We start from the raw sequence: 55,292 nt of genomic DNA, 5'->3' as shown, positions 1-55,292 counted from the left end.
ATCCGTTCGGCGGCGAGAATCGCGGCGGCCGTGTCGGCGCGGGAGGCCGCGACGACCAGGGCCCGTCCGGCGAGCGCGTGGGCGCGCTGGTGCAGGGCGGTGAGGGCGGGGGCGGCGGTCGCGGGGGCCGAGGCGCGGACCGGCGTACGGCCACGGCGCAGCCGGCTCACCTGGCCGGCGAGGCGCTCCGCGGCGGTGTCCAGGTCGGCGGACGGTGCGAGGGCGCGCAACTCGTCGGTGGCGGTGAGGAGTGCGGCGAGATGGCCGGCCAGCTGGATGTCCAGCTCGTCCTCGCGCGACCTGTGGGGGAAGTCCGAGGCGGTGCCGGCCAGCGCGCTGCGGGTGCTGTGGACCGACGGGGTGCGGATCGGTTCGTACATGGGAGATGGCCTCCTGTGCGCTGACAGGAAGCCATCCTAGCTTAGATTCAGTCTAAAGTTGAGTCCGATCGCGGAGAGCGGTTCCAGGACGTTCACGGCTGGCTGTAGCCCTCCAGGAAGGTGCCGATGCGGGTCACCGCGTCGCGCAGGTCGCCGACCGTGGGCAGCGTCACGACGCGGAAGTGGTCCTGCTCGGGCCAGTTGAAGCCCGTACCGTGCACCACCATGATCTTCTCGCGGCGCAGCAGGTCCAGGACCATCCGCCGGTCGTCCTTGATCTTGAAGACCTTCGGGTCGAGACGCGGGAAGAGATAGAGCGCGCCCTTCGGCTTCACACAGCTGACGCCCGGAATCCGGGTGAGCAGCTCGTACGCGACATCCATCTGCTCCTTCAGCCGCCCGCCCGGCAGCACCAGGTCGTTGATGGTCTGCCGCCCGCTGAGCGCGGCGACGACACCGTGCTGCCCCGGCATGTTGGCGCACAGGCGCATGTTCGCCAGGATCGTCAGGCCCTCGATGTACGAGTCGGCGTGCGCGCGGGGCCCGGAGATCGCCATCCAGCCGACCCGGTAACCGGCGACGCGGTACGCCTTCGACATCCCGTTGAAGGTGAGCGTGAGGAGATCGGGGGCGATCTTCGCGGTCGAGGTGTGCGTGGTGCCGTCGTAAAGGATCTTGTCGTAGATCTCGTCCGAGCAGACGAGGAGGTTGTGGCGGCGGGCGATGTCCGTCAGCCCCCGGAGCATGGCGTCGTCGTACACCGCGCCCGTCGGGTTGTTCGGGTTGATGATGACGATCGCCTTGGTGCGGTCGGTGACCTTGCGCTCGATGTCCGCGAGGTCCGGCATCCAGTCGGCCTGCTCGTCGCAGCGGTAGTGGACCGCCGTACCGCCGGAGAGGGAGACCGCCGCCGTCCACAGGGGGTAGTCGGGGGCGGGTACGAGCACCTCGTCGCCGTCGTCGAGCAGGGCCTGCATCGCCATCACGATCAGCTCGGAGACGCCGTTGCCGACGAACACGTGCTCGACGTCCGTCTCGATGCCGAGGGTCTGGTTGTGCATGACGACCGCCCGGCGCGCCGCCAGCAGCCCCTTCGCGTCGCCGTACCCATGGGCCGACGACACGTTGCGGAGGATGTCCTCCAGGATCTCGGGCGGGGCCTCGAAGCCGAAGGCGGCCGGGTTCCCGGTGTTCAGCTTGAGAATCCGGTGCCCTGCCGCCTCAAGCCGCATCGCCTCTTCGAGAACCGGGCCCCGGATCTCGTAACAGACGTTGGCTAGCTTGGTCGACTGGATCAGCTGCATAGCGGTGAGTTTACGGCGGGGTAACGCGCGGGGCGTCGTGTTATCCGCCACGTGGGATCGGGGCGCGGCGCGGAAGGCGAACGTGCTTTCGGTGCGGGGCGTCGGCCGGGTGTGGTTCGCCGCGAAGCTTCCCGGTGCGTCCGCAACCCGCCTGGATGTCGTCCACGATGACCAGCGCGCGCCCGCCGCGTCGGCGAGTTTCACGCAGGCGGGCGAGTCGGGCACGGGTCGACAAGCTGTGCCCACGCCCGCCCTCTCCGTTGCGGGGGCCCGAACGTGCCCCCGCACTGGCAGAGCTCAGCGAGTCCGCCAGTGCGGGTTCCCGCCACCGGCTGCACACTCGGGCGAGGGGGCAGAGCGGCGCGCGGGCATGGTGGCCTGAAGGAACGGCCGGGTCAGCGGGTGAAGGTGGTCCGGTTCTCCTTGAGCGCGGCGCAGTTGGAGCCGGTCACCTGCACGTACACGTTGCTGATGTGGCCGCCCCAGGTGACGCAGTGGCCCTTGCCGTACACGTAGGCCGGTCCCGCGTACGAGGTGTACTGCCCGAAGTCCTCGTCGTACTCGTCGGTGTCAGGGACGTAGATGTACGTGGACATGTCCAGGACGGTGCCCGGGTTCGTGCGGATGGTCGCGACGCAGTTCTTGCCGTTGGAGGAGTTGTACGTCAGGTAGGTGGTGCCCAGTGAGCCGACGGGCACCGAGTTCACGGTCTTGTAGGCGCTTCCGCAAACTTTCTGCGGCGTGGTGTTGGGTGCGGCTGAGGCGGGCGCTGCCAGGGCGGTGGTGGTCCCCACTGCCAGGGCGGCGAAGGCGGCCGCCGTTAAGACCGAACGGTTGAAACTCATATTTCCCCCTTGTGTTCTTTGTGGCTGGTTGCTCCTGTCTGGTGTGACACGCGGCACATCGGAACGGTTGTACGTTGCCCGCAAAAGACGTGTGGCCTGAGCATCGTCCGTACACGGGTACCCGGACGTCGGCGTCCGGGTGGGCACGATGCCGGTGTGCGGAAGACGCCACCGGTTGGCGTTGTCCTGGGCGATGTCGACACCGGCCTCCACCGCCAGCTCGGGCCGCACGAGCGTGGCGTCCAGCGTCTCCCTCGTGTCGCCGGCGGACAAAGGTCAGGCTGTCCGGGAGGGTCGCGCCCGGTGCGCACAATCCCGCCAACTCCCGGCCGGAAACGATTCCTTGCCCCAAGCGCCCCTCCCGCATCACAATGCGCATGACAAAAAGTGAGCGGCCGGAAAACCTCCGGTCGCTCCTTCGTACGAGGGGACCCCCACATGAACAAGCCTCTCCTTGCCGCGCTCGCAGCCCTGGTGATCACCGGGGCGGGAGCGGCACCCGCGGTCGCCGCGCAGGCCGACACGGCCGCGCCCGTCGCGAAGAGCGCCGCGGTCAAGGCAGCCGCCGCACCGGCCATCCAGGCCGTCAACTTCGCCGGCACCGTCTCGCTCTCCAACTGTTCCGGCTCGCTCGTCCGCTTCCCGAACTCCGAGGCCGACGACCCGGCCCTGGTCATGTCCAACGGGCACTGCCTGGAGACGGGCTTCCCCGAGGCCGGCGAGGTCATCGTCGACCAGGCGTCCACCCGTACCTTCGGGCTGCTCAACGCTGCGGCCACCCGCGTAGGCACCCTGCGCGCCAGCAAGATCGCGTACGCGACGATGACCGACACCGACGTGTCGATCTACCAGCTCACGACCACCTACGCGGCGATCAAGAGCTCGTACAACATCAACCCGCTCACGCTCAACACCACCCACCCGGTCGCCGGCACCGCGATCACGGTCGTCTCCGGCTACTGGAAGCGGACGTACGCCTGCAACGTCGACGGCTTCGCCTACCGTCTCAAGGAAGGCGAGTGGACCTGGAAGGACTCGGTCCGCTACACCTCCGCCTGCCAGACCATCGGCGGCACCTCGGGCTCGCCGGTCGTCGACAACGCCACCGGCAACGTCGTCGCCGTCAACAACACCGGCAACGAGGACGGCGCGCGCTGCACCGACAACAACCCCTGTGAGGTCGACGCCAACGGCACGGTGACCGTCCGCCAGGGCATCAACTACGCCCAGGAGACCTACCAGATCCCCGCCTGCTTCGGCCTCGACAACAAGCTCGATCTGAGCGCGAGCGGTTGCACCCTGCCCAAGCCGTAGGCAGGTAGCAGGCAGCAGGTAGTACGTGGCTGGGGCGGGCGGTCAGGTGCCGGTGCGGCGGACCGCCCGCCCCGCCAGTACGTCCGTCCTGCGGCCGTCCTCCATCACGAACCGGCCGTCGATCAGTACGTACGGGATGCCCGTCGGAAGTGTGCGTGGCGCCTCGAAGGTGGAGCCCGCCGCGACCGTGGCCGCGTCGAAGAGGACCAGGTCGGCGCGGTAGCCCTCACGGACCAGGCCCCGGTCCGGCAGTCTCAGCCGTGCCGCCGGGCGCGAGGTCAGATGGGCCACGCACTCCTCCAGGGTGAGGATCTCCAACTCCCTTACGTACCGGCCGAGATACCGCGGGAACGTGCCGTATGCGCGCGGGTGCGGCTTCGTGCCCTGGAGGATGCCGTCCGAGCCGCCTGTGTGGACGCGGTGGCGCATGATCGCCCGGACGTTCTCCTCGTGGCCGACGTGCTGGAGGATCGTCGTGCCCAGGCGGTCGCTCAGCAGGAGGCTGCGGGCCGTCGACCAGGGGGTCTCGCCACGCGCCTTCGCGGACTCCTCGACCGTACGGCCCACGAAGTCGCTCAGCGCCGGGTCCGTCACCCCCGAGATCTCGATCGTGTCCCACTCGATGGGCACGCCGTGGCAGCCGTCCGCGCCGACGACCTCCAGGTGGTGGCGGATGCGTTCGGCGGTGTCGGCGTCCGTCAGACGCCTCAGGATCTCCTCCGGGCCGCCCTCGCTCGCCCAACTGGGCAGCAGCGCCACGAGCGTTGTGGAGCCGGGCGTGTAGGGATACGTGTCCAGGGTCAGGTCCGCTCCCGCCGCCAGCGCCTCGTCGAGCAGCGACAGCAGCTCCGGTGCCCGGCCCTCGTTCACGCCGAAGTTCATGGTGGCGTGGGCGAGATGGAGCGGGCAGCCCGCCTCGCGGGTCAGGCTCACCATCTCCGCGTACGCCTCCAGCGCCCCCGCGCCGTACGAGCGGTGGTGCGGGCAGTAGTAGCCGCCGTACGACGCCACCACCCGGCAGAGTTCCGTGAGTTCGGCATCCTTGGCGTACATGCCGGGCGTGTACGTGAGCCCCGACGACATGCCCACCGCGCCCTGTTCCAGCCCCTCCGCGACCAACTGCCGCATCCGGTCCAGCTCCTGGGGTGTCGCGTCCCGGTCGTCCCAGCCGACGGCGAGCATCCGTACCGTGCCCTGCGGGATCAGGTAGGCCGCGTTGACGGCGATGCCCTCGCCGTCGAAACCGTGGTCGAGGCGGTCCAGGTACTCGCCCACGGAACGCCAGTCGAAGTCGATGTCGTCGCCGTGGCCGTTCCAGCCGGTGATCGCGCGGCGGACCTCGGCGAGGGTGCGGTCGTCGGCCGGGGCGTACGACAGCCCGTCCTGGCCCAGGACTTCGAGGGTCACCCCCTGTGCCGCCTTCGCACTGTGGTCGGGGTCGCGAAGCAGGGCGAGGTCGCTGTGGGCGTGCATGTCGATGAAGCCGGGGGAGAGGGTCAGGCCCTCCGCGTCCAACTCCTTGCGTGCCTTGGGGCGTTGGCAGCCCGCTGCCGCCGCCTCCTGGACGATCGACACGATCCGGCCGCCGTCGACCACCACATCGGCGCGGTACGACGGCCCGCCGGAGCCGTCCACGACGTCCGCGTCCCGAATGACGAGCTCGTCCACGCCGGTCCTCCTTGGCAGTTGGAGATGGGAGATCAGAAGAACGTGCGGACGTATTCGACGACCGTGCCGTCCGCCTCGGCGACCGGGATCAGCTGCCACTTGTCGAAGGACGTGCACGGGTGGGACAGACCCAGGCCCAGCCAGTCGCCGACCTCCAGATCCGCATCCGGGGTCGTACGCAGCCACGTGTGCTGGTCGGAGAGCCCGGTGACCGAGACGCCGGTGGCGGGCCGTTCCGCAGCCCCCTCCCTGCGGACCGCCTGGGCCACCGGCAGGTCCAGGTCGTACGCTGCGTCCCGCTTGCCCGCGTTGACGAAGGCCTGCTCGGGGGAGGGACGGGAGACGACCTGCGTCCACAGCCGGAAGGCGGGCTCCAGGGCGCCCTCCTCGGGGACCCGGTTGAACGGCGTGACCTCGCGATAGCGGCCGTCGTCGTGCGAGACGTACGCCCCGGAGCGCAGCAACTTCAGCACAGGGCGCGACAGTTCGGGGATCTCCGCGAACACGTCGGCGACCGCGTCGAACCAGGCGCTGCCGCCCGCGCTCACGACGACCTCCTCGGCTCCCTCGAACCGCCCCGCCTTGTCGAAGTCCGCCGCCAGCGCCACCAGCCGCCGCAGCCACGCCCGCACCCGCTCCGGGTCGGCCCGCGGCACCTCGCCCTCGTACCCCGCGACCCCGGCCAGCCGCAGAGACGGTACGGCGGCCACCGCGTCCGCGACCGCCGCGCACTCCGCCTCCGTGCGCACTCCGGTCCGGGCGCCCTCGCCGGCGCCGAGTTCGACGACCACGTCCAGTGGACGGGCGCCCGCCCCCGCCTCTCCGAGAGCCGCGTCCATCAGTTCCACCCCGCGCACGGAGTCGACGTAACAGACGAACCGGAAGTCCGGGTCGGCGGCCAGCTCCGCGGCGATCCAGCGCAGGGCCGCCGGATCGACCAACTCGTTGGCCAGGAAGACCCGTTGGATGCCGAAGGCGCGGGCCACGCGCACCTGGTGGGGGACCGCGAGGGTGATGCCCCAGGCGCCGTGCTCGATCTGACGCCGGAAGAGCCGGGGAGCCATGGATGTCTTGCCGTGCGGCGCGAAGGCGAGGCCGTGGCGGTCCGCGTACGTCTCCATCAGTTCCAGGTTGTGGGTGAGGCGCTCGGCGGAGAGGGTCAGTACGGGGGTGGTGAAGCCGCCGGTGAAGAGGTTGCGGCGCTGGGCGGCCAGCTCGCCGACGGTCAGCCCGTCGGCGTCCGGCGGGAGGCCCTTGAAACGGGCGTCGACACGTTCGGTGGCCAGCCGGGCGAGCGCCCCGCCGCTCTCGACACCCCGGCTGCCCTGGCCGTCCCGGCTGTCCCCGATGTCTTCGGTGTCCGCTGTGGCCATGGGACCTCCCTCGTCCAGCTCGTTGCACTACTTGCAACGAGCATTGCGCATATCGCTTACCGCTGTCTAACATCTCGCCAACGCGGGGTCAACGGAGCCGCCGCCTTCCCCGCAGCACCGAGGAGCGAGGAGCTATGACGATCGTGACCATCACGGGCCCCCGCAACGCCCCCGACGTCGTGGAGATCGTGGACGTCGTCGCGCTCGGCGAGTCCATGGTCACCTTCCTGCCCTCCCGGCCGGGCCGCCTCGCCGACGTACCGTCCTTCGAGCGTGCCATCGGCGGCGCCGAGTCCAACGTGGCGTGCGCCCTCGCCGCCGCCGGCCACTCCGCCCGCTGGATCAGCCGCGTCGGCGACGACGGCTTCGGCGACCACCTGGTCGGGGCGATCGGGTCGTACGGCGTGGACGTGGCGTCCGTACGGCGTGATCCGGCGCGTCCGACGGGGGTGTACTTCCGTACGGCCGGGGACCGGGCGACCGACGCGCACGAGGTGGCGTACTACCGGGCCGGGTCGGCCGCCTCGGTGTTGTCGGCGGGGAACGTGGACCTGGCGGCGGTGCGCGCGGGGCGGGTGCTGCATCTGTCCGGGATCACGGCGGCCCTGTCCGGTGACTGTCTCGACCTGTTGTGGGAGCTGACCGAGCCGAGGCAGGGCAGGCCGTTCGTCTCGTTCGACGTCAACTTCCGGCCGGGGCTGTGGGCCGACAACGACGGCCCTCGCGTGCTGCTGGACCTGGCGCGGCGGGCCGACCTCGTCTTCGTCGGGGCCGATGAGGCGCGGGACGCCTGGGGACTGGACGGGACGCGTGCCGTCGCGGACGCGCTGCCCGAGCCGGAGCTCGTGGTCGTCAAGCAGGGCAGGGGCGGGGCCGTCGCCTTCGACAGGGACCCAGACGGGCTGGTCGGGCTGGAGGACGCCGACTGCGTCTCCACCCACGTCCGGGCGCCCCACGTCGATGTCGTCGCGGCAGTCGGCGCCGGTGACGCCTTCGCCGCCGGGTTCCTCTCCGCCACCCTCCGGGGCCTCCCCGTACGGGACCGCATCCGGCACGGCCACCTCATGGCCGCCGCCGTCCTCACCGCCCCCGGCGACCTCGCCGCACCGCCCGCCCGCGACCACGCCGACCGGCTGGCCGCTCTCGACGACACGGCGTGGGGGACACTTCGACTCGGCCCCGGCTGGACGCAAGCCGTGCAGGCCACCGAGGAGGTACGCACCCCATGAGCCAGACCGTCGACCGCGCGCTGAGCATCCTGCCGTTGCTCGCCGAGGGCCCTGCCGACCTCGGCCGGGTCGCCGACCGGCTCGGCGTCCACAAGTCCACCGCCCTGCGGCTGCTGCGCACCCTGCACGAGCACGGACTCGTCTACCGCCAGTCCGACCAGCGCTACCGCCTCGGCGCCCGACTCTTCGCGCTCGCCCAGGAAGCCGTCGAGAACCTCGACATCCGGGAGATCGCCCACCCCCACCTCGTACGCCTCAACGAGCAGTGCGGGCACACCGTCCACCTCGCCGTGCACGAGGAGGGCGAGGTCCTCTACATCGACAAGGTCGAGAGCCGCTACCCGGTGCGCATGTACTCGCGGATCGGCAAGCCCGTCGCCATCACCGTCGCCGCCGTCGCCAAGCTGCTCCTCGCCGATCTGCCGGAGCCCGAGCGGCGTACCGTCGCCGACAAGCTCGACTACCCCATGTACACCTCCCGCTCCACCCCCAACGCCCCTGCTTTCCTGCGGGAGTTGGAGAAGGTGCGCGAACAGGGCTGGGCCACCGACCTCGGTGGTCACGAGGAGTCCATCAACTGCGTCGCCGCCCCCATCAGCGGGACCGACGGACGCGTGGTCGCCGCCATGTCCGTCTCCGCCCCCAACGTCGTCGTCACCGCCGACGAACTCCTCACCCTGCTCCCGCTGGTGCGCCGTACGGCGGACGACATCAGTGGTGAGTACTCCGGCAAGACCCTCGCGCCCACGCCCATGCCCACGAAGGACAACGGTTCATGACAGAGAAGATCGCCCTCGTCCCCAGGACCCACACCACCCCGCCCGCCAGGTTCTCCCACGGCGTGAAGAAGGGGAACATCCTCCAGGTCGCCGGTCAGGTCGGCTTCCTGCCCGCCGTCGAGGGACAGCCCCCCACGCCCGCCGGCCCGACCCTGGCCGAACAGACCCTCCAGACACTCGCCAACGTCAAGGCCATCCTGGAGGAGGGCGGTGCGAGCTGGGACGACGTGATGATGATCCGCGTCTATCTCACGGACGTGGACCACTTCGCCGAGATGAACGGCATCTACAACACCTACTTCGCGGAGCAGGGCCTCACCGCGCCCCCGGCCGCGCGCACCACGGTGTACGTGGGCCTCCCGGCAGGCCTGCTCATCGAGATCGACGCGCTGGCGGTACTGGGCAACTGAGTCCCACCCGGTGGCCCCTCAGGGGCGCGGGGCCGTGTTCGACCTGCGGCTCCGCCGCGTGGGCGCGACGTCCACCGCGTCCCTCAGCCGGTGATCGTTTTCGCCTGTCCGATCTCCGCGGTGCCGCGCGCCGCCCAGGGCTCGGTGGCGGGGTTCGCGGTGGCGGCCGTACTGAGCCTGGTCGTGCAGTTCGAGTCATCTCCCCGGACCTCTCCGGATCTCTCTGGCCCCTGCTGTCCCATGACACAGCAATGTCCGCCATACTTCCGCCTGTGGAGCAGCGCATAGGTTCGAGCAGCAAGCCCCTGGAAACCGCCGCGGTCGACCCTGCGGCCATCCCCGGGCTCACTTCACCCGTGCCGGCCGAGCCGGAGGACGGGGTTCCGGACCCGGTGGCGGAAGCCGCGATGGAGGAGGTCACCCCGGAAGAGGCCACCCCGGCGCCGGAAGGGGAAGCGGAGGCGGAGGCGGAGACCCCTGAGGTCGACGGCCCCGTCTTCGAGGCGTCCGACCGCCGGGCGAAGATCATCGCCGACCACAGTGGCGTACGGCTCTACCTGGACGACCAGGAGTGCGAGTTCCGCTGGGACGAGATCGGGGCCGTGGAGACGGAGACGTCCCGCTTCGGCAAGCGGTTCACGGTGACGGTCCACACGCCGGACCGCCGCTGGTACCCGGTCGAGATCGAGGCGAAGGCGAAGTCCCAGCCCCAGGGGTGGGAAACGGAGCTGGACGCGGTCCTGGACGCCTACTTCGAGGACGCCGAGGCCGAGGACGCGGACGAATCCGAGGTCGAGGCCGAGGAGAGCGCCACTTAGGGGCGCGGGGAACTGCGCGGCCGGCCGCAGCCGGCCCGCAGCTCCCCACCACCTCGGATGGCCATCAGGAGCAGTACTGCGCCTGCTTCCCGATGGACCGGTACATGCAGTCGGAGTTCTCCAGCAGCTGCAGCACCGCGTCCCGGTTACGGGCCGTCTCCCGGTCGATCACCTCGTCGGGCGGGTAGAAGCCGCCGCCCGAGCTGGACGTCGGATACATCTCGAAGGTGTACGAGAAGATCTTCTGACTGCCCCAGAGGTAGTCGTCGATCGAGCCGTCCGTGATGTACAGGTCGCTGGACTGCTCGGGCGTGTAGCCGTTGCTGGCGGCCATCTTCCCGCCGACCGTGGCGAAGGCGTCCCGGTCGTCCTGGGTCATGCCGGTCGTGGTGTTGGCGGTCGTGTACCCGAAGGGCCACAGCACCAGTTCGCTGTACGTGTGGAAGTCGATGCCCGTCTTGATCTGCTGGACGCCGCCGACGACCCGGGTACGTACGAAGTCGGCGACCACCTTGACCTCGGGCGCGGACTCGGCGGACGCACCGCGGTACGTCTCCGACGAGGTCGAGCCGGAGGAACCGCCGCAGCAGCCGAAGCGGTAGTTCCAGTTGCGGTTGAGGTCCGTGCCGACGTTCGACGAACCGCTGTTGGGCTGACGGTTCTTGCGCCACGAACGGTACGAGCCGGACGCGATGTCGTACTCGCCGCCGTCCGGGTTGAGGTCCGGGATGATCCAGATCTCACGGGAGTCGATCATCGCCTTGACCCGGGAGTCGGTGGCGTAGGTGGACGTCAGATTGCGCAGCAGGTAGAGCGCCATCTCGACGGTGAGATGCTCTCGGGCGTGCTGGTGGTGGGTGAACAGCACCTCGGGCTCGGCCTCGTCGGTACCGACGTTGTCGCTGAGCTTGATGGCGACGATGTTCCGGCCCGAGTACGAGGTACCGATGACCCGCTGGCTGGCGATGGAGGAGTTGGCCGAGACGAGGGAGTTGATCTCCGTCGTCATCTCCGCGTAGTTGTGATAGCGGGAGTCGGCCGTGGGGAAGTCGAGCAGCCGTACGTCGTCGGCGCTGCTGGAGCGGTCCGGGGCCGAGCCCAACAGGGTGATCTCGTAGCCACGTTGGGCCAGTTGCTTGGCCTGGGCGGCGCGGCCGGAGACCACGACCCGCTCCTCGTCGGCCTCGTCCACGGTCACGCCCGACGCCATGATGTCGGTGCGGACGTCGGACGTGGAGTTCGCGAAGTTGATCTCGTACTGGCGGATGTCGTCCGCCGAGGCGGCCGGGCGCCTGGCGCTGGTCGCGGTGGCGTCGTCGGGTGTCGTGGAGGTGAGGCCGACGGCGAGGGCGAGGGACAGCAGGCCGACGGCGGCGGCGGACCGTCTGCCGCCGCGGGCGCCTGAGCCTCGTATGCGAAGTCGCATGAAGTCTCCTGATTTCTCCGGGAGTTCCGGGATCTCCGGAAGCTGGGGAGTGGAGCGGGGGGTGGTTCTTCGGTGCGACGTACTGGTGCGGGTGTGGCGCCATCGTGCGGCTATGACATGGGCAGGTCAAGAGCGCCTCAAGAGGCGATGGCGCGAACAGGCTGACGCCCTCTTGTGCGCCCCGGCCCCTTTGCGCTTTCTTTTCGTACATGGCGGACACCACAGGGAACACCAAGGAAACAGGGGCCACGGGCGCCCCAGGGCCCGACTCCACTCCCCGTAAGTCCAGTTGGAAGTACATCGGCCCGGGGATCGTCGTCGCGGCGACCGGCGTCGGCGCCGGGGACCTGGTGGCGACGCTCATCGCCGGCAGCAACTTCGGCTACACCCTCCTGTGGGCCGCCGTACTCGGCTGCCTGGTCAAGATCTCCCTCGCCGAGGCGGCCGGCCGCTGGCACCTCTCCACCGGCCGCACCCTCTTCGACGGCTGGGCGAGCCTCGGCCGCTGGACGACGTACTTCTTCGTCGCCTACGTCGTGATCTGGGGCTTCGTCTACGGCGCGGCGGCGATGTCGTCGAGCGCGCTGCCGCTCCAGGCGCTGTTCCCGGACGTCATGGACCTCAAGGCATGGGCGATCCTGTGCGGGTTGTCGGGCCTGGTCTTCGTCTGGTTCAACAAGTACGAGGTGTTCGAGAAGGTCATGACCGTGCTGGTGGGCGTGATGTTCGTCGTCACGGTCTATCTGGCGATCCGGGTCACCCCGAACCTCGGGGACGCCTTCGCCGGCCTGCTGCCCGTCCTCCCCGACGAGAAGGACTCGATCCTCAACACCCTGGGCCTGATCGGCGGCGTGGGCGGCACCATCACCCTTGCGGCGTACGGCTACTGGGTCAACGCGAAGGGCTGGACCAACACCGGCTGGATGAAGGTGATGCGCCTCGACAACCGCGTCGCGTACGCGACGACGGGCATCTTCGTGGTCGCGATGCTGTTCGTGGGTGCGGAGTTGCTGCATTCGGCCAACGTCGCGATCGCCAGCGGTGACAAGGGCCTGATCCAGCTGAGCGACATCCTGGAGGACAAGTACGGCACGGCGACCGCGAAGTTCTTCCTGATCGGCTTCTTCGCCACCTCCTACACATCACTGATCGGCGTCTGGCACGGCGTGAGCCTGATGTTCGCGGACTTCGTGGAACGCTTCCGCGGCACCCGGACGACCGGCGAGGAGGTCGCCTCGGGCACGCGCGAACGGTCGTGGCCGTTCCGCGCGTACCTGCTGTGGCTGACCTTCCCGCCCATCGTCCTGCTCTTCCAGGGCCAGCCCTTCCGCCTGATCATCCTGTACGGCGTCCTGGGCGCGGCCTTCCTCCCCTTCCTGGCCGGCACCCTGCTGGTCCTGCTCAACTCCTCCCGCACGCCCGCCGAATGGCGCAACCGGCTGCTGAGCAACGCGATGCTGGTGATCGCGGGCCTGCTGTTCCTGGTGCTGTGCGTGAAGCAGATCTGGGACCAGCCGTGGTCGGAGTTCTTCTGATCCCGATGCTCTTCAGTGTCTGGATCCCTTTCGCGGAGGCTCAGTTGGGCGCCGGCTGCAGTCCCTGCCACTTCGAGTCGGTGGCGATCGCCCTGAGCTGGTCGAGGGTGAGGGCGGGATTCTCCCGGGTCGGGCCGGTGATCTGGCTGGCGGAGTTGAAGGCGCTGACGACCACTCGCAGACCGTCGGGCCAGATGGCGTCGGCGGTCCGCATGACGAGCCCCAGCCCCTTGTCGTCGCCGACGCCCTGCCGGACGACGACCTTGATCCCGTCGGGCAGGGTGACGGCGCCCGAGCCCTCGCCGAAGAGCTTGCCCTCGACGTCAGCCATGTTGGGCTGCACATTGATCTGGACGAAGCTCTTGCCCTTGCCGTCGTCGACGACGACATAGCCGTACTCGGTCTCCTCGCCGCTGCTCTTGCCGACCACGTCGAGGCCCTTCGGGAGCAGACCGGTGAGCGTCGTCACGATGGTGCCGCTGTCGACCCCGGGAGTCCGGCTCGACGCCGACGACGCCGACGGGGTGCCCGTAGCGGTGGTCGCGGGAATGGCGCTGACGGCCCTGAGCCACGCCGGGTCGGTGACGAAGGTCTTCAACTGGCTGCCGGACAGCGGCGGTTCGGGTCGGCTGATGGGCGCGCCCCGCTCGGCGGCGGCATTCCACTCACGTACCGACACATGCTCCCCGCCGGGCATGACGAGGTCCGCTGTCCACAGCTTCGTGCCGACGCGAAGGTCCGAATACTCGTACCCCTTGAGGATCCTGAGCACCGCGCCGCCGGTCAGCGTGCTCCTCGCGCAGTCGTCGTACGGGACGAACGCCGTGTCCGGGCACTCGGTCGTCTCCCGGGCCTGCCCGCTCCCCGGCTCCAGCCGGTCGAGGCCGACGGAGAAGGCGGCGGCGCCCTTCCCGTCGTCGAACACGGCATACGCGTGCGGGCCCAGCTCCGAGTCCGTGCCACGCGCCGACTCCTCGCTGAGCGCACCCGCCGGCAGCAACTCCTTCAGCTTGCCCAGCAGCTGTGCGCCGGAGACGGGGGACGGGGCGGCGGTGCCGGTGGCGTCACCGGGCCCGACCGTGGTCCCACCGGACCCCACGGCCCGCTGTCCGGTCCCGCCGCCGTCCCAGGGCGCGATCAGCGCACCCCCCACCCCCACCAGCGCGATCGCGGCGGCGCCGCTCACGACAGCGGTCCGGCGGCGCATGCGGAGCCGTCGCCCACGGCTCTCACCGCCGGCCACGAGGGCGGCACGATCGACGTCGAAGGCACCGCCGGCATGGCGCAGGGCGGCGCCGAGCCGGTCCTCGAACTGGTCGTCGCGATGTTCAACGGACATGGGGAACCACCACTTCTGCTGTGTACGGGAATTGTGTACCGGGGGTGGGGCGGAGAGGTGGGAGAAGGGAGAGACGGGAGAAGGGAAACGGACGTCAGCGGTGGACCGCGTACTCGCCGAGTTCCTCGCCGAGGAGGGTGCGCAACCGGGCGAGTGCGCGGACACAACGGGTGCGTACGGCGGCCGAGCTGACGTTCATCGCACCGGCGGTCTCCTCGACGGACCGGTCCTCCCAGTAGCGCAGGACGACGACCGCCCGGTCCTTGGGCGGGAGTTGGGCGAGCGCTTCGACGAGGGTGAGCCGCATGGTCACGTCGGCTCCGGCGGAGGGGGCGGGCAACTCGGGCAGTACGTCGGTGGCCCGCTCGGTACTGCTGCGGCGGCGCTGATGCGTGAGGAAGGCGCGGGTGAGCACGGTTTGCGCGTACCCCGCGGGGTTGTTGGCCCGGGAGACGCGCCCCCAGTTGACGTACAGCCGCCCGAGCGTCTCCTGCACCAGGTCCTCGGCGAGGTACGTGTCCCCGGCGGTGAGCAGACACGCGGAGCGGTACAGATGCCCCGCGCGCGCCACCGCGAACTCCGCGTACTCGTCCGCGCGGACCTTTCGCATACGTTCCCCCAGTCAACTGCGTCGCGCTCAGGTCGTGGGCGCGTGGTGTGTACACACCTCATTGACGCGGGGAGCGGGGGAAAATGTTTCAGAAAACCTCGCGGAGTCTCAGAGCAGGTGGTCGGCTTTCCCGGCCTTGATCTCGAGGATGAGCGTACGGAGCGCTTCGCGGGTGTCGGTGAGATAGGTGTCCTCGGCGCCGGCTACGGCTATGTAGGCGTTGCCGGTGGGGTCGGTGCCTAGGCGGAAGCAGGAGTTTCCCTCCCCGCAGAACGGTTCTTCCCAGGTGATGTCGTGCATGGATGGCTCCCTCAGAGTTGGCCGGCGATGTCCTGGATGAAGTCGCGGGACGCCTCCGGTGACAGGGCGAGGCCCTCCATCCAGTCCAGGTGGGCACGGTACTTCGCCAACTGGCCTTCTGCGTGGAGGAAATCCGGCCCGTGTGAGTTGTCGATCTGAACGGTGTCGAGTTGAGGAACGGGCCCCTCCGCGTACAGCACTGTCTGCCCTGCCCCCGGAAATGTCCCGGCGTCGAAGGGAATGACCAGCAACGTCACGTTGTCCTGTTCGGACCTGTTCGCGAGCTGCAAGAGCTGAGCCCTGACGACGTCCCGGCCGCCGAACTGCATCCGGAGGGCTGCCTCGTGCACGACGGCGACGAACTCGGGCGGATCGCCGCCGTCCAGCACCTGCTGGCGTTCCGCGCGATGGGCGAGCCGTAGAGCGATCTCGTGCTCCGGGAGCGGCGGGAGGACGGCCCGAAAGACCGCGAGCGCGTGGTCCGACGTCTGGAGGAGACCCGGGATGTGCACCGTGTACGCCGCTCGCATGCGCACGGCGTGTGCCTCCAACTCCGCGATGTCCAGCATCCCCTGAGGAAGGGCGCCCCGGTATTTGTCCCACCAGCCCCGCGGGGCTGGCCGGGCCATCTCCGCCAGCGCTTCGACGTACAGCTCGTCGTGGCAGCCGCAATTGCAGGCCAGGGTGCGCACACGTTCCGGGGTGATGGCACGCACGCCGGACTCGATGTGCGAGATCTTGCCTCGATCCACCCCCAGCAGTCCGGCGGCGTACTCCCCGGACATGCCGGCTGACGTGCGCATTCTGCGTACCTCGAACCCCAGTCGCCGCTGGCGTTCAGTGGGCGACGTCCTCGCTGCCATGCCGTTCCTTCCGCCGGGTGATCGTCAGCAGTTTGCCGCTTGTATGTGCGACCGAGCCACGATCGTGCGCAATTTCCACCTAGCAGGGCCAATCTTGGCCCCGCTATGGCTACATTAGGTAATGCGCACGCTACACACAGCAGTTGGAAGCGCATCGCACGAGCCTGCCCGCGCCCTCCTTCCCCGGGAGGGGCAGACCCGTGTCGGGGAGACAGGCCACCGACTGCATCACGCTCGTACACGCACGCCAAGGAGACCCGATGCCAGTCCCCAACTCCCGTTGCCCGGCGGCCCCCACGTTCCCGGCGGACCCGACCCGCCCCACCCCCGAGACCCTCCGCTACAGCCTGACTCTCCCGGCCGCACTCGCGAGCCCGGCGATGGCGAGGGCGGCGACCACGGCGTTCCTGCGGGCCCACGGCCTGGCGGACATGCTGGACCCGGCCCTGCAAGCGGTATCCGAACTCACCGCAACGGCATGCCAGTTCACGGAGTCCCTGGACTTCTACCTCGCCCTCCGCTACCGCGCCGCCACGCTCCGGGTGATCGTCTACGACAGCCACCCGCCCCACACCCAGCCGAACCTCGCGGCAGCGTGTGACACCCGCCGCCGAGCCTCCCTGCGGGTCCTGGCCTGCGTATGCCGGGCCTGCGAGGGCGACTGGGGCTTCGGCGCGTCCCGCGAACCGGGCGGCGGGACGCGCATGTGGGCGACGCTGCCGCGAGAGACGGCGGCGAAGTACGGGTTGGCGCCGACGCGAGAGCCGGCTCAGCGGTTGACGGCCTGGATCTCCTGAACGACGACGGCCTGCTCGGCCCCGAACTCACCGTCGGGCAGGGGCTGTTCCTGGGGAACACCCGTACCGGTCCAGTGAATCCTCCAGGTGATGGTGGCGCGGAGCGGATACGTCCCGTCGCCGGAGGAGCGCAGATACTTCACACCGCAGGGCGGGGTCTGGTTCGCCTTCCCGGCGGCATAAGGCTCCCCGATACGCCCGTTGACGAACGTGCAGACGCCGGACGCGGGGTAGACCTGCGCGTCGGTGGTACCGGGTTCGATCCGCAGGGAGACGGGCTCGGCGACGGTGGTGGCCTCCATCTGCAGAATCGGAACGGACGCGGTCACGGAGACGGGCTTGAACTGCGCCGCGTCCAGCCAGGCCCAGGTCGGAAGGTTCACCTTGGTGGGGCCGGCGGGGGCGAGGGTCACCTTGGTGGAGGGGACGCGGATTTCGTTGTAGGCGAGTCCGGCGAGGATTGCCGGGGTGATGACGTTGTCGATGTTGGCGGGCGGGGCGTCGCCGGTGTCGACCCAGAAGTAGTCTTCCTTGCAGGCGTCCCAGCCCGGCGGGAAGGACTTGTTGACGTAGGAGCCCCACCAGTAGCCCTTGCCGGTCTTGTCCTTGTTGAAGTCCTTCGTGTGGTCGTCCTCGTTGAGGTACTTCTTCCGCTGCTCGGTATCCCACTCATTCCCCGTGGACCCCGCCTCCCAGACCGGCTCCTTGACCTTCTGGAGCTCGTCGGGGCTGTACGTCGGGGCATACCAACAAGCGGGCGGCGTCCAGCCACTTGTGGCGGCGACGGGTCCGGCCGACTGCCCGGACCCGTTCTTGGAACGGTCGTAGACGACGGCTCCGGCGGTTGCGGAGAGGGTGTCGCCGTCAAGTCCGCCCGATGTGTTCGTGCCCGGGCCATTGCCGACCGACCCTCCGCTAGGAGGAGTTTTGTCCGCCATGGCGGACGGGGCCACAGACACGCAGATTGTTCCTGCGACCAGCACGGTTATGGCAAGTCGAAGAAGTCGGGTCACGGCTGGCACCTGTCAGCTCCACGGGCGGACTGAATCTTCAAGGTTTCCCACACGCCATCCTTGTTCCTCTGAACCTGAACGCCGTAGGCGACATAACTGTCTTTGCTGGCAGGCGTCTTCTTGATCTCGTTGGTTTTGATGACTTTGCTGAAACCCTTGCTCTCATCGGCGCAGTAGCTCAGCGAAGCGCTCTTCTTGGAACTGATGGTGACCTGGCGGTCGAAGTAACGCACGGAGCCGGTAACCGTCCACTTGGCATCCGTGAACGCCTTCACCCACTGCTGGGCGGCCACTGCACCTTCGCCCTCTGTGTAGAACTCCAGGGCGGGAAGACGAGGGTTTTGGGCGACGATGGCTGCGTCGAGTGCGCGAATCATCTCCGCGTTGTCCTTGAGGACAGCGTCCTTGACGGTGTCGCCGGTCTCCTCCGGCGTGAAGGTGTACGTCAGATCCGACGGCAACTCGATCTTCGGCCGGTCGGCGGAGGCAGCCGAGGCCGATGCGGACGCCGTCGGCGATGCCGGGGTCTCGCTCCCGGTGTCGGCCCCAGCGATCTTGTCGTTGTCCTTCGATCCGCTGTCGTCGCCGCCACAGGCAGTCAACAGCAGGGCAGCGGACGCGACGAGCGCGGCAGCAACGGGCAAAGAGCGGCGCTTCAAGGTGGACTCCCCGTGAGACAGAAGTGCTGGCAAACTCAAGACGGTATCGGTGTGCCCGGTGGTTCCGCCAGGCAACCAAGGTTGCGCTGTGGCAACGGCAAAGGTTGATCGTCGTACCGGCGGTCGGCGGCCGTCCCTCGCCCCATACCTTGTATCAGTACCGACGAGCAAACGAGACCTCACACTCAGGACTGGCAGACGGAGCTTCCCCGTTGGGACGTGAGGGTCTCCGTGATCCAGATGCCGTGTTCGCTGACCCGCAGTCGACTGCTGTAAAGGACGTAACTGTCCTTCGACGCGGCGGTCACGTTGGTTTTACCGGTCGTGAGGCTCTGGTCGTACGCCTTGCTCTGGTCCTCGCAGTAGACGAGGCCGGCCGTTCCGTCGCTGTTGATGTTCACCTTGGCGTCGAAGTACCGCTTGGTGCCGGTGATGCGGTCCTTGTTGTCCACGAACCACTGGATGAACTTCTCACTCCCGGCCGCTGCCTCGCCCTCGGAGTAGTAGAGGTACGCCTTGTGCAACGGGTCCTGCTCGGCGATCGCCATGTCCACGGCCTTGATGAACTGCTCGCTGTCGCTCAGGACCGCGTCCTTGTCCGTGTCACCGGTCTTGGGCCATTCGAAGGTGTACGTCAGATCGGGCGGCAGCTCGATCTTCGGCCGGTCGGCAGAGACAGCCGAGGCGGAGGTCGATGCCGTAGGCGACGCGGACGTTTCACCCCCGGTGGCGGACCCAGCGGCCTTGCCCTTGTCCGTCGATGCGGATTCGCCGCCGCTGCCACCGCACGCGGTCAGCAATAGTGCTGCCGTCGCGGCGTACGCGGCAGCCATGGGTGGAGCGTGGCGCTTCAAAGTGGACTCCCTGCGGCATAGGTGCTGGCAAAGCCCATACGTTATCGGCGGGTTCTCGCACAGTCGGACCAGCAAAGGGACTCTCACCTCCTTCACCTCGAACTCCCGTGTCCAGTAAGTTCGCGTGTGCGCACGACTGTTGTCGTTGAGGTTCAGCTGACGGGGGTTGCGGGATGGCGGGGTACCGGCCGGCTGACTGGCATGTCCTGGACCTGGACAAGGACCCGACCCCGGGTGATCCGGATCGCGTCCGCCAACTGGCCCGTACGCTGCATGACTTCGCGGATGATGTCGCGGACGGGTTGCGGTTGGTCAAGGGGATGGCGTCGGAGAACGAGACGCTGGAGTGGGCGGGCAAGACCGCTGAGGTGTTCCAGGACGAGTTCTCGGATGTGCCGAAGAACCTGAAGAAGCTGAAGAAGTCGTACGACCTGTGCGGTGACGCGCTGGTGGACTACTGGCCGAAGTTGGAGCGGGCGCAGGCGCTGGCGGACCGGGCGCTGGTGAAGGGGCGGGCGGCGCAGGCGGATCTGGCGTCGGCCAAGTCCCGTCTGTCGTCGGCCGATTCGTGGGTGACGCGGGCGGCGAAGGAGTCCGACAAGTACAAGGACGATCCCACGGGCAGCAAGGCCGCGGAGAAGCCGGACGAGGCGAAGGTCCGGGCCGCCACCCGGGATGCCCAGCACGCCAGGACCGCCCAGAGCAGTGCCCAGTCGGACGTCAACAGCGCGCAGTCGGCGCTGGACGCGGCGAAGAAGATGGCCGAGGACGCGCGGAAGATGCGTGAGGACGCGGCGGGCGAGGCGAAGCGGAGGATCGACGAGGCTTCGGACGCCGGTATCCAGAACCGGAGTTGGTGGGAGGACGTCGGGGACTGGTTCACCGACAACTGGGACACCATCGTCGCCGTGTGCAAGATCGTCGTCGCGGTGGTCGGGGTCGTCGCGATGATCATCGGAGGGCCGATCCTCGGCGCGATCGTGCTGATCGCGGCCCTGATCGTGTTGGCGGACACCCTCTACAAGTATTCCAAGGGGCAGGCGTCCATGTGGGATGTGGGGTTCGCCGCGCTGGACTGCATTCCGGGGATGAAGGGACTGACGACGCTCGGTGGACTCGCCAAAGGCCTCAAAGGCGGGATGGCGTTCGGCAAGCTGGGCCTCAAAGGCATGGCGCTGGGCGTGCGCGGTCTGGGCAAGAACGCCAAGGGCATGCTCGCCGACGGGGCCAAGGGGGCCTACAACCGTCTCAAGAGCAAGATCAAAGGCTGCGGAGACCCGGTCGACGTTGCCACCGGACAGATGTTCCTGGTGGAGCGGGACATCACGCTTCCCGGAACCTTGCCTCTCTCCTTCACTCGGCGCGTTGCCTCTGGCTACCGGACCGGTTGGTGGTTCGGCCCCACCTGGGCCTCCACGATCGACCAGCGACTGGAGATCGACGATCAAGACGTCGTCTTTGTGACCGAGGAAGGCATGCTCCTGAAGTATCGGCGTCCTGAGTTTCCGGACGTTTCAGTGCTTCCCGAGGCCGGTCCCCGCTGGCCGCTCGTCCTCCTGAACGCAGGTGGCTACCGAATCGACGACCCAATCTCCGGCTGTAGTCACCACTTCGCGACGCCCAAAGGGCAACTGGCTCTGCTGGAGCGCATATCCGACCGGAACGGCAACACGATCGATTTTGACTACGACGCCGACGGTGTTCCCGGTGCGATCCGGCACTCCGGCGGCTACCACCTCAAACTGAGTGTGGAGGATGGCCGCGTCACAGCCCTCAGCCTGGCTGGCGCGGCTGAGGACGGTTCCGATGTCACGATCAAGCGGTACGGCTACGCGGACGGCAATCTCACTTCGGTCACCAACTCATCAGGCTTGCCCTTGCTGTTCACCTACGACGAGCGCTTGCGCGTCACGTCCTGGACCGACACGAACAGCAGCAGATACGAATACGCCTACGACGACCAGGACCGCTGTGTGAAACAAGGCGGGGAGACCGGGTACGCCACCAACTTCTTTGCCTACGGCGGTACGGATCCGGCATGGCCAGAGTGCCATGTCACAGCGGTCACCACTGCCGAGCGAACTGTGTCGCGCTTCGTCATCAACGACAACTGCCAGGTCGTCGCCGAGATCAACCCGCTGGGCGGCACTTTGCGTGCCGTCTATGACGCGAACCACCATCTCCTCTCCACGACAGATGAACTCGGCCTGACCACGCGCCTCGTGAACAATGCGCTTGGCCAGGCCACTCAGGTGATCGATCCCGTCGATGCCGCTGTCCGCTACACCTTCAATGATCTGAATCTGCCGATCTCCATGGAGCTGTCGGATGGTTCCCGCTGGCTGCGGCAGTACGACCAAGCCGGAAACTGCACGGCCGTCACTGACCCGGCCGGAGTTACCACCCGCTACGCGTACAACGAGCGCGGTCATCTCTCCGCGGTCACCGACGCGCTGGGCTGCACCACGACCGTGCGATGCGATCCGGCAGGCCTGCCCGTCGAGAACCTCAACCCCCTGGGAGCGGCCACCTCTGTTGCGCGCGATGCCTTCGGCCGACCTGTAGTACGCGTCGATCCACTGGGACACGTCACACGGTTCTCATGGACCCTTGAGGGACTGCCGTCACAACGGATCGCACCGGACGGAGCCGTCGAGTCGTGGACGTATGACGGCGAAGGGAACTGCACGCGCCATACCGATCCGGTCGGCGCTGCCACCGAGTTCGAATACACGCACTTCGACCTGGTCGCCGCACGCACCGGGCCTGACGGAGTGCGCCACGAATTCATCTACGACACGGAGCTGCGCCTCGTGGGGGTCATCAACTCCTCGGAACTGAAGTGGACGTACGCATACGATGCGGCTGGGCGCCTCGTCTCCGAAACCGATTTCGACGGCCGGACCCGCACCTACACTCTCGATGCCGGCGGTCGCCTGACCAGCCGTACAAATGCCCTCGGCCAGACAGTGCGCTACGAGCGCGACGCACTCGGACGAATGATCCGCAAGGACGCCGAAGGGCAGATCACCACCTTCGACTACGCCGCTTCCGGTCGACTCGTCGGCGCCGTCGGTCCGCATGCCACGCTTTCGCTCGAACTCGATGAGCGCGGTCTGCGCCGGTCGGAAACCGTCAACGGCCGCACGCTCAGCTGTGCGTACGATGCCGTGGGACGCCGGACTCGACGCACCACACCCGGTGGTGCGATCAGTACGTGGAGTTACGATGCGGCGGGCCGCTCGGTGGAACTCACCGCTTCAGGGCGCACGATCGACTTCGACCGAGACGAGGCCGGCCGGGAGACCGTGCGTCGCTTCGGTGAGTCGATCACCATGACCCACACCTTCGACATGGTGGGCCGGCCCACTGCGCAGCGCGTGCTCACCGGCGCGGGTGTGATCCAGCAACGTGCCTTCACATACCGCCCGGACGGCTCCCTGACCGAGATCGACGACCAGTTGAACGGCGTCCGGCGTTTCGACCTCGATGCCGTCGGCCGCGTTACCGCTGTCCACGCCGGGAAGTGGTCCGAGACCTATGCGTACGACGACGCGGGCAATCAGACCTCGGCCAACTGGCCCACGACCCACCCTGGCCACGAGGCCACCGGGCAACGCACCTACGTCGGCACCAGAATCACCCGTGCCGGAGGTGTCCGCTATGAACACGACGACGCGGGTCGAATCGTGCTGCGGCAAAAGACACGACTGTCCCGCAAACCCGATACCTGGCACTACAGCTGGGACGTCGAGGACCGACTGACCTCCGTCACCACTCCCGACGGCACACTCTGGCGCTACCAATACGATCCCTTGGGGCGCCGCATCGCCAAACAACGCCTTGCCGCCGACGGTGAAAGCGTTCTTGAGGCAACCTCGTTCACCTGGGACGGCCACGTTCTCTGCGAGCAGTCCACCACGACAGAGAACAAGCCCCACGCGATCATCCTCACTTGGGACCACGACGGCCGACGCCCCCTGGCACAGACAGAACGCATCACCACTGCGGATTCTCCTCAGAGCGTCATCGATCAGAGATTCTTCGCTATCGTCACCGACCTCGTCGGTACGCCGAGCGAACTCGTGGACGAAGCCGGCGACATAGCGTGGCGCACCCGCGCCACGCTCTGGGGTGCCACTGCTTGGAACAGCGATGCGACGGCTTATACACCGCTGCGCTTCCCAGGCCAGTACTACGACCCCGAAACCGGCCTCCATTACAACTACTTCCGTACCTACGACCCGGAAACGGCTCGCTATCTCACTCCTGACCCCCTCGGTCTGGCACCCGCCCCGAATCCGGTCACCTACGTGCACAACCCGCACACCTGGATGGACCCCCTTGGCCTGGCGCCGGGATGCGGAGAACCGGTCGGGCGTACTCTGGAGGAGGCAAAAGCACAGGCGTTGAAGGATGCCGGCATTCCTGAAGGATCCGTACCTCTCGAAGTCAACAATCACGTCCCGGCCACCACACCGGAATGGCAGGGATCAAAGCAGCTGATGGGGGAGGACCACAAGCCCATCTACTACACAGAAGAGGTGTACGAGCACCCCAATGGAGAGGACCTCGTGGTCTTCCAGGATCACTGGTTCGGGCATCAGCAGCCAGGTCAACCCGGTTATCAGGGACCACATGTGCATGTGAGACCATTCGAGGACACCCGCAACGGGCAGATCCCCGGTGCCGAGGAGCATTACTACTATGACCGTTGAGAGTTTTCTCGTGAACCCGGAAGCGCTCAATTCGCTCTATGGCCAGGTCCCGGACCTTGTTGACGTCAGGATCAGATCGATCAATCTGAACTGGCGTGGGCCCACGGTAACGCTCCGCGTCGACCTGCCCTCCTTCCCCGGTTCGGCACCACGGGAGTGGACCGATGCGGGTATGGACACGGTGCAATGTCAACTTCAGTTCCTGGCAGTGGAGAACATCTCCCTCATCGACTGGGTCCCGCCGTCCGTCGGATGCGTCGAGATGTCTTCGTGGGGCGGGGAGAGCCGTATGCGGGTAATCGCAGACGGTCGAGGAGTGGCGCTCCGATTTGACTGCAGTGAGTCCGTGCGCGTCAGCCATGTGAGCGCATTTCAAATCCAGGCCGACGGATCGGACAGCGGACCGCATCTCTTCGTGAGCAAGATCGACGCTCGACGGCACACCCTCCTTCCCCCGACCGATGAGAAGACGTTCTATGAGCGCTGACTGGTCGCAACTCCTCGCATCTGCTGAATACTTGGGGGAGTTGTACGACGGTGCCCCGCCCCCGGCCAGTGCGTGCGACCTCTTCTACGTGCACATCGACGAACGGGAGGGCTCGGTGACACTGGGCTTCGACACCAGGGTCTTCCCGGGGAACCCGCCCCTTGAATGGAGGGAAAAGGACTTTAACGCCTTTGAGTTCCATCTGTTCTTCAGGGGAGTGACTGGTCTACGGGTTACGGGCTGGGGGGCTTCTGAAGCCCAGGTGATCGACCTGACCGTCCGCGATGGAGGACACTTCGACGTGGCCCTCGGCTCCGAGGCTTCCGGTATCGCATTCCGTGCCGCTGCTGTCCGTCTGGGCCGAACGCGCGCCTATCTCGCTCGGGACAACCCCTGAAGTCGATGGAAAAGCATCCTCAGTGCGGGTCATGGGGAGTGGGCCCATTGTGAGGAATGAGGAGTTCCTCATCGAACTCGACGGGAAGATGCTCAACTATTTCCGCGAAATCACCGAGGAGATGGTCAGCCGGTTCGGGATCTCGCGAGCTGAAGCCGTGGCCAGGATCAACTCGACGTACGAGGGTGCTCAGATCGAGCCATACCCCGACCTCATGTGTCATGAGTTGCCGGAATTCTGGGCCTACGGTGTCTACTTCGAGCCGCGAGACGGGCACTTGCCGTACGGCGCGCCTGGCGAGGATCTCTCCGATTGGGGAGTTAGGCCGGCTCCTCCCGTGGACTCCCATGTCTGGACGATCAAAAAGTGAGCCGCAGTGGGTCCTTCTGCTGCGTAACCGCTACGGGCGACGGTCGGTATGACGTCCGAATGGGGCTGGCGGGGGCGCGAGCATCTGCTGTGCCTCGATGACCAGATAGCGAGAGAATATGACGAGCACATTCAAATACCGTCTCCGTAGCCCCCTCGGCGGCTTGGCCGCAGACTTGACGGCTGAGTATCGCGCTTTCGATGTGAGCGAAGAATTTCTTATCCAGGTCTACCGCAATGTGTGGTTGACTCCGCATGGCGGGGTTAATTGGCATGATTTGGCATGGCTTTCATTCGGGCTCTCGGTTCACGCCCCCAGTCTGTCTGTCTCTCATCCGGACGGCTTGATCGTCAAGGTCACATCACTTGTATTCCCTCTTGCCCACTTTCGGTCGGAAGTCGCGGCATTGGCGATGGATGGCTGGGTTCGGGAGGAATTCGACCTTCCTGGCCAAGGCTTGCATGCCGTTTCTCGGGAAGGAGGAGGGGGGTATGCGTTTCACTGGGGGGAGCGTCCTGCTCCCTTCTCGGACGCCGACTTCGATTAGTCGACTGCGGGATCTTCGAGGTCATCGGCGACGAGACCGAGACCGAGACCGAGACCGAGAGCGACCCTTACCCGGCGGCGGGCTTCCTGTCGTGGCAAGTGCGGCAGCAACGGCTCAGACGTATTTGGTCGGGCCGAAGGGTGTGCCAGGTCGGCGCAGTCGCCCGTAGGCGAGGTGTCAGTTCCCGTCGGCCGCAGGAGAAGCAGCCGGAGAAGCAGGCGAAGCCGCAGGAGCCTGCGCGGCTCTCCTGGTCGCCTGCCACGATCGCAACTCCCCTCTGAGGATGTGTATCCGGAGAGCGGCGACGGCGAGGAACATGACGCCGATGCCGAATCTGGCCCAGCCTCCGTCCGTGATGGTCCAGTAGAAGGCGAGGCCGCAGAAGAAGAGGCTGACGGCGATGACGAGGGGTTCGCGGATCCACCAGGGGAGGACGCGGAGTATCAGGTTGATCAGCATCCGCGCAGTGGATCAGGCGCGAACCGCTCATGCTGTGATGGAGGCCACAATTCCGCAGGTGAGGTTTACACGAGAAGTTGTCGAAGGTGTGAAGAATCTCGGCAGACCTGTCCAGGGAAGGTGCGTCGGCCTCGCCGGACGGGCCCCGTCAACTACTCTCTCCGGCACCCGACTTGTGGCATATTCGCCTCACTCTCCGTCGATCAAGCTCCACCTTCCGTTAGTTGATCTAGGAGATTCGGTGTTGAGCGGGCCATGCCGTGGATAAGGTGCTGATGCAAGAGGACGTCACAGGGGCGATCTGAGGCGGTGGCCGACCACCCCGCCGCAGTGAACGGGGTGGTGTGCAGCGTGCCGACCGCGATAGCCGTCACCAGTTCCGACCTGGTGCTCCCACCGCATGACCGGCAGACCCCGCCCGCCGCCGTCCCGTCCCTCGACACCCTCGACGGCGCCCTCATGGGCATGCACACGCTCATCGAGCAGCACGGGTACGTCATCGCCCTCTACCCGGCGTCCACGGACCCGGCCGTCACCCGGCGGCTGCACACCGTGCGTTCCGTCCTGGAGAGCGACCGTATCGCGCTGCTCGCCGTCGAACTGCCGCCCCTCGGAGTGGCGCTGCTCGCCCAGCAGTTGAGGCAGCTCTCCATGTGCGACTTCAGCCCGGGGGTGCTCGCGTCCTCCGCCCGCCTGCTCGCCCACTACATCTACGCCGGCGCCCATCTCGGCTCCGTCGCCAAGCTCGACCGGGTGCCCGTCTCCCTCAAGTCGCACGCCAAGTCGTGGGTACCGGGCGCGCAGTTCGCCGTACTGGCCAATCCGCGAGCACAGCTCGTACGGGTCGGACAGGAGGAGCTGGCCGGGCCCGAGTTCGGGACGCGGCTGCTCGTCGCGCAGGGGCAGCCGCCTTCCGACTGGGTCACCGCGACCCTCGCACCCGCCTGGCGCGTGCAGGGAGTCGCCCCGGTTCCGCTGCCCGCGGAGTCCGTGCGCTGGTGGGGGACCGGGAAGATCGTCGAGTTCGCGGCCGGGCTGCACGACGTCTCCGTGCTCTACCAACTGGTCTCCTCCGTACGCCGCGAGGAGTGCCACTGGTGCGGCCTCGAACTCATCGGCGACCGCTGCGGATTCTGCGCCGCCCCACTCGTATCGCCTACGGAGCTTCCCGCTGCCCTCGGGCGGGCAGGAACCCCGGCAGGAGCATCAGGAACACCAGTACGAGCACTGCCCCGAGGCACGACGTAAGAGACGCAAGAGACGCAAGAGACGTAAGAGACGCAAAAGACGTGTCCGTCCCCACCCCCGATCGAGGTTGTCCGCGTCATGAACTCACGCCAGCGCCGCGGCGTCATCCTGCTGGTCCTCTCGATCCTGTGCGCCATCGGCGCCTTCGTCGGAGTGCTCTCGGTGATCCGTGACGTGAACTCCAAGGTCGGGCCGGAGGTGACGGCGTACCGCCTCAAGAGCGACATCGCGCCCTACAAGGAGCTCACGGCCGACCAGTTCGAGAAGATCTCCATGCCGAAGCGGTGGTTGTCGGAGACCGCTGTCACGCGCGTCTCCCAGATCCGCGGCAAGGTCGCGGTGACCCGGCTGGAGAAAGGCTCCCTGCTGCAGACCGACATGATCGTCGACCGGCCCGAACTGGCCGCCGGTGAGCAGGAGATCGCGATCCTGATCGACGCGTCGACCGGTGTGGCCGGAAAGATCAACCCGGGGTCGCTCGTCAACATCTACGCCACCTTCGAGTCCAAGGACAGCGAGAAGGGCGTCGACGAGGCCAAGTTGCTCGTCACGAACGCGCGCGTCATCGACGTGGGCAAGCTCACCGCCCTCGAACCGGGGCAGTCGAGCAACGACCGCCAGCGTACGGCGACGGAGGCCGTCCCGATCACCTTCGCCCTCAAGACGGCGGACGCCCAACGCGTCGCATACGCCGAGTCGTTCGCCGAACACGTCCGCCTGTCCCTGGTCGCGGGCGGCGAACTGACGGCCGTCCCCGATGCCGCCGACCGTACGTACACCCTCAACAAGGACAAGTAGGAGGCGGGCATGAGGTCCGTACGTACGAAGCCGCAGCCCCGGCGACGGTCGCAGCCGAAGCCGCGGCTGTGCCTTCCGAGGACGCGCCGATGACCATCCGCGTGCTCGCCGCCACCGCCGACATCGAGTCCGCCCGCGCCCTGAGCACCCTCCTCAGCCGGCTCCCCGACGCCGAACCCGCCCCGCCCGTCGCCGACTCGACCGCGTTGCTCGACACCCTGGCCCGGCTGGCCGCCGAGTCCCTCGACGAGCTGCCGGAAGTCGTCCTCGTGCACGAGCGGATAGGGCCCGTCCCGGCCCTCGACCTCGTCCGCGACCTCGTGATGCGCTTCCCGGCGGTCGGCGTCGTCCTCATCACCGCCGACCCCAGCACCGGCGTCCTCACCGCCGCCATGGACTCCGGCGCCCGCGGCATCGTGCAGCTTCCGCTCGGTTACGAGGCCTTGGCGGAACGCGTAACGGCCGCGGCGGCCTGGTCGTCGGGCATGCGGCGCCATCTCGGCAGCACCGCACCGGAGTTGTATGCCGGACCGGGCGGCACGGTCGTCACCGTGACCGGCGCCAAGGGCGGCGTCGGCGCCACCGTCACGGCCGTCCAACTCGCCCTCGCCGCACGGGCGTCGGGCCACACCGTCGCCCTCCTCGACCTGGACCTCCAGTCGGGGGACGTGGCCTCCTACCTGGACGTCCAGTTCCGCAGGTCGATCGCCGACCTGGCCGCCATCACGGACATCAACCCGCGCGTCCTCCAGGACGCCGTCTTCATCCACGACACCGGCATCGGCCTCCTGCTCGCCCCCGCAGAGGGCGAACGCGGCGAGGAGGTCACCGACAGGGTGGCCCGCCAGGTCGTCGCCGCCCTGCGCTCCCGCCACGACGTCGTGATCGTCGACTGCGGCGCCCGGATGGACTCGGCGACGGCCGCCGCCGTCGAGATGGCCGACCACGCCCTGCTCCTCGTCACCCCGGACGTCGTCGCCGTACGAGCCGCCAAACGCATGGTCCGCCTCTGGGACCGCCTCCAGATCCGCAAGGCCGAGGAGACCCTGACAGTCGTCAACCGGCAGTCCAAGGGTACGGAGATCCAGCCCTCCCTCGTGGAGAAGGTCACCGGCACCAAGGTCGCCCGCGCGACGATTCCCGCCGCGTTCAAGGAACTTCAGGGCGTTGTGGACGCCGGACGGCTCCAGGACCTGGACGCTCGGTCGACGGTCAAGCAGGCACTCTGGTCGCTGGCGGGGGAGTTGGGGCTGGTCGTCGTCCAGGAAGGGGGCGGCGGCAGGCGACGTAAGTCGTCATCGTCGTCGGACCGGGGCGCGATGAACCTGCGCCGACGAGGAGAACGCGGCGACCGAGGGGCCGTGACCCTCGAATTCGCGGGCATGTTCCCGCTGTTGCTCGTCGTCATGAGCATCCTGTGGCAGTGCGTGCTGTACGGCTACACGTACTCGTTGGCCGGCAACGCGGCGGACGAGGCGGCTCGCGCCGCAACCGCGGCGTACGCCCTCGACCCGACCAGCTACGCGGGAGCCTGCGAGAGCGCGGGCGGTGAGAACCTCCCCGGAGCCTGGAACGGCGCGGCCATCAGCTGCGCTCCCGAGGGCGAGATCATGAAGGCCACGGTCAGCGCCCAAGTACCGCTGTTCTTCCCGGGCTTCGACGTCAACTGGACGGTGAACGGCGAGGCGGGGGCGGCGCTGGAGGGGGACGAGCACTGATGAGGACGTGGCGCCGGCGCCTTCGGGGCCGACTTGCGAACCGCCTCCGGGATGAGAGGGACCGGGGTTCCTCCATCCTGGAGTTCACCGGTTTCCTCCCGATCCTCATCCTCATCGGCCTGGCCTGCATCCAGCTCGGCCTGATCGGCTACGGCGTCAACCAGGCCGGCACGGGCGCCCGCGCGGCGGCCCGGACCACCTCGCTCGGGGGCGACGGGGTGGCGGCCGGCGTCGCCTCCGTCAGCGACTGGCTCGACCCGGACGTGGACGCGCCGCTGGGCGCGGGCGACACGACCACGGCCACCGTGACCGTCCATGTCCCCGCGATCATCCCGATCTTCGGCGAGTGGGACCTGCAACGCTCTGCCACCATGCCCAACGACGAAGACAACTGACCGCGAACCGGTAATCAATGGAGAGGAGTTGAGACAGAGACCATGAGCCTTCGCTCCCGCATAGCCTCCGCCGACGACAACGGCAGCGGAACCGAACGCGAGGACGGTCACCGCGTCGCCGTCTACCGTGCCAAGCTCCTCGAAGAGATCGACCTCGCGGAGATGTCCAGCCTCGCGGCAGCGGAACGCCGTGTCCGGCTGGAACGCGTCCTCGGCCACATCATCAGCCGCGAGGGCCCGGTCCTCTCCTCCGCCGAACGCTCCCAGCTCATCCGGCGAGTGGTCGACGAAGCCCTCGGCCTGGGCGTCCTCGAACCTCTCCTCGCCGACGCGTCGATCACCGAGATCATGGTCAACGGCCCCGACTCGATCTTCGTGGAACGAGCGGGCCGCGTCGAACAGCTCCCCATGCGCTTCGCGTCGAGCGAGCAGCTGATGCAGACCATCGAGCGGATCGTCTCCACGGTCAACAGGCGGGTGGACGAGTCGAATCCGATGGTCGACGCCCGCCTGCCCACCGGTGAACGCGTCAACGTCATCATCCCGCCGCTGTCCCTCACCGGCCCGACGCTCACGATCCGCCGCTTCCCCCGCGCCTACACACTCCCGGAGTTGATCGGCCTCGGCTCGCTGGACGAGCAGATGCTGATGCTCCTCGCCGCGTTCGTCCGGGCGCGCTTCAACGTCATCGTCAGCGGCGGTACGGGCACCGGCAAGACGACGCTCCTCAACGCCCTCTCCGGCCTGGTCCCCTCCCACGAACGCATCATCACCATCGAGGACTCGGCCGAACTCCAGCTCCAGCAGGAGCATGTGATCCGCCTCGAATCCCGCCCGCCCAACGTGGAGGGCAAGGGCCAGATCACCATCCGCGACCTGGTCCGCAACTCCCTGCGCATGCGCCCCGACCGCATCATCGTCGGTGAGGTCCGAGGCGGCGAGACCCTCGACATGCTCCAGGCGATGTCCACGGGCCACGACGGTTCCCTGGCCACCGTGCACGCCAACTCGGCGGAGGACGCGCTGATGCGTCTGCAGACCCTGGGCTCGATGTCCGAAGTCATGATCCCCTTCGAGGCGTTGAAGGACCAGATCAACTCGGCGGTCGACGTGGTCGTCCAACTCGCCCGCCACGTCGACGGGTCGCGCCGGGTCGCGGAGATCGCCCTGCTGGTCTCCCACGGCCGCGAACAGTTCCGCATCGTGACCGTCTCCCGTTACGTCACCCGCCCGACCGGCCCCGACCGCGTCGCCCAGGGCTACTTCGAACACCTCCCGGTGCCGCGCCCGGTCGCCGAGAAGCTGTACCTGGCGAACGAATCGCTGCCCCCGGCGTTCGGAGTGGCCGAGGTGCTCGACGTACTGGACACAAGGCAGGCGATCGGATGAACACGCGGACGAGGACCGTCCCGAGGACCCGTACAACTGGGCGGAGCGATCAGCCATGAACAACTCGGTCCCGCTGGCGTTGGGCGCCACCATGCTGTGCTGCACGCTCGCCGTCGCGGGCGTGCACACGTATGCCGCCGGCCGCGCCCAGCGCCAGGAACTCGAAGACCGTCTCTCCGGCGGCGGCGCGCTGCGCACGGCGGCCGGCCGCGTACGCCGGTTCGCGACCGTCGACCGCCGACTGCGCCGCACCCGCCTCGGCCGCGAGATCCACCTCCGCCTCTCGGCGACCGGACTGGACCTGACAGCGGGCGAGTTCTTCACGTACGTCACCGCGGTCGGCGTCGCGCTGTGGCTGCTGGCAGCCGCCGTACTGGCCCCCTTCTTCGGCCCGATCGCCGCGCTGGTGACGGTCTGGGGTGCGGCGATCTTCCTGAACTGGCAGCGCCAGAAACGTATCGAGGCGTTCATCAATCAACTCCCCGACGTGGCCCGCCTGCTGGCCAACGCCACGGCGGCCGGTCTCGCCCTGCGTACGTCACTGGCGATGGCGGCGGAGGAGCTGGAGGCCCCGGCGGGCGAGGAACTGGCCCGGGTCGCCGACCAGTTGACCATGGGCCGAACGGTCGACGACGCGCTGGGAGAACTGGCGGAACGCCTGCCGTCCCGCGAACTGGTGGTCCTGGTGACGACGTTGATCCTTGCCAACAAGGCGGGCGGCTCGGTGGTCAGCTCGCTGCGCAACCTCACCCAGACCCTTGAGGACCGCAAGGAGACGCGCAGGGAAGTCCGCACGATGCTGTCGGAGGTCAACGCGACGGCCTTCACGGTCCCTTGCCTGGGCCTCGGTTCCCTCCTCCTCATCAACTCCTCGAACGAGGGCGCCTTGGAGAGGGTCACCGGCTCCGGCCTCGGCCAGGCCCTGATCCTCCTCTCCCTGGGCCTGTACACGGTCGGTTTCTTCGTCATCCGCCGCCTGGGCAAGATCGAGGTCTGAGGGGAGTGAGTGATCGGATGCTGCCACTGCTACTGGCCTTGGTGATGGCGCTCGCCGTCGCGGGCGCCCTGCTGGGCATCCGCATGATCCGAGCCGACGCCAAACTCCCCTCCGACCTGCTCCTCGCCCTGGAGGTGGGCGGCACCCGGGTCTCGAAGGCCGACTCGGCGGTGGACCGCATGGGCATGCGCTTCGCGCCCCTCGTCCTACGCCTGATGGGCCCCCGCCGGGTCGACGCGAAACGCCTGCGCATCGACATGGCGGGCAACCCCGGTGGCCTGACCATCACCCGCTACGCGGCCCGCCGAGCGGTCTACCTGACCTTCGGCGTCCTCCTCGGCCTGATCTTCCTCACCAACGGCCAACTGGTCCTCGCGGTCATCACGTTCGCGTTCGGGGTGACGGCGGCGGACGCCGCGATCTGGCAGGCGGTACGGGAGCGCAAGGACGTCATCGACCGCACACTCCCCGACTTCCTGGACGTGCTCGCGGTCGTGGTCTCGGCGGGCCTGGGCTTCCGCCAGGCCCTGGACCGGGTGGCGGAGAAGTACGAGGGCCCCTGGGCGGACGAACTGCGCATCACACTGCGCCAGATGGACATGGGCGTCAGCCGCCGCCAGGCCTTCGACCAGCTCCGCAAGCGCAACTCCAGTGAGCAGGTGGCCCAGTTCGTCTCGGCGCTCCAGCAGGGCGAGGAACTCGGCTCCCCGATCGCCGAGACCCTGATCCAGATTGCCGCCGACATGCGCCGCACCGACGCCCAGGAATCCCGCCGCCGCGCCGCGAAGACGATCCCCAAGGCAACCCTCGTCACCCTGGTGTTCATGCTGCCGGCGACGATGATCCTCATCGCGACAGGCATGTTCCTCGGCTCTGGTACGAACTTCGGCTCGATTCTGGGACGTTGAGGGCGGTGCGGCCGATGAAAGCCAAAGCCACGAAGGCAGGGCGACCCGAGGGACGACAGGTCAGGGGCCGGAGCCGGAGCCGGGGCGGGAGCCGGGTCCGGCTCCGGGGCTACGACCCGACCGCCGGCTACCTGGCCGACGACGCCCCGGCCCCCGCCACCGTCCGCCTCCAGCTGAACGCCCTACAGGCCCTGTGCCGTCAGGCGTTCGCCGTACGCATGACGATGCTGGCCCTCGGCACCCCCTTCGCGATGACCAACACCGCGGAAGGGCCCCCGCGTTACGTGGTCCTGGCGGCGGCGGTCCTGGGCATCACCGCCTCGTACGCCATGTACCGCGACTGGGACCGGCTGGCCCCGCGCCTGCTGGCCCACCCCACCCTCATGGCAGCGGACCTGGTGTTCGCGGCCATACTCCTCCTCACCGCTTCCCCGGCCTCCCCCCTCGCCTACGCCACGGTGTGCACCCCTCTCCTCGCCGGCCTTCTCTACGGCTGGCGCGGCTCGGGCGTCTTCACGGGCCTCCAACTGGTGGTGCTCCTCACGGTCCACCGAGCGTGGGAACACCGCCCGGGTGCGGGAACCAGCACCCTCCTCATAGCGGGCTTCTGCGTCGGCGCCGGCATCATCGGCGTCACGTTGCGCAACCTGATGTTCCGCTTCGGTACGGCGAGCGAGGCACTGGCGGAGGCGAACTCCCGGCTGGCGGTGGCCGAGGCGGTGGAGTCGGAACGGGCGCGTCTGGCAAGGGAGATGCATGACTCGGTCACGAAGACCCTGCACGGCCTGGCGTTGGCGGCGGAGGCGCTGTCGGCAACCTCTGCGGACGACGCGGACCCTGACGTCGTACGGCGCCAGGCAACCCTGGTCGCCTCGGCGGCCCGCCGAGCCGCAACGGAGTCCCGAGACCTCCTCACCGACCTGCGCCACCACACGGACCTGACGTCCCCTGACGTAGACCTGATCGCTGAACTGGTGCAGAAGGCGGCGGAGTTCGAGCGGAGCACAGGAATCCGCACGAACCTGGAGACGAGCACCGCACGGATTGGCGTGGTCCCGCACCGGACGGCCCACCACCTCCTGGCGATCGTGTCGGAGGCCCTGGAGAACACGCGCAGGCACGCGAACGCGACGAGGGTGATGCTGGAGGCGACCGCGTCGGGGGAGGGCGTAACCCTCCGCATCCGGGATGACGGAGTAGGCATCCCCGGCCCCCTGAACCTCGAAGAGACAGCCAGATCAGGCCACTTCGGCATGCTGGGCATGGTGGAACGGGCGAAATCGCTGGGGGCGCTGATGCACGTGGGCCGAGCTGAGAACGGCGGCACGGAGATCCGGGTGGACGCGCTGCCACCCGGACTCGACCACATACCCACCCCTGCCTCGCACCCATCCCCGTGCCCGTCCCCGGAAGGAGGCCGCATCCCATGTCCACAGATGAACGGCGGCAGGACCTGCTGAGGGTGCTGGTGGCGGACGACAACCCGGTAGTACGGGCAGGCCTGACAGCACTCCTGGGCGGCCACCCGGACATCGAAGTGGTCGCGGAGGCGTCGAACGGCACCGAGGCGGTGTCGGCGGCGGAGCGAGTGCACCCTGACGTGGTCCTCCTGGACGTACGCATGCCGGGCACGGACGGCCTCACAGCTCTCCCCCAACTGGTTCTACTGGCCCCGGTGATGATGCTGACGTACAGCAGCGAACCGGAGGTGGTGAGGCAGGCGCTGCACAGGGGCGCGTCGGGCTACCTGGTCCACGGAGGCTTCACGACGGAGGAGCTGACGGAGGCGGTACGGGCGGTGGGACAGGGGGCGCGGGTCGTGGCGCAGCCGTCAAGTGCGCCGCATGCCTCTACTCCGAGGATTCCCGGCATTCCAAGTACTCCCGGTCCGGATGTCGCGGATTCGCTCGGTGTTTCCTACGAACCGAACGAAAGCTCTTCGCACATGCAACCAGTTATGGCATTCTTGCGACAGCCTTCAAGGACCCGGCTCGGCCACGCGATGACACTCGCCGCCCGCGCCCGCAGCCGACGGGACTTCGGCCTGAGCTCAAGGGAGGTGGAGGTCATGGATCTCATCGCCGCCGGCGTGAACAACCAGCGGATCGCCGCCACCTGCTTCATCAGCGAGAAGACCGTCAAAAACCACATCAACCGCATCTTCGCAAAGCTGCACAGTTCGACACGGAGCGAAGCGATCGCCCGGTGGCTGGGTACGGCTCGGGAGGGATGGGAGTGATGGGGCGTCCCGTGGAGGGAAGTTGGGTCCCTGGGCCCACGCGGAGTAGGCGGGTTTTCACATACTGTGCTGAAGTCGGTAGTGGTGTCGGGCGGGAAGGCGCAAGCCATGCTGAAGGTCAACAAGTGGGCGCGGACCGTCGTCTCCCGGATGCGGGGGAAGGACCGGGACGCGGGGGCCGGGTTCGTGGAGTACGCGGGCCTCATGATCATCATCGCGGGTATCTTTACGCTGATCGACGGGCTGGGATTGGACGGGTTGATCTCACAGGCGATCCTGACGGCAGTGAACAACGTCATCGGGGACTGAGGCTTCCGGGAGTACGCGAGGACCGAGGTCAGACACTTCCGATCTACATTTGGCTGACCGCGATTCTGCTCTTTGCCGCCGTCGCCTTCTTCGTGTTCGCCCAAGCAGCGTCCGTCCGCAATGGAGCCCAATCTGCGGCGGACGCTGCGGCGTTGGCGGCGGCACAGGACGCCCGGGACGAACTGGTGGAGACCCTGACCGGTGCTATCGGGCAGGATGGCGACTGGCTCGACTGGCTGAATGACCAGGAGCTACCGGGCACCGGGGCCACGGCGGCAGCACAGGCACTCGCCGCAGAGAACGACGCGACTGTCCAGGGCGGCGCCGACCCCGTGGTCAAGGATGGCTATCCCGGATTCAGGGTCGCTGTGGAGACCAACAACACGGTCGGCGCCTCGATCATCCCGGGGACGGAAGGCATGCATGCCAGGGCCCATGCCATAGCCGTTCTTCAGCCGCGCTGCGACTTCGACGCCGATGCGGATCCCACGAAGCCAGTCCAACTCGACTGCGACGGCCACCTCGTGGACATCGACCCCACAAATTTCGATCCGGACGACTTCCCCGATGCGTCCGTGCTGTTCTCTGTGCATCTGGCCGAGTGAGAGGAAGCCGTACCGATGGATTTCCGGCATACCAAGAAGAGCCGCAGGGCGCTGTCGACGGTGGCGATCACGGCCGGGCTGCTTGTTGCGGTGGCCGGCTGTGGCGGGGGAGGCGACGACGACAAGGCGTCGAGCGCGGGTTCTTCGTCCACCCCAACCGCCAAGAACCAGGGAGACGCGGACGCGGACAAGAAGGAGTCTCAAGCCCCTGCCGGCGACCCGGTGCTGGCCGAAGTAAAGGCAGGAGGCCTGACGCTCCAGGTCACGTCGGCCTCTCGTGACGAAGGCGGCTTCGTCACCGTCGAAGGCAAGGTGACCAATGGCACTGGTGCACCGTGGGTCGGGGCGGATTGGCGCGGCGACGAGAACGACCTCGTGAAGAACGGCGGATCGATCGCGGGTGCGAGTCTTCTCGACACGGCAGGCAAGAAGAAGTACCTCGTACTGCGTGACACGGAAGGTCGCTGCCTGTGCACCAGGTTCACCGGCGGCGTCGGAACGGGTGACACGACGGACTGGTTCGCTCAGTTCCCCGCCCCGCCCGGAGGCACCAGTAAGGTCGATTTCCAGGTCGGCTCGATGCCCCCGGCGTCCATCGAAATCACTGAGGGCGAGTGACGATGACCCGCACTCATCGCTCCACCGCGACCACGGTCACGGCCCTGGCAGTCCTGGCCGCGCTCACCTTGGGCACCCCCGTCGCCTATGCCGACGGCGATGACCCGAGCGCGCCCCCGGGCGGCAGTCTGACAACCTCCCCACCCCCCGAAGTGGACCCCAACAGCCCCGGCCTGAAAATGGCCGACGGCGCCACGCTCGCCCCGTCCAAGGTCCTCGACATCATGTCGGTCGTGGAGGACATGGGCGGCGAGGAACGCCGGGTGGACACGAGCGAGAGCGTGACCTTCGCGCTCCAGGCGGAGGTCCTGTTCCCGAAGAACAGCTCGAAACTGAACCCGGAAGCCCGCTCCCGCATCCAGGCGATCGCCGACGAGATAAAGGCACAGAAGGCCACGAACGTCAGGGTCTTCGGCTTCACCGACAACCTCGGCTCGTACGCCCACGGCCTGACCCTCTCCAAGAACCGCGCGGAGGTCGTCCACGACGAACTGGCCGTCGGCCTGGGCCCGGACGTCACCTTCCAGGTACGCGGCTACAGCGAGGACTACCCGATCGCCGACAACGCCTCGGAACAGGGCCGCCGCAAGAACCGGCGCGTGGAGGTGACGTTCCAGAAGGGGGAGTGAATCCGAGTCAGAGTCCCTACGACACATCACGCCCCCGCCGCCTCAAACCGCGCCGAACTCAGCCGGCGAGCAAGGCACGCGCCCACTGTTCCTCGCGCTGTTCGATGTATTCGGCGTCGCTCCGCCAGGCGTCGCCGTGCCCTTCGGCCCAGAGCGTCGCCCACGGCTGGTTGCCCTCCGCTGCCTGCTCACGCAGGAAGTCGTGCATGGCCCGGGTACGGCGGCCCAACAGGGGCACCAACTCACGCCGCTCACTCTCCTCGAGCCCGTAGGCGTCGGCGAAGACCCGCAGGCGGCTGTCGGCATCGGCACGTTGCCAGTGGGGATGCGCGGACAACTGAACGAAGCCGCGCATCGCATAGGCGACGTCCCAGAGCCGAGTACCGGGACCGGCGGTGTCCCAGTCGATGAAGGCCCACGCGTCCTCCCCCTCGGCCACGAGATTCCAGGGGGCCAGGTCGTGGTGGGCGATGATGTCAGCCCCCTCGACGGGGATCAGCACCTGCCACTGGGCGTCGGGCGGCGGGGTGAACCCCTCCACGGCATCGTGGAAGTCCCGGACCAGACGCGCCACGCGAGCCAGTCCTAGTGAGGTCTCCACCAGCGTGAACCGGGCGGGCCAGATCACCTCGCCCCTCACAAAGCTCAGCACCTCCCGGCCCTGCTCATCGATGCCAAGGGGCCGAGGCGCCGCCCGGAACCCCACCTCGTGAAGATGGGCCAGCAGCGCATGCACTGCTGGCGTCCACGGTCCCGCCGGGCGCCGGACGGTATCACCGATGCGGACGACACCGGCGTTCATGTTCCCGCCGGACAATGGCTGCTCTTCATCGTGTCGCACGGTGGCAGTCTGGCCGACGTGCCTTTGCCGATCACCTCAATTAGAGGGAACTTCTCCACCTGGAAGCACCAGGGTTGAGGGGTCGGGACCTGTCGTGCCCGAGGGAGCGGGTCGGCGCTCCTCCTCGTTCACACCAGGTGGTCCGCTTTCCCTGCCTTGATGTCCTGGACCAGCGCGCGGAGGGCCTCGCGACTGTCTGTCAGGTAGCGCTCTTCCTGTCCTGCGAGGGCTATGTAGGCGTTGCCGTCGTTGTCGGTGCCCAGGCGGAAGCAGTTGTTGCCTTCCCCGCAGAAGGGCTCTTCCCACTGGATGCCGGTCACGATCTCTCCCCTAAAGTTCGCGGGCAATCTGGTGGATGAGATCACGGGAGACCGCCGGTGACAGTGCCGCGTTGTCCATCCAGTCCAGGTGGACACGGTACTTGCTGAGCTGCGCTTCGGCGTGGGTGAATTCGGGCCCGTGTGCGGAGTCGAGTTGCACCGTGTCGAGCTGCGGCACCACCCCGTCCGCAAACAGCAGCGCGTGTCCCGCTCCGGGGAAGCCGCTCACGGTGAACGGGATGACCCGTACCTCCACGTTCTCTTGCTCGGACGCCGCGCACATGCGCCTCAGTTGATCTCGGGTCACTTCGGAACCGCCGAACGGCATATGGAGGGCCGCTTCGTGGACATAGGCGACGTACGGCACTGGTTGTGAACGCTCGAAGACCTGCTGCCGCTCCATGCGGTGGGCGACACGCAACTCGATCTGCAGTCTGGACAGGGGCGGTAGGACCGCGTCGAAGACCGCGCGGGCGTATTCCTCGGACTGGAGCAGTCCTGGTACGTGCATGATCTGGACTGTGCGCACGCGCGCGGCGTGCCACTCCAACTCCGCGATGTCGAGCAGCCCAGCGGGCAAGCTGCCCCGGTGCTTCTCCCACCACCCGCGTTCCTTGCTACCGACCATGTCGGCCAGGGCTGAGAGCGCCTCGACGTAACGAGCGTCTGTGCAGGTGTAGTTGCAGGCGAGCGTGCGGACCCGTTCGGCTGAGAAGGGCCGGATCCCGGACTCCATGTTGGAGAGCCTGGTCCGGTCGATCCCGAGCAGACCGGCTGCGTACTCGGTTGTGCAGCCGGTGGCGAGACGCATCTTGCGCATCTCGGCACCGAGTCGTTTCTGCCGCTCTGTTGGCGTGGTCCTGGTCGACATGCCATCCCCTCTAGGCCTGGATGGCTCACAGTCTGCCCATCAAGCATTCCCCCGGTCCACTCGCTAGGGGGTAATTATCACTGAACTGATGGACACTGTGACTCCAACGCCGCTACCTTCGGTGACGTAGGGACTACACAACGCACTGCCGGAAGTGCATCACGTGAGCCTGTCCGCAGCTCCTTTCCTGGGAGGGTCGGGCTCGCGTCAGGGAGACGGGCCGCCGGCTGCATGCACCGCACACGCGTCGAATCGCCTTCGAACGTGCCACTCGTGCAATGGAGTTGCCATGACTGCACCTGCCCCCGCAAGCACCTGCCCACTGTCCATCGACCCGCTGCCCACCTCGCCACCCGAGCCGGAGAAACTCGCGTACAGCCTCACCCTGCCCGCCGCGCCGACGAGTGCGGCGATCGCGAGGGCGGCCGCTCGCACGGTGCTGCGCATGCACGGCCTGCACGACGTAGCCGACGCGGCGGTCCAGGTCGTGAGCGAACTGACATCCTGCGCCTGCCGTTTCACAACCGCCGACGACATTTACATCTCGCTCCGCTATCGCGACGGAGCGCTGCGCGTGATCCTCTACGACGCTCACCCCCGACACGCCCACCCCCGCTTGTCGGCAGCCTGCGACGCCAGGCGCCGCGCGACCCTGCGGGTGCTGGCCTGCGTCGTCCGAGCCTGCCAGGGTGACTGGGGCTTCGACGCGGCCCGCGAACCGGGCGGCGGCACACGCATGTGGGCGGTGCTCCCGAGGTCGGGGGCGCGAACGTACGGGGTGTCGGGGGAGCGCACGAATGGGTGAAGCGGGCCCGGGTGTGGCAATGAGCCTTTCCCAGTAATGGACCATGACGTTGTGTGATTGTTCAGATGGTGCGGTCGTACTCGAGTTGAAGCAGGACGAGGGCTGCGGCGGCAATCTTCGTGATGCGGCTGGGGTCGAGGCTGACCCGGCGCAGGGCCTTGAAGGTGGTCTTGAGCAGGGAGTTGGCGCGCTCGCAGACGCCGTGGATGCCGCGGATGACCTTGTTGCAGGTCTGCTGAGCCTCGGTCAGCTCGGCTCCGGCGGGCTTTTTGACGGGGTGGCGGAAGCCGTCGTCGGCGTTCTCGTAGCCGAGGTCGACGAGGGTCGGCATGTCCAGCTCGGCCGCGATGCGGTTGAGGGCGTCGACCAGCCCGTGGTGGCGGGCGCAGGTGGTGTCGTGCTCCCGGCCCGGCCGTACTGACGAGACCCAGATCGGCCAGCCGTCCGGAGTCGAGATGACCTGTACGTTCCCGCCATGGTGCTTGTGTTTTCCCGACCACCAGAGGTCTGCGCCGTTGGGGCCCGGGGCGGCGACGCGGTCGGTGCGGATGACCGTGCCGTCGAGGTTCAGATGCGTCAGCCCGGCTGCCTTCGCACGCTCCAGCGCGGTGGACAGGTCCGGTGCTCCGGCGGCCAGGACGGCCAGTCCTTCGTGGAGGTAGCGGAAGGAGGTGGAGGCCGACAGTCCGTTGCCACGGGCGAGTTGAGCCAACCGGGTGCCGTCGAGGAACCAGCGCAGCACGAGTACGGCCTGCTTGAAGCAGCCCAGCGCACGTCGGCCCTCGCGGGTCCTGGCCACGATCCGGTGGTCACGCAGGAGGCCGGCCAGGTGCTCGGCGGTGGTCCGCTTCGCATCGAGCACGGCGGTGTATGTGACACTGGTCGACACGTGAGGCCCCTCGGTCAGAACAATCTGTCGCAAGATCGTTCCTACGAGGGGCCTTACGCCTGCACGGACTTGAGGACCGCACGGGGCCGCAGCGCCAGCATCGCGATCACAGCGAGCGACGGGTGCTTACCGGGAAAAGCTCAATGCCGACACGAGGTAATGCCTACGTTCGGGGTGTGACCGCACTCTTTGAGATCGAAGTGGAACCAGAAGTGCGGCTCTGGCTTGAGGCACTCTCGCCCCGTCATTTTCGGCAGGCCGAGGAAAAGGCAGAGCTGCTGGCGTTATCACCGACCACACTCGGTGAGCCGCACTCACGTAGTCTGGGCGAGGGTGTACGCGAGTTGCGCTTCATCCTGGACGGAAACTCGGTCCGGGTGACGTACTGGCTGGCACCCGGCCGACGCATCGTCCTGCTCACGGTCTTCAGGAAGACCAGGATGCGGGAGGAGGCGGAGGTCAAGCAGGCAAAGCTGCTGTGCGAGGCGGAACACGGTCCTGCACACGAGGAGTTCACTCGCGACTTCCGGGAGGAATGGTGAATCACACCCGCTGGAAGCTGGCTCAGCAGCGGCGCGTTGTTGAGGGGTACGCAGAGCCCCCAGAGGTCGTCGCCGAGCGTGAGGAGATCCGGTTGGCGCTTGTCCTGGGGCAGCTGGTGTACGACCGGCGTGCGTTCCTGGGGCTGTCGCAGTCCGCACTGGGTGAGCGTCTCGGAATGACCCCTGACGCGGTGGAGGCCCTGGAGCTGGGCGGCATGCTGCCTGTCACTGCTGACCTTCTGGTCCGTCTGGCCGGCGCGCTGGACGTCACGGTGGATCTTCACGTCGTGGCCGACGGTGCCAACACTGTGGCTTTCGGGGAGCGCGCAGCGTAGGTAAGCGCGCCCGTCCGGTTGCCCTTCGCGATTCGGCAGTGAAACGGCCTGCTCGCCGTAGCATGCAGCGAGCAGGTCATTATGTTATGCAACCGCTATAGGTCAAGTGGTGTTGCATGTGAGTTATTCAATCCAATATGCTCCAACGGTTGACAGGTTTCTGCCTGGTGCCGCCATGCGCTGATGGATAGCGTGAAAGCACACGTGGCAGCAGGGCCTTGGGTGACGTCCGATGAGTACCGCGAGCACCAGTCGCAGCCCCCGATGTCGATGAGGTGCGTGTCGTGCGGAAAGTTGTGTTGATGATGTCCATCTCCCTCGACGGATACTTCGAGGGACCCAACCGCGAGATCGACTGGCACCTTGTCGACGAAGAGCTTCACCGGTACTTCAACCAGCGGGTCAAAAGCATGGGCGGCATTCTCGCCGGGCGCGTGACCCATCAGCTCATGGCCGACTTCTGGCCCACCGCCGACACCGACCCCGGCCCCGACACCACGGAGGCCATGGTCGAGTTCGCCGGTATCTGGCGGGACATCCCGAAGTACGTGTTCTCCCGGACCTTGGAGCACGCCGACTGGAACACCACCATCGTGCGGGAGGTCGTCCCGGAGGACATTCGGGCGCTCAAGGAGCAGCCCGGCGGGGATCTCGTGGTCGGCGGGGCCGAACTCGCCGCCGAGTTCATGCGGCACGACCTCGTCGACGAGTTTCACCTGTGCGTCCATCCCGTGCTGATCGGACGCGGCAGGCCGCTCTTCCCCGAGGCCGATCACCTCACCCGGCTCCGGCTCGCCGAATCACGCACCTTCGGCAACGGTGTCGTACTCCTGCGGTACGAACGTGCCGGCAGCGACGGCCTGTAGAGGTAGCACCGCCGGTCGATGTCAGTGCCCCCTGCCAGACTCCCCACCATGACCGACGACGAGTCCGAGGACCTGCCCGGCAACGACCCCGACCATCTGACCGACGGCGGAACTGGCAACGACGTACAGCTCCGCGATGTCGTGGAAGCCGACCTGGAGTTTCTGCTCGCGTACGAGAACGATCCCGAAGCCGTCCGGCGGTCGCGGTTCACGCCCCGGCCGCGGGACGCCTTCATGGCGCACTGGAAGTCGAAGATCCTCGGCGACAGCACCGTGTTCGTGCAGACGATCACCGTGGACACCGAGCCCGCCGGCAGCATCGTCGCCTGGTGGGAGGGCGAAGAGGGTGCCGGTGGAGGTCGCCGTCGCTTCATCGGGTACTGGCTCGGGCGGCCCTACTGGGGGAGAGGGGTCGGGAGCGTCGCCCTCGGGCTGTTCCTCCTGCGCGAGACCAGCCGGCCCCTCTACGCCGACCCCTTCGCCGGGAACACCGCCTCCGTCCGCCTCCTCGAAAAGCACGGCTTCCGTCGCACCGGCACGGTCAGCCACGGCGACAACGAGCAGGTCATGCTCGTCCTCGACGCCGAGAGGTCGTGAGGTCATGAGGTCGTTAAGCCAGCCACACCAGGCAGTCAGCTCCTGAGCTACGACGGTTCGTACTCTCCCGTCGCCCCGTCGATCAGCTCCCGCAGGATGTCCATGTGCCCCGCGTGCCGTGCCGTCTCCGCCGTCATGCGGACCAGGACCCAGCGCAGCGAGCACTCGTCGTCCCGCCAGGCCGGCCTGCCCAGGGTGTCCAGGGGGAGTTCCGTGAGTACGCGGTCGGCGGCGGCGCGGGCACGGGCGTAGAAGTCGGTGATCCGGGCCGTGGTCTCGTCCGGGCCCGCCGTCATGTCCTCGCCGAGGTACGGGTCGAACCAGAAGGGCTCCACCTCCCGGCCGAACGTCTCCACGAACCAGCCGTACTCCACCGACGCCAGATGCTTCACCAGCCCCAGCAGACTCGTCCCCGACGGTGTCATCGGTCTGCGGACCTGTTCCTCGCTCAGGCCCGCCAGTTTCCACAGCACGGAGTCCCGCTCCTGGTCGAGCTTCGCGCGCAGCGTCGTCGTCTCGTCATCGGCGTACAGCATGTCCCCGACCACCTCTTCTTCCGTCCCGCTTGCGTCCTGCTTCCGTCGTGCGGCGGAAAATATCAGCGGCCCCCGACAGCGGCCTGCGAACATCGCCCTCATGCCCGCGCCCACCACTCCTGTACGCGCTCCCGTGCACACCTCCATCCCCACCTCCATCCCCACCTTCGAACAACTCCTCGCTGAGGGGGCCGCCGTCCCCACCGACGGATGGGACTTCTCCTGGTTCGACGGCAGGGCCACCGAGGAGCGGCCCTCCTGGGGATATGCCCGGGCCATGGGGGAGCGGCTGGCCCGTGCGTCCGCCGCCCTCGACGTGCACACCGGGGGCGGCGAGGTACTCAACACCGCCCCGAAGCTGCCCCCGCTCACCGTCGCCACCGAGGGCTGGCCGCCGAACGTCGTCAAAGCCACCGCCCTGCTCCACCCGCGCGGTGCGGCGGTCGTCGCCGTGCCGGACGACGCACCGTTGCCCTTCGCCGCCGGCGCCTTCGATCTGGTCGTCAGCCGGCACCCCGTCTCGCCGCACTGGACCGAGATCGCCCGCGTCCTGCGACCCGGCGGTACGTACTTCGCCCAGCACGTCGGGCCCGCCAGCGCGTACGAACTCGTCGAGTACTTCCTCGGACCGCAGTCGGCGGAGGGACGCGACGCCCGCCACCCCGACCGTGAGCGGGTCGGCGCGGAAGCCGCCGGGCTGGAGATCGTCGAACTGCGCGCCGAGCGGCTGCGGATGGAGTTCTACGACATCGCGGCCGTGGTGCACTTCCTGCGCAAGGTGATCTGGATGGTGCCCGGATTCACTGTCGACGCCTACCGCCCCCGGCTCCGGTCCCTGCACGAGCGGATCGAGGCCGAGGGTTCGTTCGTGGCACACAGCAGCCGCCATCTCTTCGAGGCCCGCAAGCCGTCCGCCTGATGCGGCTGATCCGGATGCTCTTCGCGGCTCGGCCGGATCGATCGCCAAGCGGTCGAATAATACGGGTGAACCATGACATATAAGGACTTATTCATCGCAAACATCCGGATATCGCTCCCTGCCGTCCGAATATTGGCGAGATCTCGGCGCAAGGAGCGTGGCTGTCGTGGCCGTGCGCGTCACCCGTGAGACATGTGCGCATATGCCCGAAAAGGTTTCACGGGGTTTCCACATCGTTATCCCTGTCGCTCGCGAGCATGGCTCGGTGTCGCGTAACTTTGGCCAAAGGTAATTCGCGTGAGCAAAGCTGCGCGGACGGTACCGCGCAGAGGAGGGGCCTGCGCGGTGCCCTGCCTCCCCGCCCGGCACTCGCGCGAAGTCGTTCCGCGCCTGCTCAGCAACCCTCCGACTGCGGCCCGTCGGCCCGGATCGTGAGCCGTACACCCCGGCGTACACCCCACCTCTCCAGCGCCCCGGCCTCCGCCTCCAGGATCGACCGCACCCAGGGGCGGGGGAGCCCAACCCGGCCCGGACGCATGGTCCTTACCGCCCGGACCCGCGCCTTTCCGTCGAGATAGGCGACGTCGATCGCGAACCGCATCCCGAACGTGTGCACCGAACTCGCGGGCGTCAGCAGCAGCGCGCCCTCGATTCCGTCCCGGCCCAGCAGCCCCCGTCGCCGGGCTCGGCCGGAGTCGGCGAGCTCCAGCGGAATCGGATCCGGTGTCTGAGCGGTGGTGAACGTGGCCATGGCTGTGAAGTTAGCGAGGGCGTCAAGCGGGCGTTCGCGACCGGATCGCCCCTGGGAGGGACGCAGAGGCCGGAGGCTCGCCCGAACGCGTCCGACACCCGTATGGACCCGGGGTGGCCGGAGGTGTTCACCAGGTGGTGAAACCCGCCGAATCCCTCTGGATCTCCCCGGAACCCGCGATATTTCCTGGGAATCCGCTGTTTTCCGGCCATGATCCGACTGTGAAACCGGGCTTCCGAGGCCATCCACGCGTTGCCGGGTGACTTCGGAGAGTAGTTGTTCGGTGCGGATGTACGCAGCATCACTCACGAAGGGTTATGGTGGAAGCCCCCCCTCGGGCCGGTCCGTCTCCCCCCCACGGACCGGCCCGTTTTTTGTGCCCGGCCGGAGCAGCCGGATACCGCCGCTCTCCGACCCTCCTCTCCCCGCACCTCCTCGCGCCCCTCCGTGATCCCGCCGCGCCCTCGCCCTTCGCGCCCGCCTCTCGGGAGGCGGGGTCCCCTTTGCCCGTCCATGTCCCTCCCCGGCGCGAGGCCTCGGTTCCCCCGAGCGCAAGGGCCCCCTTCCCGCAGCGGTACGCTTCCCCTCCGGGGACCGCCACCCCCGAGGACCGCCATACGGGCAGGGACCGCGCCAGGGATTGCGCCCGGCCGCGCCTGTCCGATCCGTACGGAGGGGCTGACAAACACGTGAACCTGCGCGACAACCTGCGCCGACTGCTGGTCAGGGTCTACACACGCAGGGTGGAGGGCCACCTCGACCACGACCAGGTGCCCAAGCACATCGGCGTCATCGTGGACGGAAACCGGCGCTGGGCGAAGGCGGCGGGCTCCACCACCGCCCAGGGGCACCGGGCCGGCGCGGACAAGATCGAGGAGTTCCTCGGCTGGTGCTCCGAGACCGATGTCGAGGTCGTCACCCTCTGGCTGCTCTCCACGGACAACGTCAACCGTCCGCCGGAGGAGCTGGCACCACTCCTCGAGATCATCGAGAACGTGGTGACCTCCCTCGCCGCCGACGGCCGCTGGCGCGTCCACCACGTCGGCAACCTCGATCTGCTCCCCGGGCAGCTGCAGACCCAGCTCAAGGAGGCCGAGGAAGCCACCGCGCACGTGACGGGCGGAATACTGGTCAACGTGGCCATCGGCTACGGCGGCCGGCAGGAGATTGCCGACGCCGTGCGCTCGATGATGCTCGACGCCCACGACAGGGGCACCTCCCTGGAGGAGCTCGCCGAGAACGTCGACATCGACCTGATCGGCAAGCACCTCTACACCAGCGACCAGCCCGACCCCGACCTCGTCATCCGCACCAGCGGCGAGCAGCGGCTGTCCGGGTTCATGCTCTGGCAGACGGCCCACTCGGAGTACTACTTCTGCGAGGTCTTCTGGCCGGCCTTCCGCAAGGTCGACTTCCTGCGCGCCCTGCGCGACTACGCGGCCCGCCACCGGCGCTACGGCGGCTGATCCCGGCTGAAACCGGTCTGGCCCGGAAACCAGTCTTCGGGATGAAATTCACACCCTCTGGGGCGGAAGTAACAAGGAGTTCACCAGCGCGCCGCCATAGGTCGTGGCATGGCCGCGCATGTTCGAGGGCATAAGCCAAGCAGGTCGACACCCGAACCACGGGTGTCGTATCTCAGCAGACGGCACGGGGCCGTCCGCCCGGGAGGCCCTTTGCACCAGCCCGACCGTGTGGTCACAGCACGGGCGAACAGGCGGAGGGCCGGTTCTCGGCCCGCGCATTGGGGCCGTCGACCGGTCCAGATCTCCTTCGTCGCTCCCCGACCTCATCCGAGGGGGTACGTCCTTCCGTGGTGACCAGCACAAAGCGCCGTATGCCAGACCGGCGCACCTATGTCATCGACACCAGCGTCCTGCTGGCCGACCCAGGCGCCCTGAACCGCTTCGAGGAGCACGAAGTCGTGCTGCCGATCGTCGTGGTCACGGAGTTGGAGGCCAAACGGCACCATCCCGAACTCGGCTACTTCGCCCGGCAGGCCCTGCGCATGCTGGACGAGTTCCGCGTCCGGTTCGGTCGACTCGACGCCCCGATTCCGATCGGGGAGCTGGGTGGGACCGTCCGTGTCGAGCTCAACCACTCGGACCCCAGCGTGCTGCCAAGCGGCTATCGCCTGGGGGACAACGACTCCCGCATCCTCGCGGTCGCCCGCAACCTGCAGGCCGAGGGGTACGACGTCACGGTCGTGTCGAAGGACCTGCCGCTCAGGATCAAGGCCTCGTCCGTCGGGCTCCTCGCCGAGGAGTACCGCGCGGAGCTGGCCATCACGGGCTCCTCCGGCTGGACCGGAATGTCCGAACTGACCCTGCCCGGCGAACAGGTCGACCTCCTCTTCGAGGAAGGGCACGCCTACGTCCCCGAGGCCGCCGAACTGCCGGTGCACACCGGCCTGACGATCCAGTCGGAGCGCGGAAAGGCCCTGGGGCGCGTCACGGCCGAGGGCAACGTCCGTCTCGTACGCGGGGATCGCGAGGTGTTCGGTATCAAGGGGAGGAGCGCGGAACAGCGGATCGCGCTCGACATCCTTCTCGATCCGGACATCGGGATCGTGTCGATGGGTGGCCGGGCCGGCACCGGCAAGTCGGCGCTGGCGCTGTGCGCCGGTCTGGAGGCCGTGCTGGAACGGCGGCAGCACCAGAAGGTGATGGTCTTCCGGCCGCTGTACGCGGTGGGCGGGCAGGAGCTCGGCTATCTGCCCGGTTCCGAGTCCGAGAAGATGGGCCCCTGGGCGCAGGCGGTCTTCGACACGCTGTCCGCGGTCACCAGCCGCGAGGTCATCGAGGAGATCACCGCGCGTGGCATGCTCGAAGTGCTGCCCCTCACCCACATCCGCGGCCGGTCGCTCCACGACGCGTTCGTGATCGTGGACGAGGCGCAGTCGCTGGAGCGGAACGTCCTGCTCACCGTGCTGTCCCGGATCGGCTCCAACTCCCGGGTGGTTCTCACCCATGACGTGGCGCAACGGGACAATCTACGGGTCGGCCGGTACGACGGTGTCGTGGCCGTCGTCGAGAAGCTGAAGGGGCACCCGCTCTTCGCGCATGTCACCCTCAACAGGTCCGAGCGGTCCCAGATCGCGGCCCTGGTGACCGAAATGCTGGAGGACGGGCAGATCTGACCCTGTTGGTCAGATGGTGAGCGGATAGGGACTCGCTCGGGCAATTGGGCAATTGCGTCCGGTTACCCTGGAGTTCGCATAATGGGCGCCGTCCGGCAAAGGCCAAGAGCCTAGCCGGGCGGCGCTTCCGCGTCTGCCGCTTTCCTCAAATCACCGGGGACAAACGAGGTGTGAGCTTTCACACGCAACTCAGAATTGCCACCCGGCGTCCATGTGCGGCAGAGTCTCACTCCTGTCAGGCCCCGCATACGACACATCTGTACCGCCAGTAGTACGGCAGCACCGAAGCACCGCCTTCAACTCCATACCGTCGTCGTATGCCGCCCGCGCACCACGTGGCGCTCCCCGTAAAGGAGTTGCCCATCGGGCCCGTGCCTCCCGTGACCGCGCAGTTGGGAGGCCAGTGTCTTGGGGGCAAGATTGCGTCCGCCAGGGTCACCGAAGCGGGCGATGCTGGAAGGAAACCGTGTGAGCCGGATTTCGGTCCGGGGACTCGCAGTGGCCTCGGCCACCGCGGTCACCGCTGTCGGCGCAGTTACAGGTGTGGCCTCGGGCAGCACCGGGACCCCCAACGACGCCGAGGCCCTGGTAGGCGACACCACGCTGCTCACGGACATTCCCGTGGGTTCCCAGGCCGAGGTGCAGACCGCGTCCCTGACGCAGCAGGCCGATGTCCAGGCCATCGCCGCCGACGCCACCGCCAAGAAGGACGCCGAGGAGTCTGCCCGTAAGCAGGCAGCCAAGGACGCGGTGGCCAAGCAGAAGGCCGCCGAGAAGGCCGAGGCCGAAGCCAAGGCGCGCAAGGAAGCGGAAGAGGCGGCCAGCCGTTCCGCGACGCGTGACGCCTCCAGCTTCCCGGTGCAGGCCTCGTACTCCATCGCCGAGGTCCAGGAGATGGCGCGCCAGATCGTCCCGGCGGACCAGTTCCAGTGCTTCAGCAACATCGTGGACCACGAGTCCAGCTGGAACTACCAGGCGGACAACCCCAGTTCCGACGCGTTCGGCCTTGTGCAGGCGCTTCCGGGTTCCAAGATGTCCTCGGCGGGCGCCGACTGGGCGACGAACCCGGCCACCCAGATCAAGTGGGGCCTGAGCTACATGAACGACCGCTACGACAGCCCGTGCGGCGCGTGGAACTTCTGGCAGGCCAACAACTACTACTGAGCCGTTGCGCGTCTTCCGCGCTCAGTTGTCTCAACCTTTCCGAGCCCCTCACCGTCCTTCGGTGAGGGGCTTCGGCCATGTACGGTCGGATGTGGACCGCTGCTCCCGAGGCTCCGGAGGCTTTGGGGAGAAGGATGGGCAGAGGGAGATACGGGGGACGAGGGCGCATCATGTCGCGAGTGCCGCAGTGGCTCGGCCGGGTCGGTGTCCGGCTCACCGAGATGGGTGAGCGGTTGGACGCGCGCAGGGCCGAGGTGGAGAAGGAGCACACGGACGACGGGGACCCGCCGTACGGCACTCCGTCACCGTCGCCCCCCCCACCGCCCGAGCCCCAGCACACGTACGACGAGGAGGAACAGCCTCCCCGCGCGCCTACCACCACCACTCCGACGGCCCCTGGCGTGCTCGCAGTGCGGCCCGAGCCCGCCTCCGTCGTCCCGTGGGGCGTACGGGTCGCGGCCGAGGCGGGCTGGCGGCTGCTGGTGCTCGCGGGCACCCTCTGGGTGCTGATGCGGGTCATCAGCGCGGTCCAACTCGTGGTCTTCGCCTTCGTGGTGGCGCTGCTCATCACCGCGCTGCTCCAGCCCACGGTCGCCCGCCTCATCCGGTGGGGCGTGCCGCGCGGGCCCGCGACCGCGCTCACCGCGATCCTCGGGTTCGTCGTGATGGGGCTGATCGGCTGGTTCGTGACCTGGCAGGTCATGGAGAACATCGACAATCTCGCCGACCAGGTCCAGGACGGCATCGACGAGCTGCGCAACTGGCTGCTCAAGAGCCCCTTCCACGTCACCGACAAGCAGATCAACAAGATCGCCGAGAACCTGCGCGAGGCGGTCGGCGCCAACACGGACTCGATCACGTCGGTGGGCCTGGAGGGTGTCACGGTCGTCGTCGAGGCGCTGACCGGCATACTGCTGGCCGCCTTCTCGACCCTCTTCCTCCTCTACGACGGCAAGCGCATCTGGGAGTGGGCGCTGAAGCTGGTCCCGGCGGTGGCCCGGCCCGGTGTCGCCGGCGCGGGCCCGCGAGCCTGGCGCACGCTGACGGCGTACGTTCGGGGCACGGTGATAGTGGCTCTCATCGACGCCATCTTCATCGGCATCGGCATCTACTTCCTGGATGTGCCGATGGCCGTCCCGCTGGCCGTCTTCATCTTCCTGTTCTCCTTCATCCCGCTCGTCGGCGCGGTCGCCTCGGGCGCCCTGGCGGTGGTGGTGGCGCTGGTGACCCAGGGCGTCTTCACGGCGGTACTGGTGGTCGCCGTGGTGCTGGCCGTGCAGCAGATCGAGGGCCACATCCTGCAGCCGTTCATCCTGGGCCGGGCGGTCCGGGTCCATCCGCTGGCGGTGGTGCTGTCCGTGGCGGCGGGCGGCATGGTGGCGGGCATCGGCGGCGCGGTGGTCGCCGTACCGCTGGTCGCGGTGACGAACACGGTCGTCGGCTATCTGCGGGTGTACTCCCAGGCCTACAACAACGCGAGCGACGCGCTACGCCACTCACCGCAGCCACGCGGAGCCACGGCGGTGGACATCGCCCTCACCAAGGCCCAGCAGGTCGCCGCACGGCCCGAGCGCGACGCGCCGCCGTCCGACCCACCGTCCTAGGCCGCGCACGCGCTCCTGGACGGTCAGCCGAGGACCTTCAGGGCGGGCCCCAGCGCGATCAGCAACGGGATCAGCGGGGCCAACGCCGCCGCGAGCGTCGTCGCCGCGCGGTACGGCGCGTCCAGGCGGGGCGGGGGCGCGAGGAGACGCTCGACGCGGTCGCCCAGCTGGCCGCGGGTGCAGGCGCAGGACAACACGCCCCGGTGCCGGTTGAGTTCGATCAGGGCGAGCGCGGTGGTGCGGTGGCCGCAGCGCCGGGACGCGGTGTCGTCGGCGGCCAGTTCGACCAGGCGGTGTGTCTGGTCCCGGAAGTGCGCGAAGACCGGGACCCGCGGGAAGCCGGTGGCCAGCGCCTGCGAGAGGTGCAGCAGCCAGTCGTGGCGGGCGCGGGCATGACCGAGTTCATGGGCGAGTACGGCGTCCAGCTCGTGGTCGGACAGCCGGCGCAACGCGCCCGTGGTGACGACGAGTTGGGGCGTCGGGCCGGACAGCAGCCAGGCGTCGGGGTACTCGTCCTCCAGGACCAGCAGCGGCCCCTTCGCGGCCGGGAAACCGGCGGGCAGGTCCGGCGCCCGTTCCCGCAGGTGTACGCGCCGCAGCCGGCGCCGCCTGCGGGCCTCGGCGAGTTCCCGGGCGAGCATGGCGACCGTCCAGGCCGCCCCGCAGGCCAGCAGCAGCGTCAGTACGGTGAGCCAGACGGGCGCCCGCTCCAGCTGGTAGGCGGCGGTGACCGAGGGCGGCGCCGGCGCGAAGGCGTGGGCCCGGACGGTTCCGAACGCGGCCGTCGTGCCCAGCAGCAGCGCGGCGAGGCAGCACACCAGCACGGTGGCGACCAGGCACTGCCACACCCACAGCCCCAGCACCGGCTCCCGGTCGGGCCAGCCGGCCCGGGTCAGCACACGCGGCAGGACAGCGGCGGCGGTCAGGGCGACGGCGGCCATCAGCGCCAGGGCGACGGTCATTGCGGGTGGCTCCCTCAGTCGGAGAAGGACGGTCCTCGCGGCCGGTACGACGAAGGCGGCGACGAACGGAGTGAGGGTCCGTCCATTGTCGGACGTACCGCCTGCCGCGTCCACTCACCACCATTGATCAGGGGAATTGTTACACTCTGGCGAGTTGATCAGTGAAAGCTATCAGTATGGGTGAGGGGTACGGGCATGGTCGCCGCCAGGAACACCGACGGGCGTCGCCGGCCCAGTCTCGCCCAGCTGCGCGCCTTCGTCGCCGTCGCCGAGCAGCTGCACTTCCGGGACGCCGCCGCCGCGATCGGCATGAGCCAGCCCGCGCTCTCGGGTGCCGTCTCCGCCCTGGAGAAGGCGCTCGGCGTCACCCTGGTGGAGCGCACCACCCGCAAGGTGCTGCTGTCGCCCGCGGGTGAGCGGCTCGCCGTACGCGCCCGGGCCGTGCTGGAGTCGGTCGCTGCACTGATGGAGGAGGCCGAGGCCGTGCGCGCGCCCTTCACCGGGGCCCTGCGGCTCGGGGTGATCCCGACCGTCGCGCCCTACCTCCTGCCCGCGGTCCTGCGCCTGGTCCACGACCGCTACCCGGACCTCGACCTCCAGGTCCACGAGGAGCAGACCGCCGGACTTCTCGACGGACTGACCACCGGCCGCCTCGACCTGCTCCTGATCGCCGTCCCGACCGGGTTGCCGGGCATCCTCGAACTCCCTCTCTTCGACGAGGACTTCGTGCTCGTCACACCCCTCGGTCATCCCCTCGGCGGGCATACGGACATCCCACGCGAGGCGCTGCGCGAACTGGACCTGCTCCTCCTGGACGAGGGGCACTGTCTGCGCGACCAGGCGCTCGACATCTGCCGGGAGGCCGGGCGTGCGGACGCCCCCGCCTCCACCACGGCCGCCGGTCTGTCCACCCTCGTCCAGCTCGTGGCCGGCGGCCTCGGCGTGACGCTGCTGCCGGCCACCGCCGTCAAGGTCGAGGCGGGCCGCAGCGACCAGCTCAGCACCGGCCGCTTCGCCGCCCCGGCCCCGGCCCGCCGGATCGGCCTCGCGATGCGCGCGGGCGCCGTGCGGGGCGCGGAGTACGGGGAACTGGCGGCGGCCCTGCGGGAGGTGCTGCGACCGTTGCCGGTACGGGTGTGGGGCGACCGGACAGGTGACTGAAACAGGCGGCAGTTCGATCAAATGAGCGTCGAACAAAGACCGTTGAACGGCGAGAGATCTCAACTTCCGTCAGGTAGCGAGACCCCGGCCGGAATATGCGCCCGGACTGATACACATACCCCCTCAGTGCTACGCGTCAGGCGTATGTGCGAAATGCCGATGTGCAATGCCAAGGGGAGTGATGTCGGTCATCCGCGATTCCGTATCCGCACACGCATCTCCGGATTCCCTTGGCCGGATCGGCTACGACCTGCTGCTGAACGCCCTGGCCGAGTGCGGGCGCGAGGAGTTCACCGGGGCGCTGCGCGCAACCGGCAGCCCCGGCGGGACCTTCCATCTCCGGCGTGGACTCGTCGTCGGCGCCGAGAGCCCGGGCGCCCCGGGCCCGGAGGCCCTGCTCCTGCGCTCCCGCCGGATCAGCGGTGAGGAGTGGGCCGAGCTGGTGCGCGAGGCCGGGGGAGCGCGCTGGCCGGGCGCGGAACTGATCAGACACGGGTACGCGGGCGCCGCCCAGCTGCGGGTCGTCTGCATGATGGCGTTACGGGACGCCGTCTTCGCGGTCGTCGCCGGCCGGGTGGACGCCTGCGAACGCGACCTCGGGGCCGAGCCACTGGCCCCCGTCCCGGTGGGCGAGGGGCCGATC

Annotated in this window: 58 protein-coding genes (2 of these 58 cut by a window edge); 37 read left to right on the top strand and 21 right to left on the bottom strand. The window is 68.1% G+C overall.

Features of this window, described 5'->3' with window-relative positions:
- The 3 genes from ACW4TU_RS15285 to ACW4TU_RS15275 form a co-directional block, all read right to left on the bottom strand.
- Positions 1-380 carry the 5' portion of an SCO4983 family protein gene (locus ACW4TU_RS15285; protein WP_457428369.1) on the bottom strand. Its footprint begins 61 nt before the window's first position, so the window shows 380 of its 441 coding nt (coding positions 1-380); it begins with the start codon at positions 378-380; the stop codon falls past the left edge of the window.
- A gap of 92 nt (positions 381-472) precedes the next feature.
- Entirely contained in the window at positions 473-1,684 is a 1,212-nt protein-coding gene (locus ACW4TU_RS15280) for a pyridoxal phosphate-dependent aminotransferase (RefSeq protein ID WP_457428368.1), read from the bottom strand.
- Positions 1,685-2,079: 395 nt separating this feature from the next.
- Positions 2,080-2,529, bottom strand: a complete 450-nt coding sequence (locus ACW4TU_RS15275) for a spore-associated protein (RefSeq protein ID WP_457428367.1) — start codon at positions 2,527-2,529, stop codon at positions 2,080-2,082.
- 438 nt (positions 2,530-2,967) lie between these two features.
- Between ACW4TU_RS15275 and ACW4TU_RS15270 the strand changes: the two genes are divergently transcribed.
- Positions 2,968-3,843, top strand: coding sequence for a S1 family peptidase (locus tag ACW4TU_RS15270; protein ID WP_457428366.1), 876 nt, complete (start codon positions 2,968-2,970; stop codon positions 3,841-3,843).
- Positions 3,844-3,885: 42 nt separating this feature from the next.
- On the opposite strand, the gene ACW4TU_RS15265 is transcribed toward ACW4TU_RS15270, so the two are convergent.
- Positions 3,886-5,511 carry an N-acyl-D-amino-acid deacylase family protein gene (locus tag ACW4TU_RS15265; RefSeq protein WP_457428365.1) on the bottom strand — a complete coding sequence of 542 codons (1,626 nt, stop codon included), beginning with the start codon at positions 5,509-5,511 and terminating at the stop codon, positions 3,886-3,888.
- A 32-nt stretch (positions 5,512-5,543) separates the two neighbouring features.
- Positions 5,544-6,884 (bottom strand): amino acid deaminase, encoded by a 1,341-nt coding sequence (locus tag ACW4TU_RS15260; RefSeq protein ID WP_457428364.1) that lies wholly within the window; start codon positions 6,882-6,884, stop codon positions 5,544-5,546.
- Between the two features lie 134 nt (positions 6,885-7,018).
- Between ACW4TU_RS15260 and ACW4TU_RS15255 the strand changes: the two genes are divergently transcribed.
- The 4 genes from ACW4TU_RS15255 (at position 7,019) to ACW4TU_RS15240 (ending at position 10,120) form a co-directional block, all read left to right on the top strand.
- Positions 7,019-8,113, top strand: a complete 1,095-nt coding sequence (locus ACW4TU_RS15255; RefSeq protein ID WP_457428363.1) for a sugar kinase — start codon at positions 7,019-7,021, stop codon at positions 8,111-8,113.
- Positions 8,110-8,892, top strand: a complete 783-nt coding sequence (locus tag ACW4TU_RS15250; RefSeq protein WP_457428362.1) for an IclR family transcriptional regulator — start codon at positions 8,110-8,112, stop codon at positions 8,890-8,892. The genes ACW4TU_RS15255 and ACW4TU_RS15250 overlap by 4 nt, the downstream gene beginning before the upstream one ends.
- Positions 8,889-9,302 (top strand): RidA family protein, encoded by a 414-nt coding sequence (locus tag ACW4TU_RS15245; RefSeq protein ID WP_457428361.1) that lies wholly within the window; start codon positions 8,889-8,891, stop codon positions 9,300-9,302. Before ACW4TU_RS15250 ends, ACW4TU_RS15245 begins: the two co-directional genes overlap by 4 nt.
- A 272-nt stretch (positions 9,303-9,574) precedes the next feature.
- Positions 9,575-10,120, top strand: coding sequence for a hypothetical protein (locus ACW4TU_RS15240; protein ID WP_457428360.1), 546 nt, complete (start codon positions 9,575-9,577; stop codon positions 10,118-10,120).
- A 64-nt stretch (positions 10,121-10,184) separates the two neighbouring features.
- Here ACW4TU_RS15240 and ACW4TU_RS15235 read toward each other — a convergent pair whose 3' ends face one another.
- Entirely contained in the window at positions 10,185-11,546 is a 1,362-nt protein-coding gene (locus ACW4TU_RS15235; protein ID WP_457428359.1) for a M14 family metallopeptidase, read from the bottom strand.
- Between the two features lie 209 nt (positions 11,547-11,755).
- Here ACW4TU_RS15235 and ACW4TU_RS15230 point away from each other — a divergent pair, with 209 nt between their 5' ends.
- Complete coding sequence (locus ACW4TU_RS15230) at positions 11,756-13,081, top strand: Nramp family divalent metal transporter (protein WP_457428358.1); 1,326 nt, start codon at positions 11,756-11,758, stop codon at positions 13,079-13,081.
- A gap of 40 nt (positions 13,082-13,121) precedes the next feature.
- Here the strand turns inward: ACW4TU_RS15230 and ACW4TU_RS15225 are convergent, their stop codons facing one another.
- From ACW4TU_RS15225 to ACW4TU_RS15210, 4 genes are all read right to left on the bottom strand, one after another.
- Positions 13,122-14,420, bottom strand: a complete 1,299-nt coding sequence (locus ACW4TU_RS15225) for a hypothetical protein (protein ID WP_457428357.1) — start codon at positions 14,418-14,420, stop codon at positions 13,122-13,124.
- A 94-nt stretch (positions 14,421-14,514) separates the two neighbouring features.
- Positions 14,515-15,030, bottom strand: a complete 516-nt coding sequence (locus tag ACW4TU_RS15220; RefSeq protein WP_457428356.1) for a SigE family RNA polymerase sigma factor — start codon at positions 15,028-15,030, stop codon at positions 14,515-14,517.
- A 108-nt stretch (positions 15,031-15,138) separates the two neighbouring features.
- On the bottom strand, positions 15,139-15,330 hold the full coding sequence (locus tag ACW4TU_RS15215) for a hypothetical protein (RefSeq protein WP_457428355.1): 192 nt from the start codon (positions 15,328-15,330) through the stop codon (positions 15,139-15,141).
- A gap of 11 nt (positions 15,331-15,341) precedes the next feature.
- Positions 15,342-16,193 (bottom strand): helix-turn-helix domain-containing protein, encoded by an 852-nt coding sequence (locus ACW4TU_RS15210; protein WP_457428354.1) that lies wholly within the window; start codon positions 16,191-16,193, stop codon positions 15,342-15,344.
- 260 nt (positions 16,194-16,453) lie between these two features.
- Between ACW4TU_RS15210 and ACW4TU_RS15205 the strand changes: the two genes are divergently transcribed.
- On the top strand, positions 16,454-16,990 hold the full coding sequence (locus tag ACW4TU_RS15205; RefSeq protein ID WP_457428353.1) for an ATP-binding protein: 537 nt from the start codon (positions 16,454-16,456) through the stop codon (positions 16,988-16,990).
- On the opposite strand, the gene ACW4TU_RS15200 is transcribed toward ACW4TU_RS15205, so the two are convergent.
- The 3 genes from ACW4TU_RS15200 to ACW4TU_RS15190 all read right to left on the bottom strand — a co-directional run bounded on the left by ACW4TU_RS15200 (position 16,963) and on the right by ACW4TU_RS15190 (position 19,495).
- Entirely contained in the window at positions 16,963-18,012 is a 1,050-nt protein-coding gene (locus ACW4TU_RS15200; protein ID WP_457428352.1) for a hypothetical protein, read from the bottom strand. The genes ACW4TU_RS15205 and ACW4TU_RS15200 overlap by 28 nt on opposite strands.
- Positions 18,000-18,662, bottom strand: coding sequence for a hypothetical protein (locus tag ACW4TU_RS15195; RefSeq protein ID WP_457428351.1), 663 nt, complete (start codon positions 18,660-18,662; stop codon positions 18,000-18,002). The genes ACW4TU_RS15200 and ACW4TU_RS15195 overlap by 13 nt, the downstream gene beginning before the upstream one ends.
- 185 nt (positions 18,663-18,847) lie before the next feature.
- Positions 18,848-19,495, bottom strand: a complete 648-nt coding sequence (locus ACW4TU_RS15190) for a hypothetical protein (protein WP_457428350.1) — start codon at positions 19,493-19,495, stop codon at positions 18,848-18,850.
- Between the two features lie 194 nt (positions 19,496-19,689).
- Between ACW4TU_RS15190 and ACW4TU_RS15185 the strand changes: the two genes are divergently transcribed.
- The 5 genes from ACW4TU_RS15185 (at position 19,690) to ACW4TU_RS15165 (ending at position 26,035) form a co-directional block, all read left to right on the top strand.
- Positions 19,690-24,234, top strand: coding sequence for an RHS repeat-associated core domain-containing protein (locus ACW4TU_RS15185; protein ID WP_457428349.1), 4,545 nt, complete (start codon positions 19,690-19,692; stop codon positions 24,232-24,234).
- Positions 24,224-24,721: an Imm50 family immunity protein gene (locus ACW4TU_RS15180; protein ID WP_457428348.1), complete on the top strand. Its 498-nt coding sequence runs from the start codon at positions 24,224-24,226 to the stop codon at positions 24,719-24,721. The genes ACW4TU_RS15185 and ACW4TU_RS15180 overlap by 11 nt, the downstream gene beginning before the upstream one ends.
- Positions 24,711-25,118, top strand: a complete 408-nt coding sequence (locus ACW4TU_RS15175; RefSeq protein ID WP_457428347.1) for an Imm50 family immunity protein — start codon at positions 24,711-24,713, stop codon at positions 25,116-25,118. The genes ACW4TU_RS15180 and ACW4TU_RS15175 overlap by 11 nt, the downstream gene beginning before the upstream one ends.
- Before the next feature lie 49 nt (positions 25,119-25,167).
- Entirely contained in the window at positions 25,168-25,488 is a 321-nt protein-coding gene (locus ACW4TU_RS15170) for a hypothetical protein (protein ID WP_457428346.1), read from the top strand.
- Positions 25,489-25,606: 118 nt separating this feature from the next.
- Complete coding sequence (locus ACW4TU_RS15165; protein ID WP_457428345.1) at positions 25,607-26,035, top strand: hypothetical protein; 429 nt, start codon at positions 25,607-25,609, stop codon at positions 26,033-26,035.
- A gap of 177 nt (positions 26,036-26,212) precedes the next feature.
- On the opposite strand, the gene ACW4TU_RS15160 is transcribed toward ACW4TU_RS15165, so the two are convergent.
- Positions 26,213-26,494, bottom strand: coding sequence for a hypothetical protein (locus tag ACW4TU_RS15160; protein WP_457428344.1), 282 nt, complete (start codon positions 26,492-26,494; stop codon positions 26,213-26,215).
- Positions 26,495-26,845: 351 nt separating this feature from the next.
- Here ACW4TU_RS15160 and ACW4TU_RS15155 point away from each other — a divergent pair, with 351 nt between their 5' ends.
- From ACW4TU_RS15155 to ACW4TU_RS15095, 13 genes are all read left to right on the top strand, one after another.
- The gene (locus ACW4TU_RS15155; protein ID WP_457428343.1) at positions 26,846-27,742 is read left to right on the top strand and encodes a hypothetical protein; all 897 of its coding nucleotides are present in this window, start codon (positions 26,846-26,848) and stop codon (positions 27,740-27,742) included.
- Positions 27,743-27,820: 78 nt separating this feature from the next.
- Positions 27,821-28,540 (top strand): Flp pilus assembly protein CpaB, encoded by a 720-nt coding sequence (cpaB, locus tag ACW4TU_RS15150; RefSeq protein WP_457428342.1) that lies wholly within the window; start codon positions 27,821-27,823, stop codon positions 28,538-28,540.
- A gap of 89 nt (positions 28,541-28,629) precedes the next feature.
- Positions 28,630-30,258: a CpaE/TadZ family protein gene (locus tag ACW4TU_RS15145; protein ID WP_457428341.1), complete on the top strand. Its 1,629-nt coding sequence runs from the start codon at positions 28,630-28,632 to the stop codon at positions 30,256-30,258.
- Positions 30,258-30,653 carry a TadE family protein gene (locus tag ACW4TU_RS15140; RefSeq protein ID WP_457428340.1) on the top strand — a complete coding sequence of 132 codons (396 nt, stop codon included), beginning with the start codon at positions 30,258-30,260 and terminating at the stop codon, positions 30,651-30,653. The genes ACW4TU_RS15145 and ACW4TU_RS15140 overlap by 1 nt, the downstream gene beginning before the upstream one ends.
- Before the next feature lie 42 nt (positions 30,654-30,695).
- Positions 30,696-32,042, top strand: coding sequence for a TadA family conjugal transfer-associated ATPase (locus tag ACW4TU_RS15135; RefSeq protein ID WP_457428339.1), 1,347 nt, complete (start codon positions 30,696-30,698; stop codon positions 32,040-32,042).
- A gap of 55 nt (positions 32,043-32,097) precedes the next feature.
- Positions 32,098-33,039: a type II secretion system F family protein gene (locus tag ACW4TU_RS15130; protein ID WP_457428338.1), complete on the top strand. Its 942-nt coding sequence runs from the start codon at positions 32,098-32,100 to the stop codon at positions 33,037-33,039.
- Between the two features lie 17 nt (positions 33,040-33,056).
- A complete protein-coding gene (locus ACW4TU_RS15125; RefSeq protein ID WP_457428337.1) occupies positions 33,057-33,947 on the top strand; it encodes a DUF5936 domain-containing protein in 891 nt (296 codons plus the stop codon).
- 14 nt (positions 33,948-33,961) lie between these two features.
- Entirely contained in the window at positions 33,962-35,407 is a 1,446-nt protein-coding gene (locus ACW4TU_RS15120; RefSeq protein ID WP_457428336.1) for a sensor histidine kinase, read from the top strand.
- Positions 35,374-36,186: a response regulator gene (locus ACW4TU_RS15115; protein ID WP_457428335.1), complete on the top strand. Its 813-nt coding sequence runs from the start codon at positions 35,374-35,376 to the stop codon at positions 36,184-36,186. The genes ACW4TU_RS15120 and ACW4TU_RS15115 overlap by 34 nt, the downstream gene beginning before the upstream one ends.
- A 108-nt stretch (positions 36,187-36,294) precedes the next feature.
- Positions 36,295-36,495 (top strand): hypothetical protein, encoded by a 201-nt coding sequence (locus tag ACW4TU_RS15110; RefSeq protein WP_457430112.1) that lies wholly within the window; start codon positions 36,295-36,297, stop codon positions 36,493-36,495.
- On the top strand, positions 36,492-37,100 hold the full coding sequence (locus ACW4TU_RS15105; protein ID WP_457430110.1) for a pilus assembly protein TadG-related protein: 609 nt from the start codon (positions 36,492-36,494) through the stop codon (positions 37,098-37,100). Before ACW4TU_RS15110 ends, ACW4TU_RS15105 begins: the two co-directional genes overlap by 4 nt.
- Before the next feature lie 15 nt (positions 37,101-37,115).
- A complete protein-coding gene (locus tag ACW4TU_RS15100; RefSeq protein ID WP_457428334.1) occupies positions 37,116-37,718 on the top strand; it encodes a hypothetical protein in 603 nt (200 codons plus the stop codon).
- Between the two features lie 2 nt (positions 37,719-37,720).
- The gene (locus tag ACW4TU_RS15095; RefSeq protein ID WP_457428333.1) at positions 37,721-38,347 is read left to right on the top strand and encodes an OmpA family protein; all 627 of its coding nucleotides are present in this window, start codon (positions 37,721-37,723) and stop codon (positions 38,345-38,347) included.
- Between the two features lie 58 nt (positions 38,348-38,405).
- Here the strand turns inward: ACW4TU_RS15095 and ACW4TU_RS15090 are convergent, their stop codons facing one another.
- The 3 genes from ACW4TU_RS15090 to ACW4TU_RS15080 form a co-directional block, all read right to left on the bottom strand.
- Positions 38,406-39,149, bottom strand: coding sequence for a phosphotransferase (locus ACW4TU_RS15090; RefSeq protein ID WP_457428332.1), 744 nt, complete (start codon positions 39,147-39,149; stop codon positions 38,406-38,408).
- Between the two features lie 167 nt (positions 39,150-39,316).
- Positions 39,317-39,508 carry a hypothetical protein gene (locus ACW4TU_RS15085; RefSeq protein ID WP_457428331.1) on the bottom strand — a complete coding sequence of 64 codons (192 nt, stop codon included), beginning with the start codon at positions 39,506-39,508 and terminating at the stop codon, positions 39,317-39,319.
- A 10-nt stretch (positions 39,509-39,518) separates the two neighbouring features.
- The gene (locus tag ACW4TU_RS15080; protein ID WP_457428330.1) at positions 39,519-40,379 is read right to left on the bottom strand and encodes a helix-turn-helix domain-containing protein; all 861 of its coding nucleotides are present in this window, start codon (positions 40,377-40,379) and stop codon (positions 39,519-39,521) included.
- Positions 40,380-40,668: 289 nt separating this feature from the next.
- Here ACW4TU_RS15080 and ACW4TU_RS15075 point away from each other — a divergent pair, with 289 nt between their 5' ends.
- Positions 40,669-41,184 (top strand): ATP-binding protein, encoded by a 516-nt coding sequence (locus ACW4TU_RS15075; RefSeq protein WP_457428329.1) that lies wholly within the window; start codon positions 40,669-40,671, stop codon positions 41,182-41,184.
- 61 nt (positions 41,185-41,245) lie between these two features.
- On the opposite strand, the gene ACW4TU_RS15070 is transcribed toward ACW4TU_RS15075, so the two are convergent.
- Positions 41,246-42,073 carry an HARBI1 family protein gene (locus ACW4TU_RS15070; protein ID WP_457428328.1) on the bottom strand — a complete coding sequence of 276 codons (828 nt, stop codon included), beginning with the start codon at positions 42,071-42,073 and terminating at the stop codon, positions 41,246-41,248.
- A gap of 176 nt (positions 42,074-42,249) precedes the next feature.
- Here ACW4TU_RS15070 and ACW4TU_RS15065 point away from each other — a divergent pair, with 176 nt between their 5' ends.
- The 4 genes from ACW4TU_RS15065 (at position 42,250) to ACW4TU_RS15050 (ending at position 44,413) form a co-directional block, all read left to right on the top strand.
- Positions 42,250-42,615 (top strand): type II toxin-antitoxin system RelE/ParE family toxin, encoded by a 366-nt coding sequence (locus ACW4TU_RS15065; RefSeq protein WP_457428327.1) that lies wholly within the window; start codon positions 42,250-42,252, stop codon positions 42,613-42,615.
- Positions 42,609-42,950 (top strand): helix-turn-helix domain-containing protein, encoded by a 342-nt coding sequence (locus ACW4TU_RS15060; protein WP_457428326.1) that lies wholly within the window; start codon positions 42,609-42,611, stop codon positions 42,948-42,950. The genes ACW4TU_RS15065 and ACW4TU_RS15060 overlap by 7 nt, the downstream gene beginning before the upstream one ends.
- A 284-nt stretch (positions 42,951-43,234) precedes the next feature.
- On the top strand, positions 43,235-43,816 hold the full coding sequence (locus ACW4TU_RS15055; protein ID WP_457428325.1) for a dihydrofolate reductase family protein: 582 nt from the start codon (positions 43,235-43,237) through the stop codon (positions 43,814-43,816).
- 48 nt (positions 43,817-43,864) lie between these two features.
- Entirely contained in the window at positions 43,865-44,413 is a 549-nt protein-coding gene (locus tag ACW4TU_RS15050; RefSeq protein WP_457428324.1) for a GNAT family N-acetyltransferase, read from the top strand.
- 47 nt (positions 44,414-44,460) lie between these two features.
- Here the strand turns inward: ACW4TU_RS15050 and ACW4TU_RS15045 are convergent, their stop codons facing one another.
- Positions 44,461-44,949, bottom strand: a complete 489-nt coding sequence (locus tag ACW4TU_RS15045) for a DinB family protein (protein ID WP_457428323.1) — start codon at positions 44,947-44,949, stop codon at positions 44,461-44,463.
- 100 nt (positions 44,950-45,049) lie between these two features.
- Here ACW4TU_RS15045 and ACW4TU_RS15040 point away from each other — a divergent pair, with 100 nt between their 5' ends.
- Entirely contained in the window at positions 45,050-45,868 is an 819-nt protein-coding gene (locus tag ACW4TU_RS15040) for a class I SAM-dependent methyltransferase (RefSeq protein WP_457428322.1), read from the top strand.
- 394 nt (positions 45,869-46,262) lie between these two features.
- On the opposite strand, the gene ACW4TU_RS15035 is transcribed toward ACW4TU_RS15040, so the two are convergent.
- Entirely contained in the window at positions 46,263-46,619 is a 357-nt protein-coding gene (locus ACW4TU_RS15035; RefSeq protein ID WP_457428321.1) for a DUF192 domain-containing protein, read from the bottom strand.
- A 689-nt stretch (positions 46,620-47,308) separates the two neighbouring features.
- Here ACW4TU_RS15035 and ACW4TU_RS15030 point away from each other — a divergent pair.
- From ACW4TU_RS15030 to ACW4TU_RS15015, 4 genes are all read left to right on the top strand, one after another.
- Positions 47,309-48,085, top strand: a complete 777-nt coding sequence (locus ACW4TU_RS15030; RefSeq protein ID WP_457428320.1) for an isoprenyl transferase — start codon at positions 47,309-47,311, stop codon at positions 48,083-48,085.
- 347 nt (positions 48,086-48,432) lie between these two features.
- Positions 48,433-49,758 (top strand): PhoH family protein, encoded by a 1,326-nt coding sequence (locus ACW4TU_RS15025; RefSeq protein WP_457428319.1) that lies wholly within the window; start codon positions 48,433-48,435, stop codon positions 49,756-49,758.
- Positions 49,759-50,226: 468 nt separating this feature from the next.
- Positions 50,227-50,922, top strand: coding sequence for an aggregation-promoting factor C-terminal-like domain-containing protein (locus tag ACW4TU_RS15020; RefSeq protein WP_457428318.1), 696 nt, complete (start codon positions 50,227-50,229; stop codon positions 50,920-50,922).
- A 170-nt stretch (positions 50,923-51,092) separates the two neighbouring features.
- Complete coding sequence (locus tag ACW4TU_RS15015) at positions 51,093-52,526, top strand: AI-2E family transporter (RefSeq protein ID WP_457428317.1); 1,434 nt, start codon at positions 51,093-51,095, stop codon at positions 52,524-52,526.
- 23 nt (positions 52,527-52,549) lie between these two features.
- Here the strand turns inward: ACW4TU_RS15015 and ACW4TU_RS15010 are convergent, their stop codons facing one another.
- Positions 52,550-53,488 carry a M56 family metallopeptidase gene (locus tag ACW4TU_RS15010; protein ID WP_457428316.1) on the bottom strand — a complete coding sequence of 313 codons (939 nt, stop codon included), beginning with the start codon at positions 53,486-53,488 and terminating at the stop codon, positions 52,550-52,552.
- Positions 53,489-53,683: 195 nt separating this feature from the next.
- On the opposite strand from ACW4TU_RS15010, the gene ACW4TU_RS15005 reads away from it, so the two are divergent.
- The gene (locus tag ACW4TU_RS15005) at positions 53,684-54,649 is read left to right on the top strand and encodes a hydrogen peroxide-inducible genes activator (protein WP_457428315.1); all 966 of its coding nucleotides are present in this window, start codon (positions 53,684-53,686) and stop codon (positions 54,647-54,649) included.
- Between the two features lie 181 nt (positions 54,650-54,830).
- Positions 54,831-55,292, top strand: partial view of a MarR family transcriptional regulator gene (locus tag ACW4TU_RS15000; protein WP_457428314.1) — the start only. 558 nt of this gene lie beyond the right edge of the window; only the first 462 of its 1,020 coding nucleotides appear in the window; its start codon is at positions 54,831-54,833; the stop codon falls past the right edge of the window.

The organism is Streptomyces kryoterrae (genome assembly GCF_054072135.1).
Note: the sequence above shows the minus strand (reverse complement) of the source record. Positions and strands in the feature narration are given on the sequence as shown.

What these genes read in the sequence shown, in the direction of transcription:
- ACW4TU_RS15280 (WP_457428368.1), bottom strand. Translation starts at nt 1,684, where the DNA reads ATGCAGCTGATCCAGTCGACCAAGCTAGCCAACGTCTGTTACGAGATC.
- ACW4TU_RS15275 (WP_457428367.1), bottom strand. Translation starts at nt 2,529, where the DNA reads ATGAGTTTCAACCGTTCGGTCTTAACGGCGGCCGCCTTCGCCGCCCTG.
- ACW4TU_RS15270 (WP_457428366.1), top strand. Translation starts at nt 2,968, where the DNA reads ATGAACAAGCCTCTCCTTGCCGCGCTCGCAGCCCTGGTGATCACCGGG.
- ACW4TU_RS15260 (WP_457428364.1), bottom strand. Translation starts at nt 6,884, where the DNA reads ATGGCCACAGCGGACACCGAAGACATCGGGGACAGCCGGGACGGCCAG.
- ACW4TU_RS15255 (WP_457428363.1), top strand. Translation starts at nt 7,019, where the DNA reads ATGACGATCGTGACCATCACGGGCCCCCGCAACGCCCCCGACGTCGTG.
- ACW4TU_RS15250 (WP_457428362.1), top strand. Translation starts at nt 8,110, where the DNA reads ATGAGCCAGACCGTCGACCGCGCGCTGAGCATCCTGCCGTTGCTCGCC.
- ACW4TU_RS15245 (WP_457428361.1), top strand. Translation starts at nt 8,889, where the DNA reads ATGACAGAGAAGATCGCCCTCGTCCCCAGGACCCACACCACCCCGCCC.
- ACW4TU_RS15235 (WP_457428359.1), bottom strand. Translation starts at nt 11,546, where the DNA reads ATGCGACTTCGCATACGAGGCTCAGGCGCCCGCGGCGGCAGACGGTCC.
- ACW4TU_RS15230 (WP_457428358.1), top strand. Translation starts at nt 11,756, where the DNA reads ATGGCGGACACCACAGGGAACACCAAGGAAACAGGGGCCACGGGCGCC.
- ACW4TU_RS15225 (WP_457428357.1), bottom strand. Translation starts at nt 14,420, where the DNA reads ATGTCCGTTGAACATCGCGACGACCAGTTCGAGGACCGGCTCGGCGCC.
- ACW4TU_RS15220 (WP_457428356.1), bottom strand. Translation starts at nt 15,030, where the DNA reads ATGCGAAAGGTCCGCGCGGACGAGTACGCGGAGTTCGCGGTGGCGCGC.
- ACW4TU_RS15215 (WP_457428355.1), bottom strand. Translation starts at nt 15,330, where the DNA reads ATGCACGACATCACCTGGGAAGAACCGTTCTGCGGGGAGGGAAACTCC.
- ACW4TU_RS15210 (WP_457428354.1), bottom strand. Translation starts at nt 16,193, where the DNA reads ATGGCAGCGAGGACGTCGCCCACTGAACGCCAGCGGCGACTGGGGTTC.
- ACW4TU_RS15205 (WP_457428353.1), top strand. Translation starts at nt 16,454, where the DNA reads ATGCCAGTCCCCAACTCCCGTTGCCCGGCGGCCCCCACGTTCCCGGCG.
- ACW4TU_RS15190 (WP_457428350.1), bottom strand. Translation starts at nt 19,495, where the DNA reads ATGGCTGCCGCGTACGCCGCGACGGCAGCACTATTGCTGACCGCGTGC.
- ACW4TU_RS15185 (WP_457428349.1), top strand. Translation starts at nt 19,690, where the DNA reads ATGGCGGGGTACCGGCCGGCTGACTGGCATGTCCTGGACCTGGACAAG.
- ACW4TU_RS15180 (WP_457428348.1), top strand. Translation starts at nt 24,224, where the DNA reads ATGACCGTTGAGAGTTTTCTCGTGAACCCGGAAGCGCTCAATTCGCTC.
- ACW4TU_RS15175 (WP_457428347.1), top strand. Translation starts at nt 24,711, where the DNA reads ATGAGCGCTGACTGGTCGCAACTCCTCGCATCTGCTGAATACTTGGGG.
- ACW4TU_RS15165 (WP_457428345.1), top strand. Translation starts at nt 25,607, where the DNA reads ATGACGAGCACATTCAAATACCGTCTCCGTAGCCCCCTCGGCGGCTTG.
- ACW4TU_RS15160 (WP_457428344.1), bottom strand. Translation starts at nt 26,494, where the DNA reads ATGCTGATCAACCTGATACTCCGCGTCCTCCCCTGGTGGATCCGCGAA.
- cpaB (WP_457428342.1), top strand. Translation starts at nt 27,821, where the DNA reads ATGAACTCACGCCAGCGCCGCGGCGTCATCCTGCTGGTCCTCTCGATC.
- ACW4TU_RS15145 (WP_457428341.1), top strand. Translation starts at nt 28,630, where the DNA reads ATGACCATCCGCGTGCTCGCCGCCACCGCCGACATCGAGTCCGCCCGC.
- ACW4TU_RS15140 (WP_457428340.1), top strand. Translation starts at nt 30,258, where the DNA reads ATGAGGACGTGGCGCCGGCGCCTTCGGGGCCGACTTGCGAACCGCCTC.
- ACW4TU_RS15135 (WP_457428339.1), top strand. Translation starts at nt 30,696, where the DNA reads ATGAGCCTTCGCTCCCGCATAGCCTCCGCCGACGACAACGGCAGCGGA.
- ACW4TU_RS15130 (WP_457428338.1), top strand. Translation starts at nt 32,098, where the DNA reads ATGAACAACTCGGTCCCGCTGGCGTTGGGCGCCACCATGCTGTGCTGC.
- ACW4TU_RS15125 (WP_457428337.1), top strand. Translation starts at nt 33,057, where the DNA reads ATGCTGCCACTGCTACTGGCCTTGGTGATGGCGCTCGCCGTCGCGGGC.
- ACW4TU_RS15120 (WP_457428336.1), top strand. Translation starts at nt 33,962, where the DNA reads ATGAAAGCCAAAGCCACGAAGGCAGGGCGACCCGAGGGACGACAGGTC.
- ACW4TU_RS15115 (WP_457428335.1), top strand. Translation starts at nt 35,374, where the DNA reads ATGTCCACAGATGAACGGCGGCAGGACCTGCTGAGGGTGCTGGTGGCG.
- ACW4TU_RS15110 (WP_457430112.1), top strand. Translation starts at nt 36,295, where the DNA reads ATGCTGAAGGTCAACAAGTGGGCGCGGACCGTCGTCTCCCGGATGCGG.
- ACW4TU_RS15100 (WP_457428334.1), top strand. Translation starts at nt 37,116, where the DNA reads ATGGATTTCCGGCATACCAAGAAGAGCCGCAGGGCGCTGTCGACGGTG.
- ACW4TU_RS15095 (WP_457428333.1), top strand. Translation starts at nt 37,721, where the DNA reads ATGACCCGCACTCATCGCTCCACCGCGACCACGGTCACGGCCCTGGCA.
- ACW4TU_RS15090 (WP_457428332.1), bottom strand. Translation starts at nt 39,149, where the DNA reads ATGAACGCCGGTGTCGTCCGCATCGGTGATACCGTCCGGCGCCCGGCG.
- ACW4TU_RS15080 (WP_457428330.1), bottom strand. Translation starts at nt 40,379, where the DNA reads ATGTCGACCAGGACCACGCCAACAGAGCGGCAGAAACGACTCGGTGCC.
- ACW4TU_RS15075 (WP_457428329.1), top strand. Translation starts at nt 40,669, where the DNA reads ATGACTGCACCTGCCCCCGCAAGCACCTGCCCACTGTCCATCGACCCG.
- ACW4TU_RS15060 (WP_457428326.1), top strand. Translation starts at nt 42,609, where the DNA reads ATGGTGAATCACACCCGCTGGAAGCTGGCTCAGCAGCGGCGCGTTGTT.
- ACW4TU_RS15050 (WP_457428324.1), top strand. Translation starts at nt 43,865, where the DNA reads ATGACCGACGACGAGTCCGAGGACCTGCCCGGCAACGACCCCGACCAT.
- ACW4TU_RS15045 (WP_457428323.1), bottom strand. Translation starts at nt 44,949, where the DNA reads ATGCTGTACGCCGATGACGAGACGACGACGCTGCGCGCGAAGCTCGAC.
- ACW4TU_RS15040 (WP_457428322.1), top strand. Translation starts at nt 45,050, where the DNA reads ATGCCCGCGCCCACCACTCCTGTACGCGCTCCCGTGCACACCTCCATC.
- ACW4TU_RS15035 (WP_457428321.1), bottom strand. Translation starts at nt 46,619, where the DNA reads ATGGCCACGTTCACCACCGCTCAGACACCGGATCCGATTCCGCTGGAG.
- ACW4TU_RS15015 (WP_457428317.1), top strand. Translation starts at nt 51,093, where the DNA reads ATGTCGCGAGTGCCGCAGTGGCTCGGCCGGGTCGGTGTCCGGCTCACC.
- ACW4TU_RS15010 (WP_457428316.1), bottom strand. Translation starts at nt 53,488, where the DNA reads ATGACCGTCGCCCTGGCGCTGATGGCCGCCGTCGCCCTGACCGCCGCC.
- ACW4TU_RS15005 (WP_457428315.1), top strand. Translation starts at nt 53,684, where the DNA reads ATGGTCGCCGCCAGGAACACCGACGGGCGTCGCCGGCCCAGTCTCGCC.